General features: G+C 37.3%; 43 protein-coding genes and 2 tRNA genes (2 of these 45 cut by a window edge). 21 read left to right on the top strand and 24 right to left on the bottom strand.

The window, feature by feature from the left end; translation table 11 throughout:
* The 5 genes from ACZOVS_RS05105 to pheS all read left to right on the top strand — a co-directional run.
* Nucleotides 1-167, top strand: partial view of a rod shape-determining protein gene (locus ACZOVS_RS05105; protein WP_483996149.1) — the final stretch only. 856 nt of this gene lie to the left of the window's left edge; only the last 167 of its 1,023 coding nucleotides appear in the window; its start codon lies beyond the left edge, outside the window; the stop codon is at nt 165-167.
* 13 nt (nt 168-180) lie between these two features.
* Complete coding sequence (gene mreC, locus ACZOVS_RS05100) at nt 181-1,020, top strand: rod shape-determining protein MreC (RefSeq protein ID WP_483996148.1); 840 nt, start codon at nt 181-183, stop codon at nt 1,018-1,020.
* A gap of 5 nt (nt 1,021-1,025) precedes the next feature.
* The gene (locus ACZOVS_RS05095; protein ID WP_483996147.1) at nt 1,026-1,553 is read left to right on the top strand and encodes a hypothetical protein; all 528 of its coding nucleotides are present in this window, start codon (nt 1,026-1,028) and stop codon (nt 1,551-1,553) included.
* Nucleotides 1,554-1,555: 2 nt separating this feature from the next.
* The gene (locus ACZOVS_RS05090) at nt 1,556-2,656 is read left to right on the top strand and encodes a redoxin domain-containing protein (protein WP_483996146.1); all 1,101 of its coding nucleotides are present in this window, start codon (nt 1,556-1,558) and stop codon (nt 2,654-2,656) included.
* A 75-nt stretch (nt 2,657-2,731) separates the two neighbouring features.
* Nucleotides 2,732-3,745: a phenylalanine--tRNA ligase subunit alpha gene (gene pheS, locus ACZOVS_RS05085; RefSeq protein WP_483996145.1), complete on the top strand. Its 1,014-nt coding sequence runs from the start codon at nt 2,732-2,734 to the stop codon at nt 3,743-3,745.
* A gap of 153 nt (nt 3,746-3,898) precedes the next feature.
* On the opposite strand, the gene ACZOVS_RS05080 is transcribed toward pheS, so the two are convergent.
* From ACZOVS_RS05080 to ACZOVS_RS05065, 4 genes are read right to left on the bottom strand one after another with little or no spacing between them, the layout of a single operon-like run.
* Nucleotides 3,899-4,456 (bottom strand): hypothetical protein, encoded by a 558-nt coding sequence (locus tag ACZOVS_RS05080; RefSeq protein WP_483996144.1) that lies wholly within the window; start codon nt 4,454-4,456, stop codon nt 3,899-3,901.
* Entirely contained in the window at nt 4,453-5,187 is a 735-nt protein-coding gene (gene rnc / locus ACZOVS_RS05075) for a ribonuclease III (RefSeq protein ID WP_483996143.1), read from the bottom strand. The genes ACZOVS_RS05080 and rnc overlap by 4 nt, the downstream gene beginning before the upstream one ends.
* Entirely contained in the window at nt 5,187-6,431 is a 1,245-nt protein-coding gene (gene fabF, locus ACZOVS_RS05070; protein ID WP_483996142.1) for a beta-ketoacyl-ACP synthase II, read from the bottom strand. Before fabF ends, rnc begins: the two co-directional genes overlap by 1 nt.
* A 2-nt stretch (nt 6,432-6,433) precedes the next feature.
* Nucleotides 6,434-6,673 (bottom strand): acyl carrier protein, encoded by a 240-nt coding sequence (locus tag ACZOVS_RS05065; protein WP_483996141.1) that lies wholly within the window; start codon nt 6,671-6,673, stop codon nt 6,434-6,436.
* A 264-nt stretch (nt 6,674-6,937) separates the two neighbouring features.
* Between ACZOVS_RS05065 and polA the strand changes: the two genes are divergently transcribed.
* Nucleotides 6,938-9,715 (top strand): DNA polymerase I, encoded by a 2,778-nt coding sequence (polA, locus tag ACZOVS_RS05060; RefSeq protein ID WP_483996140.1) that lies wholly within the window; start codon nt 6,938-6,940, stop codon nt 9,713-9,715.
* Nucleotides 9,716-9,774: 59 nt separating this feature from the next.
* On the opposite strand, the gene ACZOVS_RS05055 is transcribed toward polA, so the two are convergent.
* Nucleotides 9,775-10,296 carry a hypothetical protein gene (locus tag ACZOVS_RS05055; protein ID WP_483996139.1) on the bottom strand — a complete coding sequence of 174 codons (522 nt, stop codon included), beginning with the start codon at nt 10,294-10,296 and terminating at the stop codon, nt 9,775-9,777.
* Between the two features lie 108 nt (nt 10,297-10,404).
* Nucleotides 10,405-10,719 (bottom strand): hypothetical protein, encoded by a 315-nt coding sequence (locus ACZOVS_RS05050; RefSeq protein ID WP_483996138.1) that lies wholly within the window; start codon nt 10,717-10,719, stop codon nt 10,405-10,407.
* A gap of 687 nt (nt 10,720-11,406) precedes the next feature.
* On the opposite strand from ACZOVS_RS05050, the gene ACZOVS_RS05045 reads away from it, so the two are divergent.
* The 8 genes from ACZOVS_RS05045 to ACZOVS_RS05010 all read left to right on the top strand — a co-directional run bounded on the left by ACZOVS_RS05045 (nt 11,407) and on the right by ACZOVS_RS05010 (nt 18,750).
* Nucleotides 11,407-12,306: a S66 peptidase family protein gene (locus tag ACZOVS_RS05045; RefSeq protein WP_483996137.1), complete on the top strand. Its 900-nt coding sequence runs from the start codon at nt 11,407-11,409 to the stop codon at nt 12,304-12,306.
* Between the two features lie 110 nt (nt 12,307-12,416).
* Complete coding sequence (pstS, locus tag ACZOVS_RS05040; protein WP_483996136.1) at nt 12,417-13,448, top strand: phosphate ABC transporter substrate-binding protein PstS; 1,032 nt, start codon at nt 12,417-12,419, stop codon at nt 13,446-13,448.
* A 29-nt stretch (nt 13,449-13,477) separates the two neighbouring features.
* Nucleotides 13,478-14,335, top strand: a complete 858-nt coding sequence (gene pstC, locus ACZOVS_RS05035) for a phosphate ABC transporter permease subunit PstC (protein ID WP_483996135.1) — start codon at nt 13,478-13,480, stop codon at nt 14,333-14,335.
* A complete protein-coding gene (gene pstA, locus ACZOVS_RS05030) occupies nt 14,332-15,192 on the top strand; it encodes a phosphate ABC transporter permease PstA (RefSeq protein ID WP_483996134.1) in 861 nt (286 codons plus the stop codon). Before pstC ends, pstA begins: the two co-directional genes overlap by 4 nt.
* Nucleotides 15,180-15,941 (top strand): phosphate ABC transporter ATP-binding protein PstB, encoded by a 762-nt coding sequence (gene pstB / locus ACZOVS_RS05025; protein WP_483996133.1) that lies wholly within the window; start codon nt 15,180-15,182, stop codon nt 15,939-15,941. The genes pstA and pstB overlap by 13 nt, the downstream gene beginning before the upstream one ends.
* Nucleotides 15,942-15,956: 15 nt before the next feature.
* Nucleotides 15,957-16,634 (top strand): phosphate signaling complex PhoU family protein, encoded by a 678-nt coding sequence (locus ACZOVS_RS05020; RefSeq protein WP_483996132.1) that lies wholly within the window; start codon nt 15,957-15,959, stop codon nt 16,632-16,634.
* A 30-nt stretch (nt 16,635-16,664) separates the two neighbouring features.
* Nucleotides 16,665-17,345: a two-component system response regulator PhoB gene (gene phoB / locus ACZOVS_RS05015; RefSeq protein WP_483996131.1), complete on the top strand. Its 681-nt coding sequence runs from the start codon at nt 16,665-16,667 to the stop codon at nt 17,343-17,345.
* Between the two features lie 7 nt (nt 17,346-17,352).
* Nucleotides 17,353-18,750 (top strand): sensor histidine kinase, encoded by a 1,398-nt coding sequence (locus ACZOVS_RS05010; protein WP_483996130.1) that lies wholly within the window; start codon nt 17,353-17,355, stop codon nt 18,748-18,750.
* A gap of 149 nt (nt 18,751-18,899) precedes the next feature.
* Here the strand turns inward: ACZOVS_RS05010 and ACZOVS_RS05005 are convergent, their stop codons facing one another.
* From ACZOVS_RS05005 to ACZOVS_RS04990, 4 genes are all read right to left on the bottom strand, one after another.
* Nucleotides 18,900-20,660 (bottom strand): leucine-rich repeat protein, encoded by a 1,761-nt coding sequence (locus ACZOVS_RS05005; RefSeq protein WP_483996129.1) that lies wholly within the window; start codon nt 20,658-20,660, stop codon nt 18,900-18,902.
* 58 nt (nt 20,661-20,718) lie between these two features.
* Complete coding sequence (locus ACZOVS_RS05000; protein WP_483996128.1) at nt 20,719-20,856, bottom strand: hypothetical protein; 138 nt, start codon at nt 20,854-20,856, stop codon at nt 20,719-20,721.
* 348 nt (nt 20,857-21,204) lie between these two features.
* The gene (locus ACZOVS_RS04995) at nt 21,205-22,851 is read right to left on the bottom strand and encodes a tetratricopeptide repeat protein (protein ID WP_483996127.1); all 1,647 of its coding nucleotides are present in this window, start codon (nt 22,849-22,851) and stop codon (nt 21,205-21,207) included.
* A gap of 78 nt (nt 22,852-22,929) precedes the next feature.
* Nucleotides 22,930-24,435 carry a sodium:solute symporter family protein gene (locus tag ACZOVS_RS04990; protein ID WP_483996126.1) on the bottom strand — a complete coding sequence of 502 codons (1,506 nt, stop codon included), beginning with the start codon at nt 24,433-24,435 and terminating at the stop codon, nt 22,930-22,932.
* Between the two features lie 164 nt (nt 24,436-24,599).
* On the opposite strand from ACZOVS_RS04990, the gene ACZOVS_RS04985 reads away from it, so the two are divergent.
* Nucleotides 24,600-25,763, top strand: a complete 1,164-nt coding sequence (locus ACZOVS_RS04985) for a MalY/PatB family protein (RefSeq protein WP_483996125.1) — start codon at nt 24,600-24,602, stop codon at nt 25,761-25,763.
* Nucleotides 25,764-26,135: 372 nt separating this feature from the next.
* On the opposite strand, the gene ACZOVS_RS04980 is transcribed toward ACZOVS_RS04985, so the two are convergent.
* The 3 genes from ACZOVS_RS04980 to ACZOVS_RS04970 all read right to left on the bottom strand — a co-directional run bounded on the left by ACZOVS_RS04980 (nt 26,136) and on the right by ACZOVS_RS04970 (nt 29,802).
* A tRNA-Tyr gene (locus tag ACZOVS_RS04980) sits at nt 26,136-26,217 on the bottom strand.
* 340 nt (nt 26,218-26,557) lie between these two features.
* Nucleotides 26,558-27,460, bottom strand: a complete 903-nt coding sequence (locus ACZOVS_RS04975; protein ID WP_483996124.1) for a DUF4249 family protein — start codon at nt 27,458-27,460, stop codon at nt 26,558-26,560.
* 5 nt (nt 27,461-27,465) lie between these two features.
* Entirely contained in the window at nt 27,466-29,802 is a 2,337-nt protein-coding gene (locus ACZOVS_RS04970; RefSeq protein ID WP_483996123.1) for a TonB-dependent receptor, read from the bottom strand.
* Between the two features lie 144 nt (nt 29,803-29,946).
* Between ACZOVS_RS04970 and ACZOVS_RS04965 the strand changes: the two genes are divergently transcribed.
* Together ACZOVS_RS04965 and ACZOVS_RS04960 are read left to right on the top strand one after the other, a co-directional pair.
* On the top strand, nt 29,947-30,558 hold the full coding sequence (locus tag ACZOVS_RS04965) for an L-threonylcarbamoyladenylate synthase (RefSeq protein WP_483996122.1): 612 nt from the start codon (nt 29,947-29,949) through the stop codon (nt 30,556-30,558).
* Nucleotides 30,559-30,629: 71 nt separating this feature from the next.
* Nucleotides 30,630-30,702 (top strand) — tRNA-Lys (locus tag ACZOVS_RS04960).
* Nucleotides 30,703-31,804: 1,102 nt separating this feature from the next.
* Here the strand turns inward: ACZOVS_RS04960 and ACZOVS_RS04955 are convergent.
* The 5 genes from ACZOVS_RS04955 to ACZOVS_RS04935 form a co-directional block, all read right to left on the bottom strand.
* The gene (locus tag ACZOVS_RS04955) at nt 31,805-33,427 is read right to left on the bottom strand and encodes a T9SS type A sorting domain-containing protein (protein ID WP_483996121.1); all 1,623 of its coding nucleotides are present in this window, start codon (nt 33,425-33,427) and stop codon (nt 31,805-31,807) included.
* 23 nt (nt 33,428-33,450) lie between these two features.
* A complete protein-coding gene (locus ACZOVS_RS04950) occupies nt 33,451-34,392 on the bottom strand; it encodes a hypothetical protein (RefSeq protein ID WP_483996120.1) in 942 nt (313 codons plus the stop codon).
* Nucleotides 34,393-34,677: 285 nt separating this feature from the next.
* Nucleotides 34,678-35,346: a hypothetical protein gene (locus ACZOVS_RS04945; RefSeq protein ID WP_483996119.1), complete on the bottom strand. Its 669-nt coding sequence runs from the start codon at nt 35,344-35,346 to the stop codon at nt 34,678-34,680.
* Nucleotides 35,347-35,692: 346 nt separating this feature from the next.
* Nucleotides 35,693-36,160 (bottom strand): nucleoside deaminase, encoded by a 468-nt coding sequence (locus ACZOVS_RS04940; protein ID WP_483996118.1) that lies wholly within the window; start codon nt 36,158-36,160, stop codon nt 35,693-35,695.
* Between the two features lie 120 nt (nt 36,161-36,280).
* Nucleotides 36,281-37,543 (bottom strand): amidohydrolase, encoded by a 1,263-nt coding sequence (locus tag ACZOVS_RS04935; protein WP_483996117.1) that lies wholly within the window; start codon nt 37,541-37,543, stop codon nt 36,281-36,283.
* Between the two features lie 107 nt (nt 37,544-37,650).
* Between ACZOVS_RS04935 and ACZOVS_RS04930 the strand changes: the two genes are divergently transcribed.
* Complete coding sequence (locus tag ACZOVS_RS04930) at nt 37,651-38,697, top strand: NAD(P)-dependent oxidoreductase (protein ID WP_483996116.1); 1,047 nt, start codon at nt 37,651-37,653, stop codon at nt 38,695-38,697.
* Nucleotides 38,698-39,028: 331 nt separating this feature from the next.
* On the opposite strand, the gene ACZOVS_RS04925 is transcribed toward ACZOVS_RS04930, so the two are convergent.
* The 3 genes from ACZOVS_RS04925 to ACZOVS_RS04915 are packed head-to-tail and all read right to left on the bottom strand — an operon-like array spanning nt 39,029 to nt 49,889.
* On the bottom strand, nt 39,029-42,271 hold the full coding sequence (locus ACZOVS_RS04925) for a S41 family peptidase (RefSeq protein ID WP_483996115.1): 3,243 nt from the start codon (nt 42,269-42,271) through the stop codon (nt 39,029-39,031).
* Between the two features lie 15 nt (nt 42,272-42,286).
* Nucleotides 42,287-45,433 (bottom strand): UvrD-helicase domain-containing protein, encoded by a 3,147-nt coding sequence (locus ACZOVS_RS04920; protein ID WP_483996114.1) that lies wholly within the window; start codon nt 45,431-45,433, stop codon nt 42,287-42,289.
* A gap of 4 nt (nt 45,434-45,437) precedes the next feature.
* Nucleotides 45,438-49,889 carry a translocation/assembly module TamB domain-containing protein gene (locus ACZOVS_RS04915; RefSeq protein WP_483996113.1) on the bottom strand — a complete coding sequence of 1,484 codons (4,452 nt, stop codon included), beginning with the start codon at nt 49,887-49,889 and terminating at the stop codon, nt 45,438-45,440.
* Between the two features lie 12 nt (nt 49,890-49,901).
* On the opposite strand from ACZOVS_RS04915, the gene tsaD reads away from it, so the two are divergent.
* Both tsaD and ACZOVS_RS04905 read left to right on the top strand, forming a co-directional pair.
* Nucleotides 49,902-50,927 (top strand): tRNA (adenosine(37)-N6)-threonylcarbamoyltransferase complex transferase subunit TsaD, encoded by a 1,026-nt coding sequence (tsaD, locus tag ACZOVS_RS04910; RefSeq protein WP_483996112.1) that lies wholly within the window; start codon nt 49,902-49,904, stop codon nt 50,925-50,927.
* A gap of 2 nt (nt 50,928-50,929) precedes the next feature.
* Nucleotides 50,930-52,249: a deoxyguanosinetriphosphate triphosphohydrolase gene (locus ACZOVS_RS04905; RefSeq protein ID WP_483996111.1), complete on the top strand. Its 1,320-nt coding sequence runs from the start codon at nt 50,930-50,932 to the stop codon at nt 52,247-52,249.
* Between the two features lie 105 nt (nt 52,250-52,354).
* Here ACZOVS_RS04905 and ACZOVS_RS04900 read toward each other — a convergent pair whose 3' ends face one another.
* A complete protein-coding gene (locus ACZOVS_RS04900) occupies nt 52,355-54,058 on the bottom strand; it encodes a peptide-N-glycosidase F-related protein (RefSeq protein ID WP_483996110.1) in 1,704 nt (567 codons plus the stop codon).
* 343 nt (nt 54,059-54,401) lie between these two features.
* Here ACZOVS_RS04900 and dpp5 point away from each other — a divergent pair, with 343 nt between their 5' ends.
* Entirely contained in the window at nt 54,402-56,477 is a 2,076-nt protein-coding gene (dpp5, locus tag ACZOVS_RS04895) for a dipeptidyl-peptidase Dpp5 (RefSeq protein ID WP_483996109.1), read from the top strand.
* Between the two features lie 8 nt (nt 56,478-56,485).
* On the opposite strand, the gene ACZOVS_RS04890 is transcribed toward dpp5, so the two are convergent.
* Together ACZOVS_RS04890 and ACZOVS_RS04885 are read right to left on the bottom strand one after the other, a co-directional pair.
* Nucleotides 56,486-57,538, bottom strand: coding sequence for an ion channel (locus ACZOVS_RS04890; protein ID WP_483996108.1), 1,053 nt, complete (start codon nt 57,536-57,538; stop codon nt 56,486-56,488).
* A gap of 55 nt (nt 57,539-57,593) precedes the next feature.
* A protein-coding gene (locus ACZOVS_RS04885) for a tyrosine-protein phosphatase (RefSeq protein WP_483996107.1) crosses the window boundary here: on the bottom strand, nt 57,594-57,671 show its end. 672 nt of this gene lie beyond the right edge of the window; the window shows 78 of its 750 coding nt (coding positions 673-750); its start codon lies off the right edge, out of view; its stop codon occupies nt 57,594-57,596.

Genomic DNA, 57,671 nt, shown 5'->3' with positions numbered 1-57,671 from the left:
GTATTTATCTTACAGGTGGTGGCGCTTTGTTGAGAGGTCTCGACAAACGTCTTCATTCAAAAACACAACTGCCAATACATGTGGCGGAAGACCCTCTTCGCGCAGTGGCACGCGGTACAGGTATCGCCCTTAAGAATTTCGATAAGTTTCCATTCTTGATCAAGTAGTCTCGATGGCATAATGTTCAATATTCTTAAGTTTTTAAAAAGATATAACCCTATCTTATTGTTCGTGATATTGGAGGTGTTGTCTATTATTATGATAGTCAATAGTCAACCATATCATAAACGTAAAATGGTCAATGTGTCGAATGAAATGTCCGGTAAATTGTTTGAACTTACGTCTCAGTGTAATGCTTATTTTCATCTTAAAGAGGAAAACGACAGACTTTCTACCACTAATGCCATGCTTATGAATATGTTGAGTGCTGCCAATATGGCCAATGATTCTGTAACTACAGTATTGGGAAATGGCATGCAACTGTCGGACTCGTTGTCACGAAATTCTTTTTATTGTTTTATTCCGGCTCACGTTATTGACAATGACATCTATAACATCCATAATTATATTCTCCTTGATAAAGGCAGCAAGGATGGTATAGAAATAGATATGGGTGTCATTTCTGATCACGGTATAGTAGGTACCGTGTCTAATGTGAGTAGAAATTATTCTTCTGTGATAAGTGTTCTGAATCCATATACTGTGGTAAGTGCTATGTTTAAAGATAATAAGCACCTTGCTAATGTCAAATGGGACAATATGGATTATCGTTTCGGCGTTGTTGAAGATATACCTTCGCATCTTGTTATCAATAAGGGTGATACTTTGTTGACAAGCGGTTTTTCCGGTTCCTATCCTCCTGATGTAATGATAGGAGAGGTAGAAAATATCTTGCCTTCTGATAATGAAGATTTTACAAGGGCAAGGATTCGTTTTTTCACTAATTTCAGCACTTTGCGCAATGTTTATATCGTGAAAAATAACTTTAAACAGGAATTGGATTCGTTAAAAATACACTGATAGCCATGTATAATAAACTTTTTGCCGATATAATGCGTTTTGTTGCACTGATACTGTTTCAGTTGTTTATTGTGGATAATATACGTCTTGGCTATTATATTCATCCTGTTGTTTATATTTTGTTCATCCTGTTGATGCCGTATAATGCTCAACGGTGGCAGGTTATGCTCGCTGCTTTTGGTATGGGCATGATAATAGACTTTTTTTCCGGCACTCCGGGACTTAATGCCGCGGCAGCCGTCGCTACTTCTTATGTGCGCCATTTTGTTATCGTTATCATGACAAGAAAATCAGATTTGGAAGAAAAATATAACCCTTCACTTGTTGAAATGGGCTTTACATGGTTTTTTACATATTCTTCTATTCTGTTGTGCGTTTATAACCTTGTGTATTTTATGCTTGAGGCATTCTCATTTAAACTGTTGAATATAATATTGTTACAGACATTGTTAAGTACATTGTCTTCAGTAGCACTGATATTGTTGATAATGCTTATTTTTATTCCGAAAAGTAACTTAACATTAAATAAATAAATATGAAAAAGAGATTTTTAATAGTATTATTGGCTGTTGCAGGCCTTGTGTCTTGTTCAAATAACACAAACAGTGTTAAGGTGAACTTGAAAAATGCTGATGATAAAATGGTCTATCTTTATAAATATGAGGGAGAAAACCCCATTGCAATAGACTCTGCAATTGTGGAAAACGGTATGGTCGTTTTTAATGTTGTTAAAGGTGAACAAAATGCCTCTTATTTCTTGTCAGTGAAAGATAATAGAAATAATGTGATGTTGTTTCCTGATAATAATGACATTACTGTCGATGCTGATTTGAAAAACCTTTATGATGCAGAGATTACCGGCTCATTGTTAAATGATTTATACACTGAATTTAATAGTGTCATGAATGAATTTGACAGTGAAATGGAGGATGTTTATAATCTTTATAGAAATGCTTCGGAACAGCTTGATGAAACATTGATGGAAAAATATGAAAAGGAATATGATTCTATCAATGAAAAACAATATGAGTATATGAAAGATTTCCTCAAAAGAAATTCCAATAATGTGGTTGCTCATTATGTATTGTTCAGAAACAGTTATATGTTTGAATTGGATGATTTGAAGGATTTTGTTAAGGATGTTGATAAAGAAACAAAATCTTATTTCTTGGATAAGATTAATGATAAAATAGAGGTGCTTCAACGTGTAGCAATAGGTAATAAATATGTCGATTTTACTATGACCGATGTTGATGGCAATATGGTTTCTCTTTCAGAACTTGTCGGAAAATCCAAATTGTTGCTTGTAGATTTTTGGGCTTCTTGGTGTGGTCCCTGTCGTGCAGAGAATCCTCATGTGGTAGAGACATATAATAAATATCATGAACAAGGTTTCGATGTACTCGGTGTTTCTCTTGACCAAAACAAAGAAAGTTGGATTAAGGCTATTGAAGATGACAACCTTACGTGGAAACATCTTTCCGACCTTCAGGGATGGAACAATGAGGCTTCTAAATTATATGGGGTAAACTCTATACCGAGTAATGTGCTGCTTGACAGTAATGGTATCATTGTGGCTAAGAATCTTAGAGGCGACGACCTCGTTGATAAAGTAAATGAACTGTTGAATAAATGATAGACAGTAATTTTTTATTGATATTTGTTGAAGTGTAATTTTTTATATCTTTGTAAGATAATTGAATGTTGTAAGATGAAAGAAAAAATTGCCGAGATATTGAAAGAAGTCACTGCTTTTCACGCTGAGACAAAAGAGGCTTTGGAAGACTATCGTATCAAGTTTTTAAGTAAGAAAGGCATTATTCCCGGGTTGTTTGCCGACTTTAAACAGGTGGCTCCGGAGATGCGCAAGGAGATAGGCATGTTGCTTAATGAATTGAAAAACAAAGCACAGAATATCTTTGATGAACAACAGAGAAACCTTGATAATCAAATTGATAGCAGTTGTGAGCAAGACCTTACCTTGCCTGTGGATTTTATGAATGGCTCACGTCATCCTCTTTCTTTAGTGAGTGAAGAGATTAATGGTATCTTCGAGAGACTTGGTTTTGTTATCTGTGAGGGTCCTGAGATAGAAGATGATTTTCATGTCTTCTCAGCATTGAATTTTCCTCCGGATCACCCGGCTCGCGATATGCAGGATACTTTTTTCGTGACAAAGAATCCGGATGTGCTGCTTAGGACTCATACTTCAAGTATTCAGGTAAGAGCAATGGAGAAGGAGAAACCGCCAATTCGTATCATAGCTCCCGGTAGAGTGTTCCGTAATGAGGCAATTTCTGCACGTGCACACTGTATCTTTCATCAGATAGAAGGTCTTTATATTGATAAACAGGTCTCTTTTGCCGACCTTAAACAAGTGCTGTATCATTTTGTACAAGAATTTTTTGGTAAAGATACCAAGGTGCGTTTTCGTCCTTCTTATTTCCCGTTTACCGAGACGTCTGCTGAAATGGATATATCATGCAACATTTGTGGTGGAAAAGGTTGCAATATATGTAAACATACCGGTTGGCTCGAGATACTTGGCTGCGGGATGTGCGATCCCAACATCTTAAAAGCATGTGACATTGACCCTGATGAATATATGGGTTATGCTTTCGGTATGGGCGTCGAACGTGCCGCTATGCTGAAATATCAAGTAAACGACCTGCGCTTGTATTTTGAAAACGATGTTCGTTTCCTTCAGCAATTTCAACAGTTTTAATATTAATTTGTTGTTATCGTAAAGTGGATAGGCAGATTGAAAGATTTGTCTTTCCACTTTTATGTTAAAGATTGGGATATTATAATGTAGGAAAATGAAATGATACTAATATATAGTGATACTGTAATAAACTCGTTTCCTCAAAAATAACCATTACTGTTTTTTTACAACAATAAATTTAAACAAATCATCATTATCTTCATCATCATTATAATTATCTTCATCATCATAATCTATCTCAATTTTATCATCTCCATATTTTTTGCCTGACATTATAAAACACTCTTTTAACTCTATATTGTTTAATAATTCTAATGTCAAGGTATCTTTGTTATCGAGTTTATAGACGAATGTTACTTGAGGGATCTCTCGTAATACTTTCAAAATGTAATCGATATTAAGATAATCAATGTTTTTAATGACAAATAAAAAGTCAAATGGCAACTTGAGAGGTATTTTGGTTTTGTCATCATAACTTGTCATGGACATGAGGGAAAATATGGTGTTATTTTTATCTGTAAAATAAAGGTAATAAGGATAATAATTTTTGTCGAATAAAATGTTGTCTTTTCTGCATAGTCTGACATTCAGCAATTTGTTGATATAATATGCAATTTGATAGTCATATAATGATGTGTTTATGACTATGACTGTAATATCGGAATACGATTCTTTAGAATATAATGTATATATGTTTGATTTTTTTTTCATGACACCTCATTTTGAGGATTCATAATATGCCATGTTTTTTCGGCAGCAAGTTGCTCAGCGCCTTTAATAGAATAATCTGATGCGGTGCCAAATTCTTTTTCATCGATAAATACTTGAATGACATACAATTTATCATATCCGTCGCCTTTACAACCAAGTTGTCGGAAGTCAACATGGTGTTTTTCTTTTTGTGCCCATTCAAGAAGACGGCTTTTGAAATTGTTATCGTTTTTTTCAAGGTTTTCAATATCCACGTGAAGACGTATCACTCTGTCAACAAGTACTTTATATGTAAAATCATAACCTCTGTCGAGGAAAAGAGCTCCTGTGAAAGCCTCGAAAGCGTTGCCTCCTATTGAGCGCATTTTGGAATGGCAGTCGTTTGGTTTTACGTAATTTATCATTTTCTCAAAACCGAACTTTTGAGAAAGTTTATTTAATGATGAACGGCTGACTATACGAGAACGCATTTCGGTAAGAAAACCTTCTTGTTTTGTAGGGAACTTCTTGAAAAGGAATTCAGCTACTATGGCACTAAGTATGGCATCACCTAAATATTCAAGACGTTCATTACTTATGGTCAAGCCACTTAATGTTTTGTTGGCTATAGACTTATGTGTAAATGCTAATTGAAATAGTGAAATGTTTTTAGGGTAAAAACCGAAAATGTTGTGTATGAATTTCGCTAAAGCTTTATCGGATCCATTGTGATAACGAAGCAAAGTAATCATCAGACGAATTTTTTAAATAAAATACTTGCATCGTGTCCACCGAAACCGAAAGCATTGCTTAAAGCATAATTGACGGTCCTTTTTTTTGCTTTCCAAAAGGTGAAATCCAGTTTTGGATCTATGTTGTCATCATCTTTAAAGTGATTTATTGTCGGAGGAACTACGTCGTTTTTTACTGCCAACACTGTAGAGATTGCTTCTATGGCGCCGGCTCCTCCGAGAAGATGTCCCGTCATGGATTTACCTGCATTTATTGATATTTTATAGGAATGATCTCCGAAAGTTTTCATTATGGCAAGGACTTCCGAAATGTCGCCTGAAGGTGTTGATGTGCCATGTGTATTGATATGGTCAATCATATTTGGTTTTATGCCACCATCTTGTAAGGCTCTCATCATACAGAGGTATGCGCCGTATCCTTCGTTATGAGGTGCTGTGATATGATAGGCATCGGCAGAACAGCCGCAACCTATTATTTCTCCATAAATTTTGGCACCTCTTGCCGTAGCATGGCCCAGGTCTTCAAGTACAAGGCATCCTGCTCCTTCTCCCATGACAAAACCGTCACGTTCGGCATCGAAAGGTCTTGATGCCGTGTCGTCTTTTCTTGGCGATATAGCTCTCATGGCTTCAAAACTGCCTATTCCTATAGGGCAAATAGCAGATTCTGCACCGCCAACTATCATGACAGGAAATTTGCCGTATTGTATGTAATGAAATCCTTCTATTATGGAATTTGCCGATGATGCACATGCAGACACAATAGCAAAGTTAGGACCTCTGAATCCGTATTTTATAGAGATATGTCCGGCTGTGATGTCAGGAAGCAATTTAGGAATTATAAAAGGACTGAATCGAGGAACACCATCACCTTCACAATGAGACTTGACTTCTTCAAAGAAACTGGTAATGCCGCCTATTCCTGAACTGAAAATAACGCCTACTTCATCGTAATTGGTGTTATTTTTGTTTATTCCGGCATCGGTGATGGCTTCATCAGCAGCAACAATGCCATATTGTGCATATAAATCTAATTTTTTTACTTCTTTTTTGTCAAAATAATTGAATGGATCAAAATTTTTGACTTCGCAGGCAATGTTGGTTTTGAATTTACTGATATCAAAACGCGTAATGGTAGCCGCTCCGTTAACTCCTGAGCACAACGACTCCCAATATTGAGGTACATTGTTCCCTATAGGGGTTAATGCTCCTATTCCGGTTACCACTACACGTTTTACGTCCATGGTTAGGCTTTGTAATTTTCTTCAATATACTTGATTGCATCACCTACTGTGCTAATCTTCTCTGTTTGATCATCTGGAATAGAAACATTGAATTCTTTCTCAAATTCCATGATTAATTCAACAGTGTCGAGTGAATCGGCTCCTAAATCGTTTGTAAAACTTTTTTCCGGAGTAACATCAGCTGCATCTACTCCCAATTTGTCAACGATGATTGACACAACTTTTTCTTTAATTTCTGACATGTTTCCAAATTTTTGTTAATAATACTTCTATCCACTAAAGTAAAAACTTCGACAAAGGTATAACTTTTATTTTAAAGTCGCTATTATTTTTTCCAAAATTTAACCATAATTATAATAAACTTTTGATAATCAATGATAATAAAAAACAGGCTTTTGCGTTATAATTTCTCATAAATCATTTTAAAACATATTTTTTAAAACTTTTTTTGTCGTTTTACCGTTTTTTCTTTACTTTTACGACCATACAATTTTATTATTTTTATTATGAATAACAATAAGAAACTTTTCTTGTTAGATGCGTATGCTTTGATTTATAGAGCTTTTTTTGCTTTAAATAAAAATCCGCGTATCAACTCAAAAGGTATGAATACTTCTGCTATTATGGGTTTTCTTAATACTTTGTATGAAGTCATTAAGACTCAACATCCTACTCATATCGCTGTTGCCTTCGATACAGGTCCTTCCATGCGTTCCGAGAGTTTTGTCGATTATAAGGCTAATAGGGAAGAAATGCCGGATGATATCAGAGCATCTATACCTTATATAAAAAATATTATCTCTGCTTTTAATATTCCTATTTATGCCGTGGAGGGTTACGAAGCTGACGATGTGATAGGTACTCTTGCCAAATTAGCTGAAAAACAAGGTTTTACTACTTATATGATGACTCCGGACAAAGATTTTGGTCAACTTGTATCCGACAATATCTTTATTTATAAACCAGCCAAATTCGGAGAACCTGCCAAAGTACTCGGCGTTAGTGATGTATGCGAGAAATATGGTATCAAATATCCTGCTCAACTTATTGATATTCTTGGACTTTGGGGTGATGCCTCTGATAATATTCCCGGGATACCGGGAATAGGTGAGAAAACTGCTTCCAAACTTGTGGCTGAATATGACTCAATGGAAAATATCATAGCTCATGCCTCGGAACTTAAAGGTAAATTGCGCGAAAATGTAACTAATTTTGCCGAACAAGGACTTATGTCCAAAGCTCTCGCTACTATTGACGTGAATGTCCCTATTGATTTTAAACCTGAGGAGATGTTGCTTCAACAGCCTGATTGGAAGAAACTCTCTCCTATACTCGAGGAACTTGAGTTTAAAACATTTATGAAAAGAATAAAAGAAGACTTGAATTTAACATCTAATGAAACACCGAAACAACAAGACCTTTTTTCTATTCAGGATAATGCAATGACCTTCAGTAATGATTTGTTTTCTTCAGTACAATCAGTTGAATTTCAACCAAATATCACTGATTATCAAATTGTTAATAACAAGTCTTCTTTGTCATCATTATTGTCTTTATTGTCTTCTTCTTCTGTTGTCGCCTTAGATGTGCTTCTTTCTTCCAATGATTTGTATTCGTCTAAAATACTTGCATTGTCATTTTCCATTGAATCCGGCAAGGCATTTGTTCTGCTTTTTGATGATACTTTTGTTTTTAAAGATGTGGTTCAGCAGTTTATTCCTGTGTTTTCCGACGAATCAAAATTGTTGGTTTCATATAACATAAAGTCGGCAGTATCAGTCATGAATAGATATAATATCATGATAAAGAATAAGTTATTCGATACAATGATAGCACATTATCTTATTGAGCCGGAACAGAGACATGATTTTGATTATCTTTCAGAAATATATCTTGGTCATACTCCTATTAATATAGATAATGTCATTAGAAAAAACAAACCTTACGAATTGCAGTTTAATTCAACTGATGATATCTTTCGTTATAGTGGTGAATGTGCCGATATTACATTACAATTGTATAAAAAATTACTTCCGATATTGACGGACAATGAGTTATTGCGATTATTCTATGAGATAGAGATGCCTTTGGTGTCGGTTCTTGCATCTATGGAAGCTAATGGTGTTCGTATAGATATTGAAAATCTGAAACATATAGGAGAGGAGCAGGCTTTGGAGATAGGAAAGATTGAGAATCATATTTTTGAACTTGCAGGTATTAATTTTAACATCTCTTCCCCCAAGCAACTCGGCGATGTATTGTTTGGAAAGTTGTCGATAAAGGCACCGGCTAAAAAGACAAAAAGCGGACAATATCCTACAGGAGAAGAGGTACTGCAGAAAATCATTCACGAACATGAAATAGTGCCTCTTATTTTGGAATACCGTTCTTTGACGAAGTTGAAATCTACTTATGTAGATGCATTGCCTTCCATGGTGAATAAGGAAGATGGTTTGTTACATACATCTTACAATCAAGCTGTTACAGCGACAGGACGTCTTAGTTCCACCAATCCCAATCTGCAGAATATACCTGTCAGGACAGATAAAGGAAAAGAGATACGACGAGCTTTTGTACCGCGTGACGACGATCATATTTTGTTGGCAGCGGATTATTCGCAGATAGAGTTGCGTATTATAACACATCTCAGTGGTGACCCGGCTATGACGGAAGCATTTATTAATAAACTTGATATTCATGCCGATACTGCATCACGTGTGTATCATGTTCCTTTGAATGAGGTGACAAAGGAAATGCGTCGTAATGCCAAGATGGTCAATTTTGGCATAATTTACGGCATCTCGGCTTTTGGTCTTGCTGAACGTCTCGGCATCTCCCGGTCCGAGGCATCCGTTATCATCAAAAAGTATTTTGAAGAATATGCCGGGATACGTGAATATATCGACAAGTCTATAGCCTTTGCAAAACAACATGGTTATGTGGAGACCATGCTCGGACGCCGTCGTTATTTGCGCGATATCAATGCCTCAAACAGTGCTGTGCGGGCTTTTGCCGAGCGTAACGCCATCAATGCACCTATACAAGGCAGCTCGGCCGATATGATAAAAATAGCTATGATAGATATCTATAATGAACTTAAAGCCCACGAGATGAAGTCTAAAATGATACTTCAGGTTCACGACGAACTCGTCTTTGACGCTTGTGTCGGAGAGTTGGATATGTTAAAGAACATAGTAGTGGATAAAATGACGAATGCTTTGAAACTCAGCATACCTGTCGTCGTTGACATCAATGTGGGAAAAAACTGGCTTGAAGCTCATTAGAATCTTTAATGCCCTGTCGAAAATTTTTTCGACAGGGCTAATTTATTATTAACCAATAATTAATTTTTTATATTTGCAATGAAACGGGCTGCCGTCTCACCTTCTGAAATTAAGATATCACTTTGTGGTTTGTATTCAAAAGGTTCGTATTTTAAGACTTGTGCAGCAAAATACTGATTGTCCTTGCTATATACAACTGACAACTGTACATTGCCTTCAAGTTGTTTTTTGAATTTTTCGAAACTTTTGACATCTTGGTTTTCTAATGAATTTTTCAAACCGTAAAGATCTTCAGAAGCATAAAAAATACGTACTTTTTTTATCACAGAACCACTTGGCTTGTATATCTCGTGTTTTGATTGCCAGATGATCAAATATAATCCAACGCATATCATGATAACTCCTCCAAATATGGATAATGATGATGCCATATTGCCGGATATTAACGATGACAGATAAAATAAAGCGCAACTTGCTATGATTAAAATAATACCTGTTATTAATGATTTTATGTTGCTTTTACTTTCTACCTCAGGAAAACTGTAGGTGTTTATATTTTTTTCTGATAATGTAATATTCATTGTTATTCAATAAGTTATAAGTTAATATTTTTATTTTGATAATATGCCGACATACATCTTTTTTAAAAAGAGATGTCATGAAATATAAAATAATAAAAACTTATCTTATTAAATGATCAAATGCCTCAACATAAAAATGAAAAAATCGTTGACAGAGGCAAAACTTAAAGATTTTAAAGAATAATCAAAACTGAAAGAATCGACATTGGTTAAAGACTGTTTTGGAATAACAGTGTGATTAATATTGTTTTGAAATTTATTGACAGTACTGATAACACGGCATGTAGGTGTAGGGATATTGGTAATTTTCACCGGCATGCTCATAGCTGTTCCGGCATCTTCGAGAATATGCAGTTCAGCAGTGATGTCGTTATGTAACTCATTAAGCGATATTTCATTGGAAATACCATGACAGCCTATCATTTTGATACATAAATAGGCAGCAATTAGAATTACAATATGTGCAAACGACTTTTTAATAATCTCAAATTTTGTGCAAAGTTAATGTTTTTTTCATTTGTATGTTGACAAATTATTTTTTTTAATGAAGATTTATCATAATGATGGATAGTGCTACTTTTTTTCATTTTATTGTTGCTGTCCGATAAACAATTGATTATCAATACAAAACAATGAATAATTTTTTTGCTTGATTTGTTTTTTGCATATAAATTTGATTTTCAAGATATTAAAAAAGAGTTTGAAATTTCCTTGGACAGTAATATTTCATAATAAATTTTCAGTCATTACATTGTCATTACTGTTTTCTTACGATACCGTATTGATTATGATGTTGTGAAAATGTTGACCATGATTGAAGTGTTTATTTGGCTATTCATGACGGATTTTATTTTATACCAATGATAAATTTTATGTTCATGTGATTTTATGTGGTTGAAAAAACAGTAACTTTGCATTTGTAAAAACAAGTTTTATTATGCTTGATACTCGTAGAAGAGTATTTTGGAAATTTTGATGTTTTTGGAGGAAAACTACAGAATATCCAAATGTAAAATTTATTATTCTTGTTTAGGTCATTTGCAAGATGAATTATAAAATATACGTATATGGATAATTCTGTTTGTCTCAATTTATAGTTAATTTAAATTTATGATAGCGCCTGAATATTTGTCTAAAGGTTCAAAAATAGCCATAGTAGCTACTGCACGCAAGATTTCTGAAAATGAGATAAGCGATGCTGTACATTATTTGAGAGATATGGGATTTGTCCCTGTTTATGATGAACGTCTTTTTGAGACATGTCATCAGTTTGCCGGCAATGATGTTCATAGAGCTGCTGTATTGCAGGAATATTTGTATGATGATGAAATAGATGCAATTTTGTGTGCAAGAGGCGGGTATGGCACTGTACGTATCATAGACAATGTGGATTTCGGTGCTTTTGCCAATAAACCTAAATGGATAATAGGTTACAGTGATGTTACAGTACTTCATGCAAAGATTCAAAGTCTTGGTTATCAAAGCATTCATGCTACCATGCCTGTCAATTTCAAGGAAAATACATCTTTATCGTGGCAAAGCATGATGCAAATTCTTACGGGGGACAATTTGTGTTATGAGGTTGGCAATAATGAACTTAATAAAAAAGGTTATGTTGAAGGTGAGTTGGTTGGAGGTAATTTGTCGGTGTTGTATTCTCTTCTTGGCTCTGACATTTTCCCGGATACAGATGGCAAGATATTGTTTATTGAAGATTTGGATGAATATCTTTATCATATAGACAGAATGATGATGGCATTGCGTCGTGCCGGCAAATTCAAAGGTCTTGCCGGTCTTGTAGTCGGTGGTTTGACACGTATGCACGATAACGACGTACCTTTTGGAATGACAGTAGAGGAGATAGTGGCTGAAAAAATGAAAGATATTGACATACCTGTGTGTTTCGGAATGCCGTTTGGACATTTGGATGACAACAGAGCTTTGGTGTTGGGTGCTAAATATTCTCTTTCTGTCGATGATGAACATTCATTGTTATGTCGTATCTGTTGATTTGATAATGATACGGTTTATTTTACATGTAACAAAAATGTAACATGAACGAAATACTATCTTAATTTGTTCTGTATTTATTTGCAGACAAATTAAAATAGAAAATAACAATGAAAAAATCTTTGATTATCATTTTGCTGGCATGTATCATCTTGACATCTTGCAACAGTAAAAAAGTAGAATTGTCAGGTGCGGGTGCTACTTTTCCGTTACCTTATTACAATATGGTGTTTAACAACTACAGTGAAGCTACCGGCATCAATGTGTCGTACGGTGGCATTGGCAGTGGCGGCGGTGTCAGAAGTCTTAAAGACAAAATCATAGATTTTGCCGGTACGGATGTGTATCTCACCGATGAAGAAATGAGTAGCATGCCTCCTGTCATTCATGTACCTACATGTCTCGGCGCCGTGGTGTTGTCTTACAACATTCCGGGAGTAAAAGAGCTGAAACTCACTTCAGATATAATTGCAGACATTTATCTTGGCAATATCACTAAATGGAATGATCCGAGAATCGTAGCCATAAATCCTGAAGAAAATCTTCCAGACATGCTCGTTACCCCGGTTTACCGTTCCGATGGCAGTGGCACCACTTTCGTTTTCAGCGATTATATGAATAAAGTCAACGATAATTGGAGTAAAGCTCTTGGGTCAGGCAAATCATTGAAATTCAATACCGGTATAGCTGCAAAAGGTAATCCCGGAGTGGTCGGTACCATTGCCAATATGAAAGGTTCAATAGGTTATATCGGTTCTGAGTATGCTTTTGCAATGAATATTCCGGTGGCTAAGATACAAAATGCAAAAGGACAGTTTGTGTCGCCTTCAAGTAAGAGTATAACAGCTTCGTTGTCAGGTGATATTCCGGATGATTTGCGTTGTACCATTACCAATGCCGATACTGACGGCGCTTATCCCATTAGTTGTCTTACATGGATACTTGTCTATAAAGAGCAAAACTATGCAAACAGAAGTCTTGAAAAGGCACAGGCGACAGCGGATTTACTGCGTTTTGTATTAAATACTGATTCGCAGCAGCTTACGGAGAAAATTCATTATGCTCCTCTGCCGAGCTATATAATTGAAAAAGCTTTGGCAGCCATATCTTCAATGACATATAACAATCAACCTATAAACTGATAAAAGGTTAACAAGTAACATCATTTGACATGTCCGACAAGATATTCAAGAAGTTGTTATTCGTCTCTGCATTAGTGATAATGATAGTATGCGGGGCATTGTTCTACTCTTTGATGAGTGGTTCATTGCCTGCATTTCGGGAGTTGGGATTTTTCCGTTTTATTGTCTCTTCTGAATGGGGCATGAATAGTGATGGCAGCGAGCATTATGGAGCTTTGCCGTTTATAGTTGGCACTCTTATGACTTCCTTCACCGCTTTGCTGTTATGTTTTCCTTTTTCTTTGCCGGTGGCTTTCTTTGTTGGCGAGTATTACAATAATACTATTGTTGCCAAAGTGCTGAGTACTATTGTGGACCTGCTCGCCGGCATACCCTCCATAGTTTATGGGTTGTGGGGTTTTTATGTCATTCGTCCTTTCATGGTGTCATTAGGGTTATCGGAACAAGGTTTTGGCATTTTGACAGCCTCGATAGTGTTGGCAATAATGATAATACCTTATTCAGCTTCTCTCAGTGCTGAGTTTATACGCATGGTGCCGCGTGAGTTGAAAGAAGGAGCATACAGTCTTGGTGCCACACGTGCCGAGATGATACGCCGTGTTATAATGCCTAATGTATCTTCCGGCATGATATCTTCATATATCCTTGCATTGGGAAGAGCTTTGGGAGAGACTATGGCTGTCACCATGTTGATTGGCAATACCAACAATGTACCTCTTTCTTTGTCCGACACTGCCAATACTATGGCTTCTGTGATAGCGAATCAATTTGGTGAAGCCGACGGTCTGAAATTGTCTTCTCTTATTGCCATTGGTCTTATTCTTTTTATCATTACTGCCGTAATAAACTATATCGGACGTCTTATCATTAAAAGACAATCTTTATGAAGTCATATTCTATTCGCATATTGAAAGACAGGTTGCTCAAAACGATGGTGATAATACTTTCCGTATTGACATGCGTGCCGCTTATACTCATCATCGGCAAAGTGTTGTTGAAAGGTTATAGACAAATCAATCTGTCTTTTTTCACAGAAACGACACCGAGTACCTTGGATGCCATGTTGGCGGTGAACAACAATCAACTGATCCCCGGCGGTATTGCCAACGGCATAACAGGTACCATGATGATGGTTCTCATTGCTACAGTTATTGCGGTACCGATAGGTCTTTTGTGCGGCGTATATCTCTCGGAGAATAGAAAGACTCGCTTTGCCGGTATCATACGTTTCTTGACTGAGATATTACAGGGCACACCTTCTATTATCACCGGTATCATCGCCTATATATGGGTCGTGGTGCCCATGCGTTCCTATTCTGCAATAGCAGGTTCCATATCATTGGCAATCATGTTGTTGCCTCTTATCATACGTTCTACCGAGGAGACTCTCAATCTTCTGCCTGAAAGTCTTAAGGAGGCTTCTCTCTCTCTTGGTTCATCATATACCATGATGGTGTTGAAAGTTCTCATTCCTTCAGCTTTTGGCGGCATCTTGACAGGCATCTTGTTGGCTATATCACGTGTGATAGGAGAAACAGCTCCTCTTATGCTTACTGCCTTGGGCGCTTCTGCCATACAGTGGGACCCTGCAAAACCTACTTCGGCAGTGTCTTTACTCATTTGGGAGTTCTATAATGACCCTAACCTCAGCAATATGATATGGAGTGCTTCGCTTTTTCTTTTGATATTGGTCCTTGTCTTAAATCTCACAGCAAAAAAAATAGCTAAAAAATGGAAGATATAATATTAAAGTTTCATAATGTATGTGTATCATATACAGAAGGTAAGAATGCTGTCAACGATGTTAGTGCCGATGTACGCAGAGGATTGATAACATCTATTATGGGACCTTCGGGTTGTGGCAAGAGTACCTTGTTGCGTGCTGTCAACAGGATGCATGAATTGTATCCCGACATTAAGATTACAGGCAGTATAGAACTTGATGGTAAAGATATATTGAAAATGAATCCTATCATGGTGCGTCGTATGGCAGGCATGGTATTTCAGCGTCCTAATCCTTTCCCTACCATGAGTATTTATGAGAATATTCTTGCCGGTTATACTCTTAACGGAATAAGACTCTCACGTGCTGAGAAAGATGAAATTGTAGAAAGTTGTCTTCTCAATGTAGGTCTTTGGGATGAGGTGAAAGACAGTCTTACCAAGAGGGGTTCTTTTCTTTCAGGTGGGCAACAACAGCGTCTTTGTATTGCCAGAGCGCTTGCTTTGAAACCCGATGTGTTGCTGATGGATGAGCCGACCTCAGCTCTCGACCCTATAGCTACTGCCAAAATAGAGGACCTTCTCGTCCAACTTAAAAAAGAAGTTACTATTGTGATAGTCACTCATAACATGGGCCAGGCAGCACGTATATCGGACTATTCTATGTTTATGTATCTTGGCGAACTTGTTGAATACGACAAGACTCAGAAAATGTTTACCAATCCTAAGGATAAACGTACTGAGGCTTATTTGACAGGAAGATTTGGTTAATTTAATATATTGATTATGAATACTATTATAGATAATTATTTGAAAAATGTAGAGGATAGGCTTAAGGAAATGACAGATGTCATGCTAAAGCAATCTGATTTGGTGAAAAGTCTTTTTGAAGGGCTGTCTGCCGATGATACCATCGATATGATACGTCAAAATGAAAACAAAATAGACAAAATGCAGGTAGAATTACGGGATGATATTATTAATTGTATGGTTCTCAATGCGCCACGTGCCGGTGATTTGCGTCATATAGTGGCTTATTATGATGCTATTGTCGATGTGGAACGTACCGGTGACATATTGTACAGTATCAGTAAAAGAATGCATTATCTTCAAAAACAACATTCTGTGTTTCCTATTTTTAAAACTGATATATTGATGCTTTATGAGATGGCTTATTCCATGATACATAATGCTGTCTTTGCTTTGTTCCACGAAGATGCCGAAATAGCTCGCAATATCATAAACAATGATGAGAAATTAGACGAACAACATCATATATGTAATAAAAAATTGTTTGAATATCAATATAATAAGGGAGAACATCCTTATCTTATAGCCGATATTCTCGATTTGGGCAGAATTATTTACGGCATAGAAAGAATAGGAGATAATGCTACCAATATTGCAGAATCGGCAATTTTTTTGACACAAGGTATAGATATCAAACATCGCGATTCGAAATAATATGTATTTTTACAGACCAACAATACAGTTATGAAAAGAATATTAGTGGTTGATGATGAATATGATTTGTGTGAGATTCTACAATTTAACCTTGAAAATGAAGGATATCAGGTTGATACTGCTCTCTCGGCGGAAGATGCTCTTAAAAAATTGCGTCCGGATCATTCTTTAATGCTTCTCGATGTCATGATGGACGGAATGTCCGGTTATCAATTGGCAAAGAAACTGCGTAATGAAATGCACAATAATATTCCTATTATTTTCCTTACGGCAAAAAATTCTGAAAACGACATGTTGACGGGATTCAGTATAGGCGGAGATGATTATATAGCCAAGCCTTTCTCTGTCAAAGAGGTGCTGGCTCGTGTCAAGGCTGTAATTCGTCGCGTGGAATCTTTGAATACTGACGTGGAGTCTGATGTTATTAATTTTGATGACCTTGTGCTGAATAAGAAACATAAGTCGGTGACAGTAAAAGGGGAGACTGTCAATTTGACAAAGAAAGAATATCTGATATTGCTTATATTACTTGAAAATAAAGGTAATTATCTCGAACGCGATACAATATTGAAAAATGTTTGGGATGATGAGACTTATGTGTTGGAACGTACTGTTGACGTACATGTGGCGCGGCTGCGTAAGAAACTCGGCACCTTAGGTGAACATATCAGCAGCCGCGCCGGTTTTGGTTATTCTTGGATAGACAAATAATGATGTTATGAAATATCAACGTAAACTTTTCCTTTATTTTACTGCAGTATTTGCTGTCTTCGTAGTGATAACTGTTTTTATACAGCTGTCTCGCGAGAAACGTTACAAGACAGAAGAAATGCGTGCTGAATTGTATGCGTATTCCAAAATGATTGATAGCTTTCTGTCACGTGTTTATGATTTTGATTCTGTCGCACTTATGTTACCTGAGGATCTCAGATTCTCTATTATTGATAAGGACGGTAATGTGTTGTTCGACAATGTGTTGGACCCTGACTTTAAAAAGGAAAACCATATAAACAGACCTGAAATAATAGGTGCTTCTGTTCATGGAGACGGTTATGCAATACGTAAATCGGAATCTACGGCATCGGGTTATATATATTATGCTTATTTGTGTAATTCGGGTAATTATATCCGTCTTGCCTTGCCTTATACCTTGTCGATACAAGATGTCATAGGTCCGGAGAATCTTCTAATGTATTCTCTTACTTTGCTTATGATAATAATACTGCTGCTGCTGTTGTATCGTACCGATAAATATGGCAGGACAATGCAGTCTCTGAAAAAATTCGTCTCCAAGGCACAAAACGGTGAACTCGATTACAATAATATCGAATTTCCTGATACCGACTCAGGTATTATAGGTCATGATGTCATAGAGTTATATAAGCAACTCGAAAACAGTAAAAAAGAAATTGAAAACGAGAAAGAACGTAATATCAAAATGAAACAGGACATGACTAATAACATAGCTCATGAATTGAAAACTCCTGTCAGCAGTATCAGAGGTTATCTCGAAAGTCTTAACAATAACCCGGAATTGGATGCCGAAAAAAGACAGCATTTTATAGAACGTGCTTATTATCAGTCACTTCGTCTTACGGAACTTATCAATGATATAGCTTTGATTACAAAACTCGAGGAGGCATCAAAACTCTTCGAAAGAGAAAAGATTAATATTGGAGATATCGCAAATGAGGTGTTTAACGAGATGGAGATGCAGATAAAAGATGCTAATATCGCAGTGCATAATAATTTGCCTTCCAATCTCGATGTCGCCGGCAATCATAATCTTATGTATTCTGTATTTAGAAATCTTACTGAAAATGTCTTGAAATATGCCGGTAACGGGATACAGATTGTCACAACTCTGGAAAATGTAGAAGATACAGAGTATTATCATATTGTTTTTTATGATACCGGCTGTGGCATTGACGATAAATATCTTGAAAAGATTTTTGAACGCTTTGTGCGTATCAACGAAGGAAGAGGTCGCCGTTCGGGCGGTACAGGATTGGGATTATCAATAGTAAAACATGCTGTAAAATATCATGGCGGTACAATTATTGCAGAAAACCGTAAAGAAGGAGGTTTGTTATTCCGTTTTACAATAAAAAGATAATATGTTTACATTGCTGTCATTGAGATGCTATGGTAGAACGTATTTACTATAGCAAAAACCTTACATTCCTATTTGTGTACACTATGATATGACGTCTTCATCACAACCTCATATTTTATCTTTAGAGACGTCATATCATGGCGTCTCTACTATTGTTTTATCCATTTACCGCCTTCTGCCTCTTTTCCTTCACTATAAACTCTCCACAGATACATCCCTTTCGCCCATCCTTCTGTCGGTATCTTCGTGACCTCTTCGGTAATATCCTGTTTATATACCACTTTCCCCATTATGTCATACACTTCTATCCTTCCTTCCGGTAATACCGTCCTGATGTTCAAGATGTTTTCTCCCGGATTGGGATAAGCATATAGATTCGTTTTTGTAGATTCTTCCAATGATAATGTTGTTGAAACAAAATTGGCAACTATATCCACATCTTCATCTAAAATGAAACTGTATGTTTCTTCTGTTGATACTATATTACCGTTCTTTGTCCAATTTACAAATTCATATCCTTGATTCGCTAATGCCGTAACTATGGCCAAATCATCATCACAACCCGGTTCCTGTATCACTGAGACACTGCCCATTGATATGTCATTTGATGTTACATTGAATACAAAAAACAATGATTCCCGATAATTCGTAAACCTGTTCCAAAATTCTGCAGCGGAGTATTCATCTTTCATGCCGCATGGAACATAAATCGGTATTGTATCCGGTATCCCATCAAAAGCATTATTGTCTATCAAAGGTATGTTCATCGATTCAATACTGATGGATTTGACATCTGAATCTAAAATAAAATATTGCTTTATTGTAATATCATCACTAAGTATTGTTACACTTTCAAGATTGTTGCATTCAGAGAATGCTCTGTCTCCCACCGACCTGACAGATTCCGGTATCACTACAGATTCAAGACTGTTACATCTCTGAAATGCACTCGCATCTATGTTTTCTAACGAGTTCTGAAAATTGACATCTGCAAGAGATGAACAACCATAAAATGCACTTATGTTTATACTTTTCAATGAATTCGGGAAATTGACATTTGTGAGAGATGAACAATCTGCAAAAGCACTTCCTGCTATTAGACGTGTATTGTCTCGTATATCGACGACACCAGAGATATCATTTCTTGCATTTAACAGAATATCTTCATAATAAAGAAGGTCTCCATCCCATTTGGTGGAATCCAAATAATAACCGGAATCCAAGAAAGCATTTGAATAAACTTTTTCGATGTTTGCATATATGTTCAGCTCTGTCATGTTTCTGCAATAACGGAAAGCCTCACTGGAAATATATGTAATGGAATTTTCAGCTATTGTCAGAGAATTGAAATTATTACAACCGTAAAAAGCACTGTTCCCCACATACTTTACGGATTGCGGTATATAAAGTTCTCCACTGAAATTATTGTTGGAAAAAGCCTTCTCTCCTATGGAGATGCTTTTTCCTGCATCGGGTAATACTAACTCTCCGGTGAATTGACAAAGCGAAAAAGCCATTGTTCCTATGTTTCTTATTGATTCCGGAAGGGTTAGTGTCCCATCCAAGCCCTGACAGAAAAGAAAAGCCTGATAACCTATTTCTGTTACCGTATTGGGAATCACCAAAGAACCTGTAATATTAGTGCTTGAAAAAGCGGAAGACCCTATTTCTGTTACTGTATAATTTATGCCGTTGTATTCTACATGGGAAGGCAACTCTAATTCTCCGGAGATGATTTCCCCGTCCCATCCCCAGCCGTAATCTGGATATGTGATGGAGACTGTTGCATCCTCTTCGCTTATTATATTGTAATACAGCATTTGCCCTGATGGACATACAGCTGAAAAATCATGTGAATATGACATAAATGCTATATTCACTGTAATGATAAATAAAAGTATTTTCTTCATAATCGTAAATTTTTAAGTTATCTATCTTATAAATAAAAGTATTTTCGTGTACCGGACTTTACCGTAGCAAAGCACTGAAAAAGGTTCGGTGTACCATCAAACAGCCATTCAACTGTTCCATCAAGACCTCGTCCTTGCCTCTTGATGCTGTTTTTCTATATAGCACCTCGATTATCGTCTCCGCAAACGGCGGCACACTTGTTTATTGCGAAGACTTTATCCAATATATCTCAATATGTGTTTCATGACTTGATGTTTTATATTTTGATTACATTATCCTGTAATCTGCTGTCATTTACGTTGTCGTAAACATTACTTCCATAAGTTGTGCAGTTCTCTTTCAGTAATGGATTTATATTTACTAATCTTATTTGCATAACCTTTTTCTTTTTCGATTACGCAAATTTAATGAATATAATATTAAAAAAACAGGATTAAAAAAGCTTTACAAACTTTTTTCAGGACAGTTTTATATTTAAAATGTTGATTATAAATATTATATATATAAAACACGAGGCGTTTTTTACAAACTTTTTTTCGGCTTTTACATGGTCTTACTGTCTGTTTTTGTCATTTTACCACATAATTTCGACCTGTATTTATCTATGCTGTAAACAGAACAATGCATGAAATCGGCTTCTTCCTGTCTCGACAAATCGAAATGTGACAGGATACATATCTTGAACTCCATTTCATTCAAGTCCTGATATTGTGTTTTAATCATGTCTATTCTGCCAGGAAACAATCTGTCAAAAATTGACAACATTGCTTCCCAATGGTCTTGCTCATTGTCGCCGTACAAAAGTTTTTTCAAATTATTTATTACATTCTTATTGGAATCACATAAACTTTCAGAATACATTATCATTAAAAATCTCAACATCAATTCATCCTGTTCTTTCTTTTCATTATATTGCTGAAATTCGTATTCTTTTTGAGTATATTTAATTTTTGCCTCATCTGTTTTTTTCTGAAGTGCCAGCAGTTTTTTATTGATTTCAGCCTCATGCTCTTTCCTTTTCAATATCTTATAAATCATAATCACTACAACCATCAACGCAATTAATAGGAACAGTACAAGCAATGTAATCCATATTTGTCGCTTTAATAGTTTTTTGGCATAGAAATTCTCTTTCTTCTGATAATCATACTTCTGCTGTATCTTGTAAACACTTTGTTCCATACGTTCCTGATATATATTTTCAACCATCTCAGAATATTTCGAGTGATAATAAAATGCAGAATCGTAATTGTCTCTCTGCATCTCATATTCCGACAATATGGAATATATACCTGTCAATAAAGGTTTGTCTTCAATATACTCCAAATCATTCTTCAAAAGATTTATATAATATGTCAACGAATCATTTTGATTCAAAAGATTGTATATCTCAGCAAAATTCAAATTATACTGAGGATATTTCTTCACATCCGGATTCAACTGTAAAGACTGCCTGAGGGTTGACAATGCTTCATCATACATTTGGCATTCTCTGTACAAAACACTCAGATTTTGCAGCAAAATACTTTGGGTTTCACTGTTATCGCTCCGTATTGCACAGTCTATACCTTTTCTATAATAATAGAAAGCACTGTCGTTTTCTTTCATTAAGATGAAACATCTTCCCATGTTTCCATAATATTGGGCCTGTTTCTCAGGTATGGACCTGCATATCTCAGCGGCTTTCTTATAAGATTTCAACGCTTCTCCGTATAAACCATGCGAGTACAACAACGAGCCAATACATTGCTGTATTCTCGCCATTATCAAAGAATCTCCCACGATCGTCGCCGGTTTCATCGCTTCTTTATAGGCCTCCATCGACATCTCGTATTCTCCCCGTTCCTCATACACACATCCGCTGTATAGTGCTGCAAGCGCTTGTTGTCCATAGTCTTTTGTCTTAACAAAATACCGACGTGCTTCGAATACGGCTGTATCCTCACTTATGTCTTTGTAACATTTGTATTTTGCCTGCACCATGGCTGTTTCGTATTCCATGCGGTGTCTCTTGTCGAGTATTCCGGGATGAGACCTTATGGAATCTAAAAACACCAACGCACTGTCCGGAGCAGTCTCCATTATCGCCTGTGCACAGCCGAGCTGTCTTATCGCTTCCCTACGTTGTTTGCAGGAGACCAATGTCATAAGACAGATTACAAGTGCAATAAAGAATATCAATCTTCTCATAAATCTATGATAAGCTGATGCATATTTACAGAATTTTTAAAAAAAGAGCATTAACATAACACTCATTTTATAATTTGTTTAATTGACATCCTTTTTCCATTTATATCCTATGAGACAACACAACAATGATACCCCCAAACCGGCAAACAAAGGATCGAAAGGCGGATTTATGATATTGGAAACAACAAGAGCAACAGTACCGGCTATTATTGAAATGAATATCCATTTATAATTGAACCTTTCCGGCAAAAAGAGAGCCAAGGTCAAAGGAACAAAAGCCGCCGTAGTTCTCAGTCCCATGGAAAGAAAGCCAAGGTCATTGATAAAAGTTCCGGAGAATGATGATGCCGTTATCATGGCAAGAGACAGTATCAACACTATGGTACAACGTGACAGCATGATATTCGACTTTACATCTTTAAAGCGCGATGATAAACGCATGAAGACGTCACGGACTATGATGGTAGCTGCACCGAGTGTCAATCCGGAACCACCTATTATTACGGTGATGAGCAAAACGCCGAGTACTACACCTCCAAGAAATTCAGGCAAATGGTCGGTAATAAAGACAGGGAAAGCCTGTGCCGAGTTGCGCATCACACCTATTCCCTCGGGCAAAGTCAATCCCATCTCGGCAAGTCTTTGCGACTCTTCGGAAGTGACATAGTTGGCTCTCATATACATACCCACCAAGGCACAAGCCACACCAATGGGTATTGTTAACACTGCCGAGAGCATACAAGCCTTGCGCGCCACACTGTCGGTCTTGGCAGCCCATATACCCTGGGCATAACTCTGTGTTGCCAACACCCCGAGAATGACTGATATACATGAGCAAATATCTTTTGAAGCACCTCTTGAAAAGATATTGGTATATCTGTATATTATTTCTTCTTTTGAATTAAAGTCAGTGACAGCAGAGATGTCAGTATCATTCAAAAGATGGATAACAGAATCCATCAAGCCGGAGCAGCCACCGGAGAAGACAAGCACCATGACACCTCCTGCAAGGGCTGAAAGGCTTAACAGTATCAATTTTACAATTCCACCAATGCCGGCACTCCACACTCCGCCGAACACCACATATATCACCATCACTACTGCCGAGAGCAAAGCTGCCGTATGCATATTCACAGGGAACAAAGTCATCAGAAGAGCACCTGCAGACAACACCTGCGCCACAATACTGACAAACATGCCCAAGGAACACAAGACAGAGCCAGTCATCTCAGCCTTTTTACCATATTCTTTGGATATCACTTCCATAAGAGTAGTGCTGCCGCTATATCTTAAAGGTATGGCATATCCTATGCCGAGCACCACGCATCCTAATGCTGCTCCCACAGTGAACCACCATGCCGAAATGCCATAACTGAAAGACAGTTGTGCCGTTCCTATAGTAGATTGACCACCTACCAAAGTGCCCATAATGGTTCCTACCACCACCCACAACCCGGCACGACCTCCTCCCGTGGTGAAGTCTGAAGCGTTCTTAACTTTCTTCACCGACATAATACCAACAAACTCAATCAACAACACTGCCAATACTATTCCTGCAATTTGCCATACGGAAGTTACCATCATCTCTCTCCTTTCGGTCGGCAAAGTAAGTAAAAAAACAAATGAGATGATAAAAAAAGTGCTTTTTATCACACTATGTGAACAAATTGTATCATTATGGTAAAATAATGCGAAAAAATCGCAAAAATCACTTATCTTTGCTTGATTTTATTATTAAAATTAAAAAGATGAGATACGATTTCGACACTATTATAGACAGAACCGGCACGGAGAGTGTGAAATACGATTTAAGAGAATCAGTTTTCGGCAATGCCGAGGTGATACCCATGTGGGTTGCCGACATGGACTTCCCCACTCCGGATTTCATCCGTGAGGCTATCATAAAAAGAGCTGCCACTGATGTTTACGGATATACTTTCCGTGAAGCAGAATACTTCAATTCCATAGCACAATGGATAACACGACGTCATGGCTGGAAGGTACAGAAGGAATGGATATCATTCACTCCGGGCATAGTATGTGCATTTAATTTCGCCGTTATGGGATTGTCAAAGGAAAATGATGAAATAATAATACAACCACCAGTATATCCGCCGTTTTTCAGGGCTGTAGAAGAGCATGGAAGAAAACTCGTACTTAACCCGCTTATAGATACCGATAAAGGATTCAAGATGGATTTTGAACTTTTGGAACGACAGGCAAAGACAGCCAAGATGCTGATACTCAGTAATCCTCATAATCCGGTTGGACGTTGTTGGAATTATGATGAGTTGAAACGTTTAGGTGAGATATGTATGAAAAATGATGTTTTGGTATTCTCCGACGAGATACACTGCGATTTAGTCCTGCCTAATTACAAACATCTGCCGTTTGCCTCTATCAGTCAGGAGTTTGAACAACACAGCATCACTGCCCATGCGGCAAGCAAAACATTCAACTTAGCCGGATTAGCGACCTCGTCGGTGATAATAGCCAATGAGCAATTGCGTAAGCAATATACAGATTTTTTACACAGCACTGAAGCTGACCTCGGCAATATCTTTGGCAAAGTTGCAACCAAGACAGCCATGGAAAAGGGAGAAGAATGGCTTCAACAACTTCTGCATTATGTCAATGACAACATAGATTTTGCTGTAAACTTCATTCACAAGGAGATGCCCAAAATAAGGTTACATCGTCCGGAAGCCACATATATGTTGTGGTTGGATTTCAATGCATACGACTTCGATGACAATGAACTCAACCGTAAGATGATTTTCGAGGCAGGATTAGGACTCAACAAAGGCCATGAATTTGGAGTACAAGGTCTCAAATGTCTGAGAATGAATCTCGCCTGCCCTCGAAGTATTATAGCAAAAGCATTGGAACAAATGAAAGAAGTATTTGGATAAAATAGTTGTATCAATACAATATAGGATAGTGAAACGAACCGCCTCCAAAATGGCAAAGCTAACATTTTGGAGGCGGTTTTACATGAAATATACATTGTAGTTTCATCATTGTCAAGGTGAAATTATCATCGGATTTCATTGGAATACGACAGATTATTATAATTTTCAAAACATCATAAATAAACTCGAAAATTTGCCTGACAATAATGTTAGAATCTATGATTATCAATCACCTCATAACCGATTTCAGTCGTTTACGACAACAATTAACGATAAATAATTTCTAAGAATCAAATTAGTGACGACAAAAAGTTCGGAAATGCCGAACTTTTAACGAAACGAATAAAAACCAATGATATTAACTCTCTTTTGTGGGGGAGGGTGGACTCGAACCACCGAACTCATCCGAGGACAGATTTACAGTCTGTTGCAATTGCCACTATGCGACTCCCCCCCGCTTTGCCGAGAACAAACATCCCGACAGATTATTAACACTTAAATTCAAATTATGGTTATTTAAGACCAAATTTCTTAAAAAACTCTAAAAAACCTTATAAGAACCACATTAAAAAAACGCTGTTCGCAGCATTAAATTAACAGCGTAAAATTACGGTTTTAATTTATAATTCCAACATTTTTATCAAAAAAAAATGACCATTCTCACACTTTGATTTTCAACAGCATCACAGAAAAGACAAAGAAAACTGTCATTTTTTTCACTTGTAATGTCTCTATTTTTTACTCCTTTTCGATTCCAAAAACAATAAAACATTATTTCGATACAACAAAACATGTCATGGAGAGTCATCATCATTTTCGGGATGATAAATGACGGATTTCTCTGTCATGGAAGCGGCATAAAAATATCCTACCGCCATATTTTCCGGCATAATGTTGGTAGTTACATTATAAGGCAGGCCCATCATTGGATTAGTGCCGGAATTAGAAAGAATATCAGAAATATACAAAGCAAAGCCTTCAGGAATACAATAAAGTCGCAGTGTCACTTCATCACCATCGTGCAGATATTCGGTACTGTCAGGACGACTTTGATCGAGTGAATAAACCGGAAACTCTCCGGCCAACAATGTCATCAATTCTCCGTTGAAATACATTCCGGAGAATCCCATCATGGAATAGTAGTATGCTTCTGTAAGAGTATCGGTCAACAATCTTCCATTAATGTAAAGATGACACATATAATAAATATTCGGGTCCGGAAGTGTCTGGTAATATGGATAAACTCCGAGCACATCGTCGGCATGCAATGAACCGAAGACATAATCTTTTATGGCTATTGAATCTATTTGTTCAACACATTGAGGCATAACAGAATTTGCATAATACTGATGTTCTCCGTTGTCATCTGCGAAAGACACCATCAGTTTATAGTTTCTTCCCGGCACCCCTGCCACATCTTCAACAGTTCTGTAAATACCGGCATTTTCTGTTTCTTCATAATAAATGGTGTCAACACCATCTGAAACAAACACTTCTGCATTGGATATCATCTCAGGTGCAGAAGTAGAATAAAAATCACGTGTGCGGCTCAATTCAACAGTATGTTTCTTATACTCATTCGTTATCGAGCCGAATACACCAACCATCTGAGGACCCTCCTGAGGCTCTATTTTTATAGGTTCAGTACAGGAAAACATTAATGCCAATGACAATATCATCAAAAACTTATATCTCATAATCTTTAAAATTTAAAATTATATGATATGGAAGGAATGACAGAGAACAAATAAATCTTTTCTGTTTTTATCTTGTTATCATCGTCTGTGGTGACAGTAACAGCCCAAGTATTATGACGACCATATACGTTGTAAATAGACAGGTTCCATTCGCCCTGCCATCTCTCCCTTTGTTTTCCCTTCCATGTCATGGAAAAATCGAGTCTATGATAATCAGGATAGCGGCTTTGGTTTCTGTATCCGTTATACACCGAATATGTAACACCATTTACAGTATAAGTAGCATAAGGATAAGTTATAGGCTGACCGGTATTATAAATCCAATTGGCAGAAACGTCCAATCTTTCATTAAACTGATAATTCAACACAATACAAAGGTTATGCGGTCTGTCGTAAGGAGAACGATACTCCTCACCATGACTTATACCATCGATAGTTCTGAAAGCCCTGCTATAAGTATATGAAATCCATCCGGTGAATTTACCATAATTCTTACGTAACAGAAGTTCCATTCCATAAGATCTTCCCTTCCCTATTCTGACTTCTCCATCAACGAGAACATTTGCATAAAAGAATGCATCATCAACAAAATCAATGACATCAGTAAGACGTTTATAAAAAAACTCTACCGAAGTTTCTATTTCATCTTTATGGAAGTTATGGAAATAACCTATAGTGAATTGGTCACATTTCTGAGGTTTTATATTAGGATTTGTCGGAAACCACATGTCGAACGGCAAGCCTCCGGTAGAATTGGTAGCAACCTGAGCATATTGTACTGTACGTGAATAAGATGCTTTTATTGACGAGAAGGCGCCTGTTCTGTACATAAGGGCGACACGAGGTTCAGGATTTATCTCGGTATGGAATATCTCACCTTTCCCATATACGATAGAGTCATAAAAATGATGATTGTCATCGAAAAGATAAAGCACTTCGTCGCCAATATTTTGAAACATGGACAAACGCAGTCCATAACGTATGGAAAACACCGGATTTATCTTGTGTTCTGTAGAAAAATAGAGAGCATGTTCCAAAGCTTTTCTTCCCAGCTTTTCATTGTTGGCTACTCCAAGATAAAGAGCCACAGCACCGGTTTCATCATTAAGTTTGCCTTGCAAATAGTTGTGGTAAGTCGATGACAATCCGAATTTAGATGTAACCTTGTCATTCCAAAGGTAAGTAAAATCATAATTCAACGTATAATCATTTATACCGGCAGTGACATCGAACAGATAAGGTTGCATTATTATATTGATACGGTAGTCATAATCTGTATAAAGCAAGGAGAGGTTAGAAGTAAGTTTGTCGTTAAAAATATGATTCCAGCGTGTTGTAACGGTAAAGTTGCCATAATCAAGCCCCAGCATTTTGTCGAGGAAGAAAGAGTCACGACCGAAATATGAAGAAATGAAGAGTCTGTTTTTATCGTTGAAAGTATGAATAATCTTAGCATTAAGGTCATAAAAATACAGATTGGTGCCTTTAAGGTCTTTATTGACTAAAGGAATAAAAAGTCCAAGGTAAGTAGTTCTGCCGGCGAGCATCACCGAGGTACGGTTTTTATTGAAAGGAGCGTTAAGCATCAGTCTGCTGGATATCAAGCCAATACCGCCGCTCACGGTAAAACGGGAAGGTATCTCGTCCAAAGTGCTTACATTGAGGACAGAAGAGAGCCTGCTGGGATATATTGCAGGGATATCACCTTTATATAAGGTGGCATTTTTCACTACATCATTGTTAAACACCGAAAAAAAGCCGAGGAAATGCGAAGCATTATAAATTGGGGCATCATCCAACAGAATGAGGTTCTGGTCCGGGTTACCGCCACGTATGCTGAAGTTGGAAGAGCCTTCGGAGGCAGCCTGCACGCCGGGTAGAAGCTGTATGGCTTTTATGACATCGACCTCCCCCATCAAAGCCGGGATTTTCTTTATCTTCACCATGTCGAGTTTCTGTACACTCATCACCAACTCTTTGACATTCTCATCTTTCCTCTGACTCGACACCACAACGTCATCGAGCATCTTTGATTCCACACTCATCATGATATCACAAGACTGTCTCCCGTTGACAACTTTCACCTCCATTTTCTCCGTCTTGTAACCGACGAAAGAAAATCTCAACATATAATCACCTTTTTGTGAGAATGTCAATTCATAACGACCATCTTCTCCCGTTACCGTTCCGTAAGACAATGATTCAACATAAACAGCAACACCTATCATTGGAGAGTTGTTCTCAATGTCTTTCACCACACCATAAACGACATATTTTTCCTGTGAAAAAACCTCAAAGGAAAAAAACAATATCAAGACAGATATGACAATTCTGATTTTCATAGTTCAATAAAAACTTCAAAATTATATTTTTTCTTTCACATGAGAGAAGATTTTTTTAAAATCCTGCCGGAATTATCTGAAAAACAGTTTTTCATGAACAAAAGCGCAAAAAAGATGTATTTTTGCAAACTAAAAACGCATATCATGTTTATCAAGTTTCACAGGGACAATCCGAATCAACGTTATGTCAAGATGATAATAGATTGTCTTAATAACGATGGAGTCATCATTTTTCCCACCGACACCATATATGCCATGGGATGCAGCATTTCGAGCAGCAAAGCTCTCGACAGAATAGCCAAAATAAAAGGAATAAAAAAAGAAAAAGCGAACTTTTCATTTATCTTTCATGACTTGAGCATGTTGTCGGAGTTTACCAGACCTATCAACAATGATGTTTTCAAGATGATGAAACGCAATTTGCCAGGTGCATTCACTTTCATTCTCGAAGCAAACAATAATATCCCAAAAGTCTTTCAAAGCAAAAAAAAGACAATAGGTATCAGGATACCCGATGAGCCTATCATCACCGGACTTGTTCAGCAGTTGGGCAAACCTATTATCACGACAACAATAACAGATAAGGACGAAGTTTCAGGATTTCAGACAGATCCTGAGGAAATAAACGAACATTATAAAGACATTGTTGACATCATCATAGACGGCGGATACGGCGACAACGAAGAAAGTACTGTTGTGGATTGCACTGATAATGATATTGTTATCATAAGACAAGGCAAAGGGATTTTAGATTGAAAAAAAAATCGAAAAAAGTATTGTATGTATTAAAATAATGTGTAATTTTGCAATGCAAAAAAAACGCGGGAGACTCGCTAGCTCAGCAGGTAGAGCATCACACTTTTAATGTGGGGGTCCTGGGTTCGAGCCCCAGGCGGGTCACAAAAACAAGCCTTGATTTGTTATTATTACAACTCAAGGCTTGTTTGCATATCTGCTGCTTGAATAAGAATTAAATCTTACAATCAATTAACACCTCCATTTTCATCTGACACAATCCCAACTTGTCAATACGACAAATTTTAATTTCTGATACGTTTACAGAAGCAACTATAATCAAAAAATCATCACTTGATTTGTATGATAAAAAACACGGATTTATTTCCTTATTTTAATATTTGATTCAACAACGGTTTCATTATGTCTTGCAACATTCACATAAGCAAAATTTCGAAGGAAAAATGGAGGAGTCAAAGTTCATGTCATATATACTGTAACCACCGCATCAAAGCATTATTCCATAGTAATCTTCAATCCATTATGAACCAAATGTTTACTATATTTTTCGACAGGGCTTATGACTTTTAAAGAACTCTATAGGATACACCTTACAAACTCTTTCTTTATTGACAGAGCCAAAACGAACTTAAAGTATATGACATTCAAATGAAAACGAAGGATGCCATAGAATGTATTTACTGATGCAGAAGTGAAACTTACCGGTTATCTCTCCGCGAAGAAATATTCGGAGTCATTCAGACACATTCGATACTAAGACGAAAAAAAATGATCGTAAGTTTACTTTTCTGACGAATGCATAACATCTTTCAGCATTGGATGTCACCAATTTTTGTAAAATAATGGTTGGTCGAACTGTTTTTCAAAAAGCTCGAGCAACATCTCAAGATAATGAAATTTTAGATTACAACAGAGAACGTTGTTGGCATACAAATCCCTGTGGCAATTATCACATACTGTCTCATGGCTATTGTCCAGCATGATATGAAGCCCAAACACTCGACTTATGAAGTCTTGCAGATTCTCATCATCTCATTGACTGACAAAACTTGTTCGACAAGACTAATTTCAATGATGTCGAAGATTTATTACCCCTAATTCCGGGGTTATTTGATTAATTTATCAACTCGTCCTATTTTTCGGGACACTAATAAATCAAAAAATAATTCATGATTTAATATTAAAACAATGGTAATCTATTTTAATTATTCTTATCAAACAGTCCATTGATTTTTAAAATTTTAAATTATTTCTTTATCCATTTCCCGTTTTCTGCCTCTTTACCATTTGAATAAACTTTCCACATATATATTCCACTATTCCAGCTTCCTGTCGGAATTGCAGTAGAAATATCAGTAATATCCTGTTTATAAACCACTTTCCCCAGAATATTGTAAACCTCTACGCTTGCATTTTGTAATGATGTTTTAATATTAAGGACATTATTACCTGGATTAGGATAAACTAATACGGTATTAAAACTGTTTTCAGAAATTTCTTCAACTGAGATTAAAGCGGCTGCTGGGATTTTCTTTACTATACCTTGCATATCTCCAATATTATATGGAAGTCCTGATGAAATATCTCTGAAATGTCCTGCAATTATGCAACCTCCATCTCTCGTTGCTTTTATGGTATTTATCCATAAAAATATACTGTCATTACCATAAGAAAATTCTTTAATAGTATTAAATTCTCTGTTTAACTTCGTTATTATACATTTCTGTGTTTTTCTAGGATTACCAGTCATAGGCATGGAATATGCGTGCGGAGTATAAGCAAAAAATATTTCATTATCATTAACCCAATCAATACAACGTCCCCACGGAGTCCTTGTAAGATAGGCTGAGTTTGTATCAAGAACAGCACCTTTATGTATACTATCTATCAAATTTAAATCGTCATCAACTTCAATACATAGTGCACTTGTAAAATTATCAAGATTTTGTGCATTCATAGTAGTTATCGATGTACCTATGACAGTTGTATTTTGTGATGTGCGTTTATAAGATACATTTCTAGTATCATTAATAATAAAAGGAATTATACTGCCGCCTCCTATTGTCTGAGGCATAGTTGTTTGGCCAATCAGGTTAAAGTCACTATCCATATTATAAATGGTAAGTCCGCTATTATATGAAGTGTTCGGAAGAAAAAATGTATAATACAAATACTTATTATTATTCTCGTCATAAATCATACAAACTCCAGAATTTCTATCAAGATTACATTTTGAATGCTTAATAAAACCTTCTTTGACAATATCAAGATTACTGTCTATTTTCCAGAAAAATGTTGTATCATTGCCTTGTCCCCATGGATGTGCCCCAAAATTATGACAAAACTTTTCAAAACAAATCACAAAATTGTCATTACCTATTTCCTCTACGGAAGTAATATCTATTGCTCCTGTACCGTCTATCGGAATATAAAATTCTTTCAGTATTGTTGTATTTAAATCCGAGTCTATTCTGTTGATGACAATTTTTGAATTGTCAACATCTCGTAACTGTTTCTCATTATCAACATTCAATGCTCTTACAAGATATAAATTGCCATCTTTAAATTCTTTTAAAATACTTTTAGGAGAATACTTATATCCCTCTTCATCAGGAAAATCTTTTTCTGCCTTCAGTTCTCCATCTTTCGAAAAATAACAGCATAACATTCTTTGATACATGGAATCATCTAAAACATACAAATCTCCTTGTAAAACATAATCACCATTGGATAACTCTATAATATCCTCAAACAATATGCTTTGATGCAAGTTTACAGAATCACTAAAAATGTATTCAAAACTTGAATTTTGCGAAAACGCAATAATACTCGTTAACAAGAGTATCAATAATGTAGTTGATTTTTTCATGATTATTTCAATTTAAGTTATTACTAATTCACACTTCCAATTTCATAATATTTGATAATTGCATAATGATAAATTACGGAGTCTTTTTCTATATCTACTATTCGTAATAGTTCTCTATAAGGTGAAATTAACAATTGATAAAAGTTTGTATCTACAACTATAGCCTTTGATGATGCCCCAGACAAGCTACTAAATGCAATATTTCCACTTACTTGTAAAGATCCTATATTCGATAATCCGACAACATTCAAAGAAGCTGCCTGTATTGATGTACTTGCAATAATTTTTGTTGCTTTTGCGGTACCATTTACATCAATTCTTTCATTAGGATTATTCTTACCAAAACCAATATTACCATCATCATTAATAAATAATAAATAATTTGTAGGTGTTCCATCATTTGGCAAAAAGAAATTCAATCCATCATCTTTATATTGAATCCCGAATTCTCCTTCAGAAGTTGATGTGCCTGCAAATAAAAGTGATTTATTAGTTCCACTTATCAGCGTATTACCATTTATGTGCAATTGTTGTTTTGGCTCAATTGTACCTATCCCAACATTTGCTGGCAAATCTTGCATGGACATTTGTCTAATGATTATTGAAGGTTGAATGTTATAAACTCCCAACATTATACTTTTTTGTATATCATCTGTCATTATCGATGAGGATGTGTATCCCACACCTATTATCATAGAATTCATAGCACTTGCAGCAATATCTCTTACAAACGCAAAACTCGTGTTCGAGACATTTACATTTTTACCAATAGATACAGAATATATTCCTAATGCTGTTGATTGATATCCAGATACTAACGATGAATGCCCGGTAGCATGCGTATTTGTTCCTAATACACTGGCATTAGTACCAGGAACAGAAGTAAAATCAGAGTAACATTGAACACATTGAGCCATACTTTTAAGACTACACAGAACAATAATCATTACTAATACTTTTTTCATACATCTAATTTTTTTAATTTTTAAATCAAGCAATTATTGGATTGAATAGTTCATTTATTTTTTACAAATTTATTAAAAATAATATTTAAAAAACACATTTCAACAGATATTACAAACTTTTTTTGGGGATGTAATTAATATATAATATTTATAATGAAACCATTAGCATTAATATCGACAAAAAAAATTACAAACTTTTTTTTAAAAAATTTATCACTTAAATTATCTTATTTTCGTCTAAACTTTCAATAAAAAAAATTTTTTACCTGTTTTCTGTTCTTTTAATTAACGATTTTTTGACAATGTTCTGTCGTAAAATAAATATTCTATGCCTATTCTCATTCCCACATACCACTTGCTTCGCAAAAAATCACGACCATTATGATCCAACATTTCTTTAATTCTGTTGTCTGTTTTTATTCGATAATTGACAAATGGTGTCAGATGAAGAAATAATCTGTTCCTTATTTTATATGAAAACGACTCTCCCAACATGAGCGATATCCCTATACAATTCCCTTCTTCATGCAACATTTCCATAATATTTTCTACCGAATATTGATAATAAACTTTTCCACTGTAATCTACAATAGTATTTATTGAAATACCTACAAACAGACTCGTGTAGAATTTGTTCTTTGAAAAAATCCTTATGTTTCCGTTGATAAGATAATCAATGTAACCTACATGAAAATAATTCCTTTCATATCCATGATTGTAGTATGTATCTCTATATAAATTACTCTTACGATATTCAACTCCTACATTCAATCTAAAACCATCACTGATATAATCCGAAAAAAGCAATGCAAAACCATAATTAATATCATTCGGAATCTTAAAATAGTAACAATAATCAGCATCGAATTCAACAGAAAGTTTTTCGAGATTCTGACTTGTGGACTTATTGCTGAATGCAATCATACACAATATTATAATCAGTACTTTTTTCATAATCTTTTAATTAAGTTATTACTATTCATCAAATACAATCCATAACATATTAAAGTATTTCATTATCATATATACTTTATCGTTAAATTCTTTTAATGTTTTATAGTATTTTCACTATCCGTTTTAACTTGGTCCGTAAATTCAATATTGTTGAGATTACTTGGTTTGAAGATTACAATTTCAAAATCAACGTATAATTTTAAGAAATATTTTTTAATTTTTTTGATATTTAAACAACATTTAAAATACCATCAAACAAATTTCTTGATAAAGTACAAATAGCCGACATAATACATTTAATATCATCATTCATTAAACACTTATGACAGCATTATGAAAGTCAACATCAATATTCTATTTTATCTTCTGAATATGACCACATAACGAAAGTTTCCATAGCCTCATCAGCGAGAAGTCTCTCTGTTGATAAATGTCTCTGTTCTTTGGGAAGTGACAGTTCCTCATAAATAAAAGCATCACTGAACCCTATTTTTGCAGCATCATCTTTATCGTTAGCATAATATATTTTGTCCAATCTTGCCCAATATATGGCGCCGAGGCACATCGGACAAGGCTCACATGAAGTAAATATCTCGCAACCGCTCAAATCGAAAGTCTTCAGTTTTGCGGCAGCCTCTCTGATGGCGCTCACCTCGGCATGAGCCGTAGGATCGTTGTTGGCAGTCACTCTGTTTACTCCCGTTGCTATTATCTCTCCATTTTTTACAATAACAGCACCAAAAGGACCGCCGCCATTCATGACATTATCTTTAGACAATGCTATTGCCTTACGCATCAATTCTTCTTTAGTCATAAAAGATATTTTTTTACAAAAATAAAAAAATATTTTTGTCAGAAACATTCATTTTATAAAAAAACTACAGAGACGCCATGATATGATGTCTCTACAGATACTTCAAGGTATCAGTTTATTTTACGGTTTCAATTTATTTTTCAAATTGTATGCACATTGTGCAGCATGGTCAAGAATTTCCTCCTCGTCATGAACATGGCGGTGTTGCATCAGGATGTCACCGTTACATATCACAGTATCTATAATCGATGATTCTGCCGAATAAAGCCAATTGGAAATGAGGTTATGACATGGCACCATACGTTCATCCGTTATATCTATCAGCAAAGCATCAGCTTTTTTACCTACTTCTATAGTACCGCTTTGAAGATGGAAAGCCTCAGAACAATTCAGGTTACACATCCGATAAAGAGTTTCCGCCGGCAGCAGTTCCGGACGACGATAATGGCATTTTGCCAACAAGGCAGCCGTTTTCATTTCTTCGCGCATATCCAAATTGTTATTAGAAGAGCAGCCGTCTGTTCCCAAAGCGATGCGGCAGCCTGCATCCAGCAATGCCGCGCTTGGAAAGACTCCAGAACCCAACTTCATGTTAGACACGGGATTGTGTACTAATGTAACCTTATTTTCAGCAAGTAAATCCATTTCTTTATCATTTACATGAATTACGTGTGCAGCTACCAAATTAGGCTGAAGAGCACCCAAACTGTCGAGCCATTCCACCGGGCGCATACCGTATTTTTTTATACAGTCGTCCACCTCCTGTTGTGTTTCCGAAAGGTGGGTGTGCAACACAAGACCTTTTCTTTCAGCATACTCGACACACTTTTTGAACAAAGTCTCCCCTACAGTATATATGGCATGAGGAGCGACTGTCACCTGAACATTTCGCGGCAATGCACCCTGTCGTGTCAGGCTGTCCAATCTCTCAAAGCAATAGTCAATATTTTTCTTGCCTGTCGCTTCGATCAACGGCATGCCGATGGCAGCTTTCACTCCCATCTCCTCCACTGCCAGTATTGTGGCATCATCATGCCAATACATATCATTGAAGAAAACGGTACCCGATTTTATCATCTCCAAAACAGCAAGTTTCGTTCCCCAATAAATGTCGTCGGCAGTCATTTTTGCTTCAAGAGGCCAAATATATTTGCTCAACCAAGTAAACAAGGGCAAATCATCGGCATATCCGCGCAACAAAGTCATGGCAGCATGAGTATGTCCATTGTAAAAAGGAGGAAGAACAGCCTTGCCTTTTCCGTCAACAATCAACTCGGCAACAGTCTCGATATGTGTATCTATCATAGAAAACACCTCTCCTTCAATCAGGACATCCGACAGTGTTCCATTACACAACACTTGTTTTATTAAGATACTTTTCATATCTTTTAATTATAAAATTCAAGCAAAAATAATAAATAGAGCCGAATAGGTCTGTGTTTATAAAAATATTTTATTTTTGACGAATAATTTACATGCAATATGACACCATGATTTTCGATTACGCAAAGAAGTTTTACACAACAGAAGAATATCCGGCATTAGCATATCAGCGACAACAATGGGAATCTGTCAAACCCTTTGCATCTCTGAAGATTTTAGATGCCACACCGGTATTTAGAAACACTGTATTGAAATACGAAGCATTGACAGCTGCCGGAGCATCGTTGACCATTGGTATTTCGGATGTAATGCCACACGACAATAATATCGTAAACCGTTTGCGTGAAAGTGGGATACACGTTGTACATTCGACACAGGACCAGCCGGTTTGTCAGGATATAATTCTCGATTGTGCCGGTGCCTTCTCTCATTGGCAAGCACGTTTCGGAATATCGGAACTTACTCGTTCAGGCGCCCATGTTTATGCTAATGCAGGGAAGCCGGTATTTTTAGCCGATGAAGGAAAAATCAAACGCATCGAAACTTGTTTAGGTACAGGTGATGGATTTTTCAGAGCGATGGAAAAACTTGGATATACCGACTTGAAAGACAAAAGAATAGTTGTTTTCGGTAGCGGGAAAGTAGGAACAGGCATTATCATTAAAGCTACGAGAAAAGGTGCTGTTGTTGACGTTGTCACTGAGCCATCTACCATCACTCCGTCGGTAAGCAAACTGATATGCAGTTGTGTGGACTGCAACGATATCGATGCAGTAAGAACTATTCTGAAAGAAGCTCAGGTTGTTGTCACAGCCACCGGGTTCAAAGGCGTAGTATCGAAATACAGAATGGAATCAGAGTTAATCGAAAAAGGCACCTTGCTTGCCAACATGGGAGTTGAAGATGAATTTGGCGACACTTTTCCATCATCATCGGTGTTATACGAAAAACATCCATTGAATTTCATGCTGGAAGAGCCCACACAGATGAAATACATAGATGCCACCATGGCATTGCACAATGCCGGAGCTCAATATCTCATCAATCACCCAAATGAAACAGGGCTGATCAAGCCAAGTGACGAGATGGAAAACAATATCATAGAAATAACACGACAAAAGGGTCTTATTTCAGAAGAATTAGAATTGATATAATCGTTACATCTCTGTCCGATAAAAATAGTTTCATAAAATACAATATTGGATGACTATTTGAGACATAAATGTCATTTTGTCAACATATTGTAGAGAAATTACAATATGACGTTTCTACGTAAAAAAAGTGTATTCATCTAAAAGCGACAAATTATTATAAATAATTGATTATAAATAAAATAACATAATTCATCATTCAAATTGCAAGCATACAAATTTAATTTTCAAAATAAAAAAATCAAAATTTTATCATACTTAATGAATTTCAACAAAAAAAGGAGCGATTCGTTTTTTTGAATCGCCCCTATTGATTTCAATATTAATAAGACAATCACTTGGATTTATCCGGATAATCCGGCACTGCCGGTTCTTTTTTCCAGTTCTTCAGTTCTTCGAGTATCACCTCTATAGCCTTATTCAGCTGTGCATCTTCGCCATTGAATTCGAGATACGGGTTATTATCTATCACTATATCCGGGTCCACGCCATGACCTTCTATGATCCAGTTGCCGTCGGAATCGAACGGAGCAAATTCCGGTCTGTTAAGGAAACCACCATCGATAAACGGGAGGCTGCCTCTGATACCGACCACACCGCCCCATGAGCGTGTACCTATTGTCTTCCCTATATTGTAATATTTAAACTGCCATGGGAAGAGGTCACCGTCAGAAGCAGAATATTTATTGAGCAGCAAGACCTTAGGGCCGTTCATCATCTCACTTGGTTTTGTCGTCACTCCACAATTTCTGCTAACGTTATACATAGCTATTTCACGGCGGAGACGTTCTATTATCATAGGAGACACATTGCCGCCACCATTGCCGCGGTCGTCAATTATCAAGGCTTTTTTGCCAAGCTGAGGATAGAAATATTTAACGAATTCATTCAAGCCGTCAGGTCCCATGTCGGGAATATGAATATAACCCACCTGACCGTCTGTAGCTTCATCGACTTTTCGTATATTATCCTGGACCCAGTTGTAATAATACAACAGATGTTCATCATCTATAGTCTTTACCACGACATCGTGAGCACCTTTAAGTTCAGGTTTCTCATTAAGGGAGAGAACCACTGCAGTATTGGCTTTACCCACCAATGACTCATAAATATCGTTCATATCCTGTATGCTGACACCGTCAACAGCCACTATGAAGTCTCCTTCTTTAGCATCAACGCCCACCTCTCTCAAAGGTGACACTGTGGATTTGTTCCAACTCTCGCCTTTCAATATCTTAGTTATCTTATAGAATCCGCTTTCATCCCGGGTAAGTTGAGCACCGAGCAAGCCTTGTTTTATGCGATCTGCTTCAGCTCTGTCGCCACCGCCCACGTATGCATGACCAATATTGAGTTCTCCTATAAGTTCTCCTATAAGATAATTGACATCGTTACGGTCGCCTGCGTAAGGCACCAATACAGCATATTTGTCGTACATGGCATTCCAATCTACACCGTGCATGTTGGGTGCATAGAAATAGTCACGCATCTGACGCCATGCTTCCTTATATATCTGAGCCCACTCCTGACGGACATCTACCCATTTCTTCATATTGTCAAGACTTACATAATCTTCGTCTTTTATCTTCAAAGTGGACTTGGGAGCATCGACTATGGCAAACTTTCTGTTTGCGGACACCAGCATCTTTTTCATGTCAGGAGTAAATTCGAATCCGTAATATTTACCGATATTGTCAGACTTTTTAGTCTTGATATCAAAATAGTTCAATCCTCCGTCATTACCGGAGCAGACATAATACAATCCATTCTCTGCAGGAACGAGATTCCAATATGAGCCTGGTTCGACAGGAAGCGGAATAATACGTTCCACAATACCGTCAAAATCGATAGAGACCTTCACCTCTGAATCTTTCTTGTCTTTTTTAGAATCTTTTTTTGGTTCTTCAACAGTCACCTCGTCATTGTCAGTGATGAAAGGTGATTTGATATCTTTACGTAGAGTCACCAAATATATTCTTGTCATGTCATTATATGAATGGTTCCATTCGGTCCAGCTGTAATCCGGATTGAAATCACGTTCAGAAGTAAAATATAAATAGTCGCCACTGAGGTCGAACACCGGATTGGAAGAGCTGAACCAGTTGTCGGTGACAGGGTTGCTCTCACCATTCTCCACGTTATAAATACAGATGACTGCATGTTCTCTCAGAGAGGGCATCACGTAAGCTATCCATTTGCTGTCGGGAGACCATGAATATCTGTAAATCTCGCCTGCTTCGGATTTTGCCACTTCAGTGACTTTCTTTGATGACACATCTATCATATTAAGACGGTTCATTTTGTCGTACCAAAGTATTTTCTTTCCATCCGGAGACCACACCGGGTTGCTTTTATAAGTAGAAGACACCGATTCGGGAGTTGTCAGTTGTATGGCGGCATCTTTACCGTCCTGGCTTTGGATATACAGCTCATCCTCACCTGTCCTATCGGAAATATAAGCGATATATTTGCCATCAGGAGACCAAGCGACATCCCTGTCATGAGCATTGTCCGATTTTGTGATATTGCGTGTTATACCGGATTTTGCCGGCACTGTCCATACATCACCACGTGCGCCGAGAGCCAAACGATTGCCATCCGGAGAAATGCTGTAACTGTTGATATATTTCGATGCATCTACATATTTCGGACGTGAGTTCATCTCATCATTCAGAATCTGTACAGGAATGTCATATATCTTGCCATCCTCGAGGTTATAACGATACAGCATGCCACCGTTCTCATACACAATATCCTTATCTCCGAGAGAAGGGAATTTTATATCATAAAGGGTATAATCTGTCACCTTTTCAATCTGTTTCTTCTTAGTGTCATATACAAATAGATTCATTGTCCTGTCGCGGTCGGAGCAGAAATATATTTTATCGCCCGCCCACATCGGGAAAATATCCTGAGCATCATTGTTGGTAACATTGACAAGGTCTTTGGTATCGAAGTCGAAGATCCAGATATCATCAGCCATGCCGCCTCTGTAATATTTCCATGTGCGGAACTCGCGCATCACTCTGTTAAATGCTATCTTCTTACCGTCAGGCGAGTAGCTGAGCCAGCTTCCCTCCACAAAAGGCAGTTGTTCGTTGAGTCCACCGTTGACATTGGCGATGAACAGATGTCCCACAAAATCATCAAATGACTGTTTACGAGAACGGAATACCACATTTTCATTATCTTTCCAAGTCATGACGATATTATTAGGACCCATACGGTCAGAGACATCATCACGGCCGAGAGTGGCGGTATAAGTCAGACGTCTGGGCACACCGCCTTCCGAAGGCATGACATACACCTCGGTGTTGCCGTCATACTGTCCCGTAAAAGCAATAGTCTTACCATCGGGAGAAAAACGGGCAAACAGCTCGAGACCATCGGGGTCGTTGGTGAGTTTTGTCGCCACACCACCGTTGATATCGACTTTATAGAGGTCGCCGGCGTAACTGAACACCACAGTATTACCATGAATGGCAGGAAAACGTAACATTTTGGCTTGTTCCTGTGCTTGTCCCACTAAGCTGCCAAGGACAAACAAAGCCATAAACAACAAAAATTTCTTTTTCATCTCTTTACATTTAAGTTATACTTGTACTATTTTAACAGATTCATTTATATATACGATATAAGCATTTATATTTTTACCGCTGTTTATTTCGGACAAAGCATGTTTGTAACCTTCAAGCTGGGTACGGTAACTTTTATGTTCTTCACCGGTTTTGTAATCAATAAGAATGATATTACCTTCATATTCCGAATATCTGTCAGGGCGCAGAATCTCGCCCTTAGACGTAAGAATATCAGTCTCGTTACGTATAAGAGCGTCTTTTGAATATGCCGGTGCTATTTCCTGACACTTCATAAGTTCCCGGAACCTGTCTTTCAACATAATGGCAGCAGACTCCGACAACAAGCCCTCATCCGAATAATTTCTCAGTACGATGTCAATATCATCAGCAATCTTGACACCGGAAAAAATCTCATGTACCAATACGCCCCACTCGCGAGCATCCAAATCTTTTTCATCATACGACAGAAAACACGGCTCTTTTTCATCAAAACCAAGCACATCGCGCCATTTTAGAGGTTTCACATCATCATTGCAAGTCAAAACATTATCTTTTTCTATTGTTTCTGTGCTCAACGGCTTGTATTCACCACTATGGTATTCCTTATTTCCATTACCGTTTTCAACTTTAAACTCCAATTTATCTTCACCGGCAGAAAGCTCGAAGCCATTTTCAGAGGCACAACCAAACAATTTATTAAAAATATTGCTATCTTTATAATCATGTGTATAGATAAAAAGCATTTCTTCGGCGCGTGTCATTGCCACATACATGATATTCATGTCATCGAGTATTGTTTTGGCATATTCTTCATCATACAATTTTTCAAACTCCGTATTTTTCAATACTTCCTTATTAAGAGGCAACAAACAATCCTCCATCTCGGGAATATAATCCTTCACATCGACCCATGACTCTTCATTAGTAATACCGGCATCCGGAAATGATGTAAAAGCGTATGGATAAATGACCACTTTAAATTCAAGACCTTTTGCCTTGTGAACAGTCATTATCTTCACGGAATCCATATCCTCCGGCAACACCAAAGTAAAACTATTGTTTTTCTTATCCCAATAATCAAGAAAATCATTTACGCCACAACTATTAGTATTTTGCCATTCGAAGACCACATTCATGAAAAACTGAAGAAACACATCTTCCAAAACATTCAACTCGAACAATCCCGCAATATTCACGCACAAATCATAAACAGTAAAGGCGTCTCCATACAATTCTTCAAGTCCGGCAAAATCAAAATTCCGGTTATTATTAAGGAAGGTATCCGAAGCACCTTTAGCCAAGTCATAATAATATTTCAAAGAAGTCCTGACAACAGGATCATCCGAGTGGACAAGATAGCGCAAAGCAGATATTATCAATATAACTTTATCTGAAGCAGTAAGCAATACGGAATCGGAAGAAACAAAAGGAATACGAGCCTCTGCCAGAGAATGTGCAAGTTCCACACCAATATTCTTACTTCTTACAAGAATTACAATATCTTTATACGAATATCCCTTGTCTTTCAAATCGATAATACGATTCACCACAGATTTATTGACAAACTCCCTGTATTCTGTTTTCTCATCCTTATCGTTTTTATCTATATGAAATTGAGAAACAGACACATATCCGCCATTTTTTTTAAAGTCTTGACGAACATTGCCATAAACTTTTTTTATATAATCAACATCGGCATAATCAGGAAATCTTCCAAAAAACAAATTGTTGAACTTAACCACTGTTTTGGCAGACCTGTAATTGACATTAAGATTCTCCGGACAAAATTCTGCAATAAATTTATCCTCGCAATCTCTTGCAAAATCAGTATCAGGCTTTTTGAATATATGAGGAAGATTTATTATCTGTTCCACTTCTCCGCTTCTAAATCTGTATATTGCCTGTTTTGCATCGCCAACCAAAAGATTCTTGTTATCAGAAGAAAGGCTATTATAAAATAAGGGAAGGAAGTTATGCCATTGCAGAATGGAAGTATCCTGAAACTCATCGATAAAGAAATGTGAATATTTCTCTCCCAAACGTTCATAAATGAAAGGCACGGAACAATCACCGAGTATTTCTGAAATACGTTTGTTAAATTCCGAAAGATGCACATTGTTACTTTCTGTTATTGAAATATCGATATATTCATACAGATAATTGCGTAACACCTGAAGATGCAACCTCTTCCTTATCAAGGACAAAACTATATATTTTTTTATTGATTCATTGTACTTTCTTACTGCATCATTGTATCTTTCAACCACCCTGTTGCTAAGAACAATTTTGTTTTTCAGACATTTTTGAGAGCCATTCAACATATTTGTCAATCTTTCAGTAAGAACGTCATTATTAAAGTTCTTAATTTTTTTCTTTACTGAAGGAAGACCTTTCTCTCCGTATGAATAATCCGAGACCTCCAAACCTTGATTTCTTTCCCAAGATTCAAGTTCACTTAAAACAGTTCCTACATTATCTCGAATCGCTTTAATTTCAGTATCGATATTACGTTTGATTTTTTCAAATTGCTGTTTGTCAATCAATTTATGATTATGATATTGCCCCTTTCTATAAGCATTTTCCTTAAGTACAGTTTTTATAAAGCCTTTAACAGGATTTTCTATACGCCAGCCTTTTTCTTCATCGATAAGTCTGTATTCAATAAAATCGACGAGCAGGTCAGTAATAAAATTAGTTTTCGATTCATCGATATCATCAGAAATATGAGCGAGCACGTCATCCACGAGGTCATCCTCATCGAGAATGACAGAATAATGATAAGGCAAAGACAACTCTTTTGAGAAAGAACGGGCAAGTTTTTGTACGAAAGTATCAATAGTACAAACAGCCAAATCAGAGTAGTCGTGCAACAAGAGATAATATAACTTCTCGGCTCTTGCTTCAAGGTCTTTATCACTTATGTTCAAGATATTACGTAACTCTATGTACATAGAGTCTTTTTCATTGGAGCTAAAAAATGAAAACAGTTCATTCATTATTCTATTTTTCATCTCCTTAGCCGCCTTGTTGGTAAATGTCACAGCGAGAACGGACTTGAATTTATAAACATCTTCAGACAATGCCAATGAAAGATACTCTTTTACAAGGGTATAAGTCTTTCCGGAACCGGCTGAAGCATTATAAACCAAGAAATTTTTCATATTGTCAGTTTTTATTCTTTTTATCTTTAGAACGTTTTCTTCGAGTAAATATCTCACTTACCTTATCGAAACTCTGTGAATACGAGATACCCACACCCTGCGTATAGTCTGAATAGTTTTCAAAAGAATAGCTATAATAGTTACTGTTGATATTAGAGTGGTTATAAGCTTTCAGACTAAATCTGTTGGATATTCTGAAAGTTATATCCACGTCACCCACGACATTATTTGTATAATTAGCGCTGCTCGATGATTCGGTTATCATACCGAAGTTGCCTTCTATAGTGAGTCTGTCATCGAAAAACTTAGTTCTAAGAGCCACTTTCAACTCTTCCTTGTTGATATCGCTTCCCGGAGTATAGCGCACGCCCACGTCAAGATCTTTGCTTATTTGTGAAAGCCAATTACTCAATTGATTTGTCAACACATTGTAATAAGTTGTCGTACCGACTTGAGACACCACATCAGCAGAGCTATAGCTAAATGAGCCCAACATCAGGAGAGAGAACACCTGTTGAGTTACTACAGATTGGTTTGTGGTATCCACCATCGAGAAGACAGTATTTTTGATATCGTCATTGGCATTAGGTAATTCGAGACCGAATGTTATTGTGGGATTCATAAGTTTATCTTTAAGACGGATGATGCAATCCACATTTACTTTCTCGCCTACCGATGTAGAGTCTGTTTCTATTCCAAGAGATGATATCAAAGCATTTGTACGATAGCTGCCAACTACATCAATATCTGCATCAGTGATATCACCTGACCATGTTATGGTGCCACCTCTCAGGACGAAATCCATCTTAATGAGATTTTGTATTGTAAAAACGAATTCACCTTCACTTATCATATAATCACCTATAAGCGACAGGTCTCCGGATTTATAACCCATTCTCAGATTACCGTTGCCGTTTGCAGTAATTACTCCGATATTCATAGAGAGAGATATCCTAACATTGGCAGCAGGATTCACATCGGCATTAAGATTCATGGTGAAATTCTGTTTTTTTACAGGCTCCGTTGCTGCAACAGCGACAGTATCACTCTGATTCTCACCATTATAAACAAACACTATAAAATCGTCATTTACGACTTCCGTATTTGTTAGAGGAATATCTATTTCAGTACCTTTCTTTGTTATAGCATTGATATCCATTTTTATATCATTCAATGGTCCTTTGATAGAGACAACACCATCAGCCACAGCAGTACCATAAAAACCATTGGCTTTTTCTTCCGGTATGTTCAACGCGAAGAAATTATAACAGTCAATATTGATATCAAAAACAAAATTCTTCAGATAATCATGGGTAATAGTACCATTAGCGACAGCAGTATTATTATTCACATCTGTAAGTCTCAGGTTTTCGAATTTGATTAAGTTTCTCGACAGATTGACCACATGACTGAAAGTATAATAATTATTAAGATAATTAACACGGCAGCCGGCATCTTTAAAACCTATTCCACCTTCGATAACAGGTTTGTTCGGAGTTCCTGAAATGCTCAACACTCCATTTATTCCGCCTTTCACCTCACTAATAACCGTAGATACGAACGGAGATATCACATTAAGGTCAAAATCATTGACAAACAGATTAAACCTCAAATTATCATCATCATTAAGCAGATAATAATTTCCTGTGAGGTCTATGACTTTTTTATCATCCCTGACGACATTGGCATCGATATAAATAGAACTTTTTACAGCATTCCAATTTGCCATCAGATTTATGTTACCCAATTTTTCCTTATTCAGAAAAACATCTTTAATATTTAAGTTGGAAAGGAAAGTAAGTTTTTCCGTTATGCCGGACATTCTGAAACCACCGTCAATAAATCCATCGAAATCGAAACCATATCCCTTTGTCACCAAATCCAATATCGAGATATCGAAATTATTGAATGTTATTTCAAGAGTATCAGACAATTTCCTCGGCACGAAGCCTTCAATATCAATAAACTGCGTTCCTTCGGAAAGGTTAAGACTATTGACATACATTTTATCATCAAAGAAATCCACGAAACAACTATCGCTAATCACCCACGTCCTTCCATTTATCATGATATTGGAAGAATCTATAGAAAAACGGCTATGATGTTTGTCTTCTATGACGAACAACGATGCCAATTGGCCCTTGTCGGTATCATTCATGTTGTCCCAATTCATATTGAAGAACAAGGTATCGTTTTCCAAGTCAACACGCATCTTGACATTTTCCAATCCCAAAGCGTCGGGATTTTTCTCTGAAGAATCACGCAAAATCACGTCATTAAAATTCACCTCAGCGTATGTCCTTCTATTACCGGAGCGGTTAAAAATGCTGACATTCTCGAAACGAACACCGGCAAAGACTATCTCATCCGAGATGAATGTGGAATTAAGACGGTTATTGTCAGACAAAAATGACAATCTCAATGAGGAACCGTTTTTGATTTTAAGGGTTGGTATGAACAAATCCGTCAGCGGCCTGGTATCTTTAAATTGTACATAAAGATTAAAGTCCTGTTTTCCGGAGTCAAAAGTTTTCCCTTTGGCAATCCATGACGGGACATAAAAATAATTGAGAATATAATTTCTAAAAGAATTATTAAATGTATATGGGTCTATTATTCCGGAAAGCTCTATATCGAAAAAGTCACATAAAACATTTATATTGCGAAGCATATAGTCATCATTAGAAATATTAACAGATAAAGCATCCATTTTATATGAACCGCTGCTACATCTGTACGAAACACTGTCAATATCCAAACTACCCACCAATGTATTGAAATCATCTCCAACGACATTACACGACACTTTGGCTGTCAACGACATGATAGAGTCATTATTCAAAATGTTAAGTTTATATAAATCAGCATTATTTATATCTACATAAACATCCATAGCAGGCTCAGCATATTGCAGATTCAGCAAGCCGTCAAGTTCAAGGTCGAGAATAGGTGATTTAATATCTGTAGATGTGATAAGTTTCTGATTTTCAAAATCTGCATGAAGATGAATGTCATGAAATGTGTTGTTCATGAAAGTAACAGAACCAATATTGGAGACCATTTCGAGATCAGCTGTTTTTTTATCCAATCCCATGCCTCCAATATTGAGATTCATATCGACTACAAAAGGATATTTCAAAGACAACATTTCGGTAATGTCAAGACTGTCCAAAAACACAGAAGCATGATACTCAGGAACAGTAACGGCATTGCTGCAGTTAAATGCACATTCAAAATCGACAGCACCTTTTACTGTATTGATTTTCATTGAAGTGTTAAAATCTTTTGGATAGCCGTTGAAATAACCGGACAATGAACCTTTACACATCGAAGATAACATATCTGGAATAGGGAGCCTGCCGATATAGGGTACAAAGAAATTTTCGAGGTCGTCATAGGAAAACATCATGTTTTTAATATCGGCAGTTATATTAGTGGAAAAGAAATCAGGAAGACCAATAAAAGACAAGTCACCTGTAAAATGAGTATTCTCTCCGAAAGAAAAATTAAAGTCATCGGCGCTAAAATCACTGACATAGCCTTCACATCTACCATTAATCTGCAGAGTATCAGGCATCTGACTCATAACAACAGAAAAATATTTCAAATCGCTGAGAGTAAGCTGCGAAGGTCGAATATCAGCAATGATATACACCGAGTCTATAAAAGTGAGGTAATCAGGATAGTCATTATATTTAAAAGTCAAGTCCATAGAAGCATCTGTGGCATGAGACAGCAATTTCAAATCAAGGATGGAAGTCTCTGTCGGACACACAAGGGCATGGCCACTGAAATCATCGATGGTAAAGCCGCATTTATCAAAGCCACTCAGGCTCAAAACATCAGCCTGTATAGTGTCAGATTTATAGCTTAAATCTTTGGCTTTCATATTAATATTTTGAATATCAAGGTGAAGATAATCCATGCTGATTTTCTCAGGTTTATCTTTATTTTGATTCCAATAAACCACTCTTCCATTCTCGAGTTCCAGGTCAGAGACAAAAAACTGCATATCTAAATCTTTGTCAGTACGTTTCTTTTTTCCAGAACCAAGCTCATTAATCAAATCTTTGATATTCAAGTTATCGAAGCCTTCATACTTCACTATGTTAATAAAGAAATCCTTGAGTTTTATTGTTCTGACATAAAACATCTTAGACTCTTTCTGCCATGCCATGGAGCTTTCCAACTCACCAACTGTCAAGAGGTTATAATGTTGAAGGTCGTTAATACGGACATCTTCAACATGCATGACGAGACGCGGTGTTATGTAAAAAGTTTTTATCAAAACCTCGGTATTAAGTTTTTTAGACAGCACACCTGCCACGGTACGGGCAATCATACTCTGCACAGTAGTATCACGGATAGCGACATACAAGCTTGTCACCAAAGCAAATATTACCGTAAAAACGATAAAAATGCCGTGCATTACTTTTTTATTTGTACCTTTGCCCATTCTTTTACAATTATGAATGAATATATTTTAGCCATAGAATCGTCATGCGACGACACCTCAGCAGCAGTGTTAAGAGGTACTACAGTATTATCGAATGTCATTGCAAATCAAGAAGTTCACCGTCAATACGGTGGCGTTATTCCTGAACTTGCATCACGTGCACATCAGCAAAACATAATACCTGTCGTCGATGCTGCCTTAAAGCAAGCAAATATACAAAAAAAACAAATAAATGCAATAGCATTTACCCGTGGACCGGGACTTTTAGGTTCATTATTAGTAGGTACTTCATTTTCAAAGGCTTTCGCTCTTGCAATGAACATTCCCATGATAGAAGTAAACCATACAAACGGCCATGTTCTGGCATTATTTGCACAAGATGAGGAAACTGACAGGACACCTTCGTTTCCGTTCCTATGTCTCACAGTATCAGGAGGTCACACTCAGATTATGAAAGTCAATGATTATTTCGACATGGAAATCATAGGCAAGACCATAGACGATGCTGCAGGAGAGGCTTTCGACAAGACGGCAAAAATAATGGGACTTCCATATCCGGGAGGTCCTGTCATCGACAAGTTGGCAAAAGAAGGCAATGCCGACAGATTTCATTTCAGCAAGCCTCACATACCCGGTTATGACTATAGTTTCAGCGGATTGAAAACGAGTTTTCTCTATTTCTTGCGCGACAATCTGAAAAATGATGTAAATTTCATAGATAACAACAAAGCCGACCTGTGTGCTTCAATACAAAAAGAAATCATTGACACTCTGATGAATAAACTTGTAAAGGCAGCAAAAGACACGGGTATCAGACAAGTAGCCATAGCAGGCGGAGTGTCGGCCAACTCATCACTTCAAAAAGCCATGCTCGATGCCGGTGCACGTTATCATTGGGATGTCTTCATCCCTAAATTCAAGTTCAGCACCGACAACGCCGCCATGATAGGTGTTGCCGGTTATCTGAAATACCTAAGAGGCGAATTTGCTTCACAAGACCTGACACCATACGCAAGAACATCATCAAAAGAGTTATAGTTATGGAATGGAACAAACTGCTGTCACAAAAAAGAGAATCTTCTGCACATAAAATAGCTGACATACGCAATAATTTCCAGCGAGACTACGACAGAATAATATTTTCCAATGTGTTCAGACGACTTCAAAACAAGACTCAGGTTTTTCCACTGCCCGGCACTAAATTAGTACACAACAGGCTGACACACAGTCTCGAAGTGGCAAGTGTAGGGCGTTCCATTGCGAGAGTGGTACTGAAGAAGTTGTCCGACAAGACCGACAGTGAAACCCTGAATCTGTTGAATGACATCGACATCATTGTATCTTCAGCCTGTTTGGCACACGACCTCGGCAATCCGCCTTTCGGTCATTCCGGAGAGGAAACGATAAGCAGTTATTTTAAGGAAGGAGCAGGCAAAGAACTCTCCACGGAAATACCGGAAAACCAATGGAGCGACCTCATTGCCTTTGAAGGTAACGCCAATGCTTTCCGTCAACTGACACATCAGTTCAAGGGAAGACGTGCCGGCGGCATGTCATTGACATTCGCCACTTTGGCGACATTGATAAAATACCCCTACCCTTCTTTCAACAAAGGAACAAGAAAAAAATACAACGTCTTCAACTCCGAGATAGACACTTTCGTATCTGTAATGGAAGAATGCGAGGTACCAAGACTCTCGGCTGAACCTATTTATGCCCGCCATCCTCTCTCATATATGATGGAAGCTGCCGACGATATATGTTACCTCATCCTCGATATGGAAGACGCACACAAAAGAGATATCATTTCCACAGAAGATACCACGAAATTTTTCTCTGATTTTTTCGACCTTGAAAAAGAAAAATGGTTTTTTGAAAGAAGAAATGAGATATTTGACATAGTAACGGATAAGAACGAAAGACTCGCATTTCTGCGCGCCATGGTAATTAATAAATTAGTTGATTGTGTATCAAACGTTTATGTGGATAACTACGAAAATATCATGAATGGATGTCTTGATAAAAGTCTTATCGCTCATCTGCCGGAGCATGAGCTGAAAGCAATGAATGAATGCAGAGAATTTTCCGCCAAATACATATACAAGCATCCTTCAGTAGTAAAAATAGAATTGACGGGTTTTAACGTAATAGGCGATCTTTTGAACAGTTTCGTCGAAGCCATAAGATTTCCCGAAAAGACATACAACAAGAAGCTGTTGTCCATCATTCCGGAACAATTCATGACAGAAAAAAACGACATGTATTCAAGACTTCAGGTGGTATTAGATTATATCTCGAACATGACAGACATATATGCAGTACAACTTTACAAAGATCTGCACGGCATGAACCAAAGTTAAGGAATATATATATTATTTCAACTTATTATTGAGTTATAAGAAATAAAATATTAAGACTCTCGAACACACAAGCATAATATCATTATCGAATTCACGTCACTCCATTCAATTATCAGTAATCTTCTCACCGAGCAAGATTCCGGAAACCATCCAATGACTGAAACTGCCGCCTTCATCTTCACCCTGCGGAATAGCTATAGTAATTGTATGTTTACCGGGTTCAAGGTCTTTAAGGTCGAAATAAACAGGCTGTGCTGCTGTGCCGGGGCACCAGCCGGAGCGAGACAAATCGGAGGATGAAACGCCATTCCAGAAATTACCCGACACCGGATTGTATTCTCTGTAAGTGGCGCAGTCACAACGCCATGGCGTATATGTAAACTTGACATCACCATCAATGATGATGGTATTTTCCTTAGGATTGAACTCATCGCCTTTATCCCAACCGCCATGACCTGTACTTATATATCTCAATCTTACATTCCTCACATCAGCAGGCAATTCGAAAGTCACTGTAAGACTGTCGGTAAGAAACAACCTGCCATAGTTTTGTCCCGCCATTTCCATGACATTGCAAGTGTTGAACAACGGAAGGCTCCAAGCCTTATTGCCACTGACATCACCGCTGTAATCCTGTGGATAGGCAAGAATATCCATACTCAATTTATGTCCACCGCCGTCATAATTGCCAATGAAAGCCCCAATCAGCACATCGCCTCTCAAACGGTCACACAATTCTGTAATCTCCTGTTTATAATGTGCCTCATCCTGCCATGTCATCCCATCCATACTGACATAATCATTATAATGCTTTACACCGAAAGGAGTAAAAAAACGCACCAACTCGACCACCGGCATATAATTGTCTTCCAATCTTATTCCATAATATGTTTCTTCTCTTCTATCTATAAGATTAGGAAGGACTTGAATACTGTCAATTAAAGCATCGGTTAAAGATAATTCCCTATCTTCCGGAATAACAAAAACAGAAGCCGTTCTGTCGTAAGCATCGCCGTTGGAACGTTGATGTATGTCGGCAAAAATCTGATAATGTTCCGGAAGTTCCGGAATATAAAGCCTTTTCAGCACGAGAGTACCATAAGCAAAATGTATCACTGTATCAAAAGGTATCTCGCCTTCAAAATTTTCAATATCGGCAAAATTGATTTGCACGTCGTCAAAAACAGGGATGCGCACCACAAGTTTTCCCTTTCTGACATTGTCGAGTTCTTTTGGCGTCATGCGAACACCGAGTTTTTCAGGTATTATAACAGTATTTTTAAGTTTTTTATCCTTGTTTACATAGCGAAGATCCGTCACTCTGTTGCCATTAATCATCTGACGAACCATCACGCCGTCGAGAACACCGCGCCCCACTGCAGGCATAGCGTCAAACCCATACTTGTCCGTCATCCAAACTTCTATAGTATTTGAATTTATAACAGTCTGATATTTAGTACATTTATACCCATTAACTTCATCTGTTCCTTTAAGTTCAAAAACCACCTTGTCATTATGCAGAGGATAAGCTGTGAAATACGACTCATCACCGGGATAATTGACCTGTATATAAGCAGAATCCCTGTCATAGTCCACAAAAGTATAATCCGTTGAGACACCATTTATCAAGACGCCTTCAAAATCATCGACAGCAACGATTTTCAATTGTCGTGCATTTCTGTAAACCTCAGTCAAGGTAGTATCTCCACTCTCGGAGCCGAGCAAATATGAATGATATACAAGTTTCTGTTGTGAAAACAACTCACTCGTCATCATCATGACAAACAATATCATTATACAACGTTTCATGGCATTTTTTTGCAAAAATAAAAAATTTTACTCTCTCATCAAAAACTATTTTACATTGCAAATAAAATAAATTAAAAAAACTTGACAATAGATTTTAAAATATTCTTTATAAAATTATTCATAAAATAACATAATCATTTTAATATCAAACTAAAACAACAAAATATTTTATTTTTTAACAAATAATAAATGTCACATTAAGAAACACATTAAAATCATATATTAAATAGATATGACATCATTTATCGAGCGATGAAATAGACAAAAATGAAAAATTTAGTTGTAAATTCAGAATATTTTCGCGAATATTGCATATAGAAAAAGAATTAAAACAGTTTTTGTCATGAAGAGGTTATTTTTTCCATTATTATTGGTTGTCATGATGTTACAATCGTGCAGTCAAATAATCAACAACAATGCGCCAAAAAGGGAGCATATAAAATTGGAGTCTGACATTATGACTCCGGAAGTATTATGGTCGATGGGCAGGATTGGCGAGACAGACATTTCGCCGGACGGAAACCGAGTAGTATATACAGTCACCGACTATGACATAAAGTCAAACAGCGGACAATCAAGGATTTATGTATCTGATGTCAGCGGTAAGAATGTAAAATGCATCACTAAGGGCAAAGATGGAGAATACAGTCCGGGCTGGCTCGGCAACGACAGGATAGCATTCATGACCGTATTCAACGGTGCAATGCAGCTTTTTGAAGTAGATGCAAAAGGCAGAAACAGAAAACAACTCACCAACATCGAGGGAGGCATCACAGGTTATAAAGTAAGTCCTGACGGGAATTACCTTGTATATTCTGCTGAAGTAAAGATAAAAGACGACGTACATGACATGTATCCCGATTTACCGCTTACCACAGCGAGAATCAACAACGATTTGATGTACCGTCACTGGGACACATGGGTTGACACTTACAGTCATCTTTTTGTTGCCCAAATACCGGAAAAAGGCGTTGTCAGCGAGGGTATGGATATCATGAAAGACGAGCCTTGGGAGTCGCCGGTGAGGCCATGGGGCGGAATGGAACAGGTTGGCTGGAGCCACGACAGCGGCAGCATACTGTACTGCTGCAGAAAGAAAATCGGGAAAGATTATGCCTTATCGACAAATACCGACATTTATAAATACGACATATCTACCGGCATAACTCAAAACCTTACCGACGGCATGATGGGTTACGACCTTAATTTCACAGTGTCGCCCGATGGCAGCAAGATGGCATGGGAGAGTATGGAACGTGAAGGTTATGAAGCAGACAAAAACCGTCTCTTCGTAATGGATTTCAATACCGGAGAGAAAAAAGACTATACATCCACATTCGACCAGAATGTCAGCAATCTGACATGGAGCAACGACAGCGAGACCATATATTTCATCAGTGACATACACGGGACAGACCAGATTTACGCCCTGAATCTCAAAAGTGAGACCATAAAACAAATCACCAAAGGAACACATAACTTTGTGTCTATTGACGTAGCGGCATTAGGACTTGTTTGCGGAAAACAGTCGATGAGTCATCCTACTGAGTTGTATTTTGTTGACGCATATTCAGGTAAAGAGACTAAAATCACTACTGTCAACGACAACATTTTCAGTCAGTTGACCATGGGTGTTGTAGAATCACGTTGGATAAAGACCACTGACAACAAGATGATGCTTGTATGGGTGATATATCCGCCGCATTTCGATCCCACAATGAAATATCCCACGCTTTTATATTGTGAAGGAGGCCCACAGAGCACAGTAAGTCAGTTCTGGTCATACAGATGGAATTTTCAGATGATGGCAGCCAACGACTACATCATCGTTGCACCAAACCGTCGCGGTTTGCCCGGTTTCGGACAGGAATGGAACGAAGCCATCAGCGGCGACTACGGAGGACAGTGCATGAAAGATTATCTCTCAGCCATAGATGCCATGGCCAAAGAGCCTTTTGTCGATGAGACACGACTCGGTGCTGTTGGAGCGAGTTTCGGAGGATTCTCCGTCTATTGGCTTGCAGGCAACCATGACAACCGTTTCAAAGCGTTTATCGCCCATGACGGCATGTTCAACCTTGAGGCACAATATCTTGAGACTGACGAGATGTGGTTTGTCAACTGGGACCTCGGCGGTCCTTACTGGGACAAAGACAATCCTGTCGTACAATGGTCTTACGCCAATTCTCCACATAAATTTGTCGATAAATGGAATACTCCTATCCTTGTGATACACGGCGACAAAGACTACCGTATCTGCTACACTCAAGGCATGCAGGCTTTCAACGCTGCCGTCCTGCGAGGCATCCCCGCCGAATTTGTTTACTTCCCGGATGAAAACCATTGGGTACTTCAACCTCAAAACGGCATACTCTGGCAGAGACGTTTCTTCAACTGGCTCGACACTTATCTGAAATAAGAATTTTTTTACTCGTTCAATCCGTATTTCTTCAACATCGTAAACCATTGCGGCGACTCGACAATTGCAAGTAAATACGGATTGATTTTTTGTATCAGCAAAGGATTGGGAGATGTAAAACAATAATATTCCCTGTTATTAGGCAAGTCCGTAATCATCAAAGACGCCACATCACTGGCATCCTGCTTTGCCAAAAAATATGCCAACGAAGCATTCTCATCGACGAAAGCATCTATATATCCTTTCAGAAGATATCCCACTCCATCTCCAACATCCTGAAACTCGACAGTCTTTATTCCCTTATGATTAAGATAAAGACTTGTATTGCTGTCTTTCAGGCAACCGACTTTCATTTTATGCAAATCAGCGAAACTATTGACATTGTTGTAAATCTTTCTTGCTGTGAGTTCAGATGACGCTGCTGCGGTAAAACCGCTCACCACGAGAACCGAGGCAAGCATCCATACTGCGGCAATCATGCGACCGGAGCCTGTTGCCGGCACCTTGTCGCCATAACCTACGGTAGTCATGGTGACCCACGACCACCAAAGACCGTCACCTATACCTTTGAACTTGGCAGGAAACTCATTGTTGATCTTTCTCTCAACAATCCATACAAGAAAACCGACCACCATATTCAATACAACAAGAAAAACTATCATTTTCAGGAAATTGACAGAAAAAAGATTCTCGAAAAAGGCGACCCATGGAGAAACAGTCTTTTTGACAGTGGCGACAGCCATGGCAGATATATAAAAAGGCTCGGACGAGAAGTCATCATTCCATGTATCAGACATCGCAACCAAAGGAGCAACAGCAAGATTCATTTTGCGCAAAGCTATATCATGTTCTCCATTGTCTTTCATTACTACTGTATATTTTATTGATAATGAATCGGCAACAGCATCCCACAACTCCAATGACAATCCTTTTGCGACACCGTCATCTACAATCACGAAAGGAGGGTCTTCATCTATACCGAAAACCAAATTGTCTTCTTTGGCATCCGCCTGCAAATTACTTGCCAATAAAACAGAAAAAATAAGATAAATAAACTTCATAACATTTTTTATGAATAACAAAAATCGATTCATGCAGTTTGACAAAAACAGCATTTTATTTAAAAACAGTGTTGTTATTCTCAAGCAATATGCGTAACCGGTCTATCTGTTCAGTATTAAGTCTAATGCGAGA

This window comes from Candidatus Limimorpha avicola (assembly GCF_056978975.1).
The sequence above is the reverse complement of the archived record's forward strand: the minus strand, read 5'-3'. Positions and strand labels throughout refer to the sequence as shown.

Excerpts from the sequence above, each read along its gene's own strand:
- ACZOVS_RS05090 (WP_483996146.1), top strand. The coding sequence starts at position 1,556 with ATGAAAAAGAGATTTTTAATAGTATTATTGGCTGTTGCAGGCCTTGTG.
- ACZOVS_RS05010 (WP_483996130.1), top strand. The coding sequence starts at position 17,353 with ATGAAATATCAACGTAAACTTTTCCTTTATTTTACTGCAGTATTTGCT.
- ACZOVS_RS04955 (WP_483996121.1), bottom strand. The coding sequence starts at position 33,427 with ATGAAAAAATCAACTACATTATTGATACTCTTGTTAACGAGTATTATT.
- ACZOVS_RS04995 (WP_483996127.1), bottom strand. The coding sequence starts at position 22,851 with ATGAGAAGATTGATATTCTTTATTGCACTTGTAATCTGTCTTATGACA.
- rnc (WP_483996143.1), bottom strand. The coding sequence starts at position 5,187 with ATGATTACTTTGCTTCGTTATCACAATGGATCCGATAAAGCTTTAGCG.
- ACZOVS_RS04905 (WP_483996111.1), top strand. The coding sequence starts at position 50,930 with ATGGAATGGAACAAACTGCTGTCACAAAAAAGAGAATCTTCTGCACAT.
- ACZOVS_RS04945 (WP_483996119.1), bottom strand. The coding sequence starts at position 35,346 with ATGAAAAAAGTACTGATTATAATATTGTGTATGATTGCATTCAGCAAT.
- ACZOVS_RS04925 (WP_483996115.1), bottom strand. The coding sequence starts at position 42,271 with ATGAAAAAGAAATTTTTGTTGTTTATGGCTTTGTTTGTCCTTGGCAGC.
- dpp5 (WP_483996109.1), top strand. The coding sequence starts at position 54,402 with ATGAAGAGGTTATTTTTTCCATTATTATTGGTTGTCATGATGTTACAA.
- pstB (WP_483996133.1), top strand. The coding sequence starts at position 15,180 with ATGGAAGATATAATATTAAAGTTTCATAATGTATGTGTATCATATACA.
- ACZOVS_RS04950 (WP_483996120.1), bottom strand. The coding sequence starts at position 34,392 with ATGAAAAAAGTATTAGTAATGATTATTGTTCTGTGTAGTCTTAAAAGT.
- ACZOVS_RS04965 (WP_483996122.1), top strand. The coding sequence starts at position 29,947 with ATGTTTATCAAGTTTCACAGGGACAATCCGAATCAACGTTATGTCAAG.
- pstS (WP_483996136.1), top strand. The coding sequence starts at position 12,417 with ATGAAAAAATCTTTGATTATCATTTTGCTGGCATGTATCATCTTGACA.
- ACZOVS_RS05020 (WP_483996132.1), top strand. The coding sequence starts at position 15,957 with ATGAATACTATTATAGATAATTATTTGAAAAATGTAGAGGATAGGCTT.
- phoB (WP_483996131.1), top strand. The coding sequence starts at position 16,665 with ATGAAAAGAATATTAGTGGTTGATGATGAATATGATTTGTGTGAGATT.
- ACZOVS_RS04990 (WP_483996126.1), bottom strand. The coding sequence starts at position 24,435 with ATGATGGTAACTTCCGTATGGCAAATTGCAGGAATAGTATTGGCAGTG.
- pstC (WP_483996135.1), top strand. The coding sequence starts at position 13,478 with ATGTCCGACAAGATATTCAAGAAGTTGTTATTCGTCTCTGCATTAGTG.
- pstA (WP_483996134.1), top strand. The coding sequence starts at position 14,332 with ATGAAGTCATATTCTATTCGCATATTGAAAGACAGGTTGCTCAAAACG.
- fabF (WP_483996142.1), bottom strand. The coding sequence starts at position 6,431 with ATGGACGTAAAACGTGTAGTGGTAACCGGAATAGGAGCATTAACCCCT.
- ACZOVS_RS04975 (WP_483996124.1), bottom strand. The coding sequence starts at position 27,460 with ATGAGATATAAGTTTTTGATGATATTGTCATTGGCATTAATGTTTTCC.
- mreC (WP_483996148.1), top strand. The coding sequence starts at position 181 with ATGTTCAATATTCTTAAGTTTTTAAAAAGATATAACCCTATCTTATTG.
- ACZOVS_RS04915 (WP_483996113.1), bottom strand. The coding sequence starts at position 49,889 with ATGGGCAAAGGTACAAATAAAAAAGTAATGCACGGCATTTTTATCGTT.
- polA (WP_483996140.1), top strand. The coding sequence starts at position 6,938 with ATGAATAACAATAAGAAACTTTTCTTGTTAGATGCGTATGCTTTGATT.
- ACZOVS_RS04970 (WP_483996123.1), bottom strand. The coding sequence starts at position 29,802 with ATGAAAATCAGAATTGTCATATCTGTCTTGATATTGTTTTTTTCCTTT.
- ACZOVS_RS04940 (WP_483996118.1), bottom strand. The coding sequence starts at position 36,160 with ATGACTAAAGAAGAATTGATGCGTAAGGCAATAGCATTGTCTAAAGAT.
- tsaD (WP_483996112.1), top strand. The coding sequence starts at position 49,902 with ATGAATGAATATATTTTAGCCATAGAATCGTCATGCGACGACACCTCA.
- ACZOVS_RS04930 (WP_483996116.1), top strand. The coding sequence starts at position 37,651 with ATGATTTTCGATTACGCAAAGAAGTTTTACACAACAGAAGAATATCCG.
- ACZOVS_RS05065 (WP_483996141.1), bottom strand. The coding sequence starts at position 6,673 with ATGTCAGAAATTAAAGAAAAAGTTGTGTCAATCATCGTTGACAAATTG.
- ACZOVS_RS05050 (WP_483996138.1), bottom strand. The coding sequence starts at position 10,719 with ATGATAGGCTGTCATGGTATTTCCAATGAAATATCGCTTAATGAGTTA.
- ACZOVS_RS04935 (WP_483996117.1), bottom strand. The coding sequence starts at position 37,543 with ATGAAAAGTATCTTAATAAAACAAGTGTTGTGTAATGGAACACTGTCG.
- ACZOVS_RS05080 (WP_483996144.1), bottom strand. The coding sequence starts at position 4,456 with ATGAAAAAAAAATCAAACATATATACATTATATTCTAAAGAATCGTAT.
- ACZOVS_RS04900 (WP_483996110.1), bottom strand. The coding sequence starts at position 54,058 with ATGAAACGTTGTATAATGATATTGTTTGTCATGATGATGACGAGTGAG.
- ACZOVS_RS05045 (WP_483996137.1), top strand. The coding sequence starts at position 11,407 with ATGATAGCGCCTGAATATTTGTCTAAAGGTTCAAAAATAGCCATAGTA.
- ACZOVS_RS04890 (WP_483996108.1), bottom strand. The coding sequence starts at position 57,538 with ATGAAGTTTATTTATCTTATTTTTTCTGTTTTATTGGCAAGTAATTTG.
- ACZOVS_RS04985 (WP_483996125.1), top strand. The coding sequence starts at position 24,600 with ATGAGATACGATTTCGACACTATTATAGACAGAACCGGCACGGAGAGT.
- ACZOVS_RS05005 (WP_483996129.1), bottom strand. The coding sequence starts at position 20,660 with ATGAAGAAAATACTTTTATTTATCATTACAGTGAATATAGCATTTATG.
- ACZOVS_RS05055 (WP_483996139.1), bottom strand. The coding sequence starts at position 10,296 with ATGAATATTACATTATCAGAAAAAAATATAAACACCTACAGTTTTCCT.
- ACZOVS_RS04920 (WP_483996114.1), bottom strand. The coding sequence starts at position 45,433 with ATGAAAAATTTCTTGGTTTATAATGCTTCAGCCGGTTCCGGAAAGACT.
- ACZOVS_RS05095 (WP_483996147.1), top strand. The coding sequence starts at position 1,026 with ATGTATAATAAACTTTTTGCCGATATAATGCGTTTTGTTGCACTGATA.
- pheS (WP_483996145.1), top strand. The coding sequence starts at position 2,732 with ATGAAAGAAAAAATTGCCGAGATATTGAAAGAAGTCACTGCTTTTCAC.